45 protein-coding genes and 1 pseudogene (2 of these 46 cut by a window edge) are annotated in these 57,671 nt (G+C 57.4%); 24 read left to right on the plus strand and 22 right to left on the minus strand.

All coding sequences use genetic code 11. The features are described 5' to 3' along the window. Both ispH and rihC read left to right on the plus strand, forming a co-directional pair. Positions 1–509, plus strand: the 3' portion of a protein-coding gene (gene ispH, locus CDA56_RS05355) for a 4-hydroxy-3-methylbut-2-enyl diphosphate reductase (protein ID WP_014227866.1). Its footprint begins 442 nt before the window's first position; 509 of the gene's 951 nt are visible here — the last part of the coding sequence; its start codon lies beyond the left edge, outside the window; its stop codon occupies positions 507–509. 65 nt (positions 510–574) lie between these two features. Beyond that, positions 575–1,488 (plus strand): annotated as a pseudogene (rihC, locus tag CDA56_RS05360) (ribonucleoside hydrolase RihC). Positions 1,489–1,516: 28 nt separating this feature from the next. Here rihC and CDA56_RS05365 read toward each other — a convergent pair. Continuing rightward, positions 1,517–2,455, minus strand: coding sequence for a LysR family transcriptional regulator (locus CDA56_RS05365; protein WP_014227868.1), 939 nt, complete (start codon positions 2,453–2,455; stop codon positions 1,517–1,519). Positions 2,456–2,735: 280 nt separating this feature from the next. Between CDA56_RS05365 and CDA56_RS05370 the strand changes: the two genes are divergently transcribed. From CDA56_RS05370 to CDA56_RS05385, 4 genes are all read left to right on the plus strand, one after another. Continuing rightward, complete coding sequence (locus tag CDA56_RS05370) at positions 2,736–3,791, plus strand: 4-oxalomesaconate tautomerase (protein WP_102804050.1); 1,056 nt, start codon at positions 2,736–2,738, stop codon at positions 3,789–3,791. A 108-nt stretch (positions 3,792–3,899) separates the two neighbouring features. Continuing rightward, entirely contained in the window at positions 3,900–5,333 is a 1,434-nt protein-coding gene (locus CDA56_RS05375; protein WP_004098491.1) for an anion permease, read from the plus strand. A 108-nt stretch (positions 5,334–5,441) separates the two neighbouring features. Next, on the plus strand, positions 5,442–6,701 hold the full coding sequence (locus CDA56_RS05380) for an SLC13 family permease (protein ID WP_049070052.1): 1,260 nt from the start codon (positions 5,442–5,444) through the stop codon (positions 6,699–6,701). A gap of 69 nt (positions 6,702–6,770) precedes the next feature. Beyond that, on the plus strand, positions 6,771–9,059 hold the full coding sequence (locus tag CDA56_RS05385) for a hydratase (RefSeq protein ID WP_104011297.1): 2,289 nt from the start codon (positions 6,771–6,773) through the stop codon (positions 9,057–9,059). Between the two features lie 66 nt (positions 9,060–9,125). Here the strand turns inward: CDA56_RS05385 and CDA56_RS05390 are convergent, their stop codons facing one another. Beyond that, positions 9,126–10,070 carry a LysR family transcriptional regulator gene (locus tag CDA56_RS05390; protein ID WP_064406659.1) on the minus strand — a complete coding sequence of 315 codons (945 nt, stop codon included), beginning with the start codon at positions 10,068–10,070 and terminating at the stop codon, positions 9,126–9,128. Between the two features lie 92 nt (positions 10,071–10,162). Here CDA56_RS05390 and CDA56_RS05395 point away from each other — a divergent pair, with 92 nt between their 5' ends. Then, positions 10,163–10,792, plus strand: a complete 630-nt coding sequence (locus CDA56_RS05395; RefSeq protein WP_014227875.1) for an alanyl-tRNA editing protein — start codon at positions 10,163–10,165, stop codon at positions 10,790–10,792. Between the two features lie 44 nt (positions 10,793–10,836). Here CDA56_RS05395 and citB read toward each other — a convergent pair whose 3' ends face one another. The 6 genes from citB to citS form a co-directional block, all read right to left on the minus strand. Further along, positions 10,837–11,535 (minus strand): citrate response regulator transcription factor CitB, encoded by a 699-nt coding sequence (citB, locus tag CDA56_RS05400; RefSeq protein WP_004098499.1) that lies wholly within the window; start codon positions 11,533–11,535, stop codon positions 10,837–10,839. Beyond that, positions 11,528–13,156, minus strand: coding sequence for a citrate sensor histidine kinase CitA (gene citA / locus CDA56_RS05405; RefSeq protein ID WP_104011298.1), 1,629 nt, complete (start codon positions 13,154–13,156; stop codon positions 11,528–11,530). Before citA ends, citB begins: the two co-directional genes overlap by 8 nt. 230 nt (positions 13,157–13,386) lie before the next feature. Next, positions 13,387–14,688: an oxaloacetate decarboxylase subunit beta gene (locus tag CDA56_RS05410; protein WP_014839646.1), complete on the minus strand. Its 1,302-nt coding sequence runs from the start codon at positions 14,686–14,688 to the stop codon at positions 13,387–13,389. Positions 14,689–14,703: 15 nt separating this feature from the next. After that, on the minus strand, positions 14,704–16,473 hold the full coding sequence (gene oadA / locus CDA56_RS05415; protein ID WP_104011299.1) for a sodium-extruding oxaloacetate decarboxylase subunit alpha: 1,770 nt from the start codon (positions 16,471–16,473) through the stop codon (positions 14,704–14,706). 15 nt (positions 16,474–16,488) lie between these two features. Next, positions 16,489–16,734 carry an oxaloacetate decarboxylase subunit gamma gene (locus CDA56_RS05420; protein WP_075211249.1) on the minus strand — a complete coding sequence of 82 codons (246 nt, stop codon included), beginning with the start codon at positions 16,732–16,734 and terminating at the stop codon, positions 16,489–16,491. Between the two features lie 160 nt (positions 16,735–16,894). Then, entirely contained in the window at positions 16,895–18,235 is a 1,341-nt protein-coding gene (gene citS / locus CDA56_RS05425; protein ID WP_047724529.1) for a citrate/sodium symporter CitS, read from the minus strand. Between the two features lie 405 nt (positions 18,236–18,640). On the opposite strand from citS, the gene citC reads away from it, so the two are divergent. From citC to folA, 12 genes are all read left to right on the plus strand, one after another. Further along, positions 18,641–19,669 carry a [citrate (pro-3S)-lyase] ligase gene (citC, locus tag CDA56_RS05430; protein WP_102803120.1) on the plus strand — a complete coding sequence of 343 codons (1,029 nt, stop codon included), beginning with the start codon at positions 18,641–18,643 and terminating at the stop codon, positions 19,667–19,669. A 29-nt stretch (positions 19,670–19,698) separates the two neighbouring features. Further along, on the plus strand, positions 19,699–19,992 hold the full coding sequence (gene citD, locus CDA56_RS05435; RefSeq protein WP_014227881.1) for a citrate lyase acyl carrier protein: 294 nt from the start codon (positions 19,699–19,701) through the stop codon (positions 19,990–19,992). Next, positions 19,989–20,858, plus strand: a complete 870-nt coding sequence (gene citE / locus CDA56_RS05440) for a citrate (pro-3S)-lyase subunit beta (RefSeq protein ID WP_025106468.1) — start codon at positions 19,989–19,991, stop codon at positions 20,856–20,858. The genes citD and citE overlap by 4 nt, the downstream gene beginning before the upstream one ends. A gap of 10 nt (positions 20,859–20,868) precedes the next feature. Then, a complete protein-coding gene (gene citF / locus CDA56_RS05445) occupies positions 20,869–22,395 on the plus strand; it encodes a citrate lyase subunit alpha (protein ID WP_064358607.1) in 1,527 nt (508 codons plus the stop codon). Between the two features lie 82 nt (positions 22,396–22,477). After that, complete coding sequence (gene citG / locus CDA56_RS05450) at positions 22,478–23,323, plus strand: triphosphoribosyl-dephospho-CoA synthase CitG (RefSeq protein WP_369815508.1); 846 nt, start codon at positions 22,478–22,480, stop codon at positions 23,321–23,323. Positions 23,324–23,566: 243 nt separating this feature from the next. Continuing rightward, positions 23,567–24,388, plus strand: a complete 822-nt coding sequence (dapB, locus tag CDA56_RS05455; protein WP_032747912.1) for a 4-hydroxy-tetrahydrodipicolinate reductase — start codon at positions 23,567–23,569, stop codon at positions 24,386–24,388. 457 nt (positions 24,389–24,845) lie between these two features. Beyond that, positions 24,846–25,994 carry a glutamine-hydrolyzing carbamoyl-phosphate synthase small subunit gene (gene carA / locus CDA56_RS05460; protein WP_014837384.1) on the plus strand — a complete coding sequence of 383 codons (1,149 nt, stop codon included), beginning with the start codon at positions 24,846–24,848 and terminating at the stop codon, positions 25,992–25,994. An 18-nt stretch (positions 25,995–26,012) separates the two neighbouring features. Then, a complete protein-coding gene (gene carB, locus CDA56_RS05465) occupies positions 26,013–29,237 on the plus strand; it encodes a carbamoyl-phosphate synthase large subunit (protein ID WP_014837385.1) in 3,225 nt (1,074 codons plus the stop codon). A gap of 387 nt (positions 29,238–29,624) precedes the next feature. Next, positions 29,625–29,858: a YgdI/YgdR family lipoprotein gene (locus CDA56_RS05470; protein WP_014227888.1), complete on the plus strand. Its 234-nt coding sequence runs from the start codon at positions 29,625–29,627 to the stop codon at positions 29,856–29,858. 149 nt (positions 29,859–30,007) lie between these two features. Next, complete coding sequence (gene kefF, locus CDA56_RS05475) at positions 30,008–30,541, plus strand: glutathione-regulated potassium-efflux system oxidoreductase KefF (RefSeq protein ID WP_004098522.1); 534 nt, start codon at positions 30,008–30,010, stop codon at positions 30,539–30,541. Further along, complete coding sequence (kefC, locus tag CDA56_RS05480; RefSeq protein ID WP_014227889.1) at positions 30,534–32,399, plus strand: glutathione-regulated potassium-efflux system protein KefC; 1,866 nt, start codon at positions 30,534–30,536, stop codon at positions 32,397–32,399. The genes kefF and kefC overlap by 8 nt, the downstream gene beginning before the upstream one ends. 197 nt (positions 32,400–32,596) lie before the next feature. Continuing rightward, entirely contained in the window at positions 32,597–33,076 is a 480-nt protein-coding gene (folA, locus tag CDA56_RS05490; RefSeq protein ID WP_004098524.1) for a type 3 dihydrofolate reductase, read from the plus strand. Between the two features lie 40 nt (positions 33,077–33,116). On the opposite strand, the gene apaH is transcribed toward folA, so the two are convergent. The 6 genes from apaH to lptD all read right to left on the minus strand — a co-directional run bounded on the left by apaH (position 33,117) and on the right by lptD (position 39,951). Continuing rightward, on the minus strand, positions 33,117–33,965 hold the full coding sequence (gene apaH / locus CDA56_RS05495; RefSeq protein ID WP_014227890.1) for a bis(5'-nucleosyl)-tetraphosphatase (symmetrical) ApaH: 849 nt from the start codon (positions 33,963–33,965) through the stop codon (positions 33,117–33,119). A 3-nt stretch (positions 33,966–33,968) separates the two neighbouring features. Then, on the minus strand, positions 33,969–34,346 hold the full coding sequence (gene apaG / locus CDA56_RS05500; protein ID WP_004098526.1) for a Co2+/Mg2+ efflux protein ApaG: 378 nt from the start codon (positions 34,344–34,346) through the stop codon (positions 33,969–33,971). Between the two features lie 2 nt (positions 34,347–34,348). After that, complete coding sequence (gene rsmA / locus CDA56_RS05505; protein WP_004098527.1) at positions 34,349–35,170, minus strand: 16S rRNA (adenine(1518)-N(6)/adenine(1519)-N(6))-dimethyltransferase RsmA; 822 nt, start codon at positions 35,168–35,170, stop codon at positions 34,349–34,351. Further along, on the minus strand, positions 35,167–36,147 hold the full coding sequence (pdxA, locus tag CDA56_RS05510; protein ID WP_102803121.1) for a 4-hydroxythreonine-4-phosphate dehydrogenase PdxA: 981 nt from the start codon (positions 36,145–36,147) through the stop codon (positions 35,167–35,169). The genes rsmA and pdxA overlap by 4 nt, the downstream gene beginning before the upstream one ends. Positions 36,148–36,268: 121 nt before the next feature. Further along, positions 36,269–37,555 carry a peptidylprolyl isomerase SurA gene (gene surA / locus CDA56_RS05515; RefSeq protein WP_004098530.1) on the minus strand — a complete coding sequence of 429 codons (1,287 nt, stop codon included), beginning with the start codon at positions 37,553–37,555 and terminating at the stop codon, positions 36,269–36,271. Positions 37,556–37,608: 53 nt separating this feature from the next. Then, the gene (gene lptD, locus CDA56_RS05520) at positions 37,609–39,951 is read right to left on the minus strand and encodes an LPS assembly protein LptD (protein ID WP_014227893.1); all 2,343 of its coding nucleotides are present in this window, start codon (positions 39,949–39,951) and stop codon (positions 37,609–37,611) included. A gap of 244 nt (positions 39,952–40,195) precedes the next feature. On the opposite strand from lptD, the gene djlA reads away from it, so the two are divergent. After that, positions 40,196–41,023, plus strand: coding sequence for a co-chaperone DjlA (gene djlA / locus CDA56_RS05525; protein ID WP_014837387.1), 828 nt, complete (start codon positions 40,196–40,198; stop codon positions 41,021–41,023). A 30-nt stretch (positions 41,024–41,053) separates the two neighbouring features. On the opposite strand, the gene CDA56_RS05530 is transcribed toward djlA, so the two are convergent. Next, entirely contained in the window at positions 41,054–41,752 is a 699-nt protein-coding gene (locus tag CDA56_RS05530; protein WP_025106473.1) for a response regulator, read from the minus strand. Then, the gene (locus tag CDA56_RS05535) at positions 41,742–43,367 is read right to left on the minus strand and encodes an ATP-binding protein (RefSeq protein WP_014837388.1); all 1,626 of its coding nucleotides are present in this window, start codon (positions 43,365–43,367) and stop codon (positions 41,742–41,744) included. The genes CDA56_RS05530 and CDA56_RS05535 overlap by 11 nt, the downstream gene beginning before the upstream one ends. A gap of 322 nt (positions 43,368–43,689) precedes the next feature. On the opposite strand from CDA56_RS05535, the gene CDA56_RS05540 reads away from it, so the two are divergent. Next, positions 43,690–45,045, plus strand: coding sequence for a 2-hydroxycarboxylate transporter family protein (locus CDA56_RS05540; protein ID WP_103814192.1), 1,356 nt, complete (start codon positions 43,690–43,692; stop codon positions 45,043–45,045). Positions 45,046–45,213: 168 nt separating this feature from the next. Next, positions 45,214–45,753, plus strand: coding sequence for a citrate lyase holo-[acyl-carrier protein] synthase (gene citX, locus CDA56_RS05545; protein ID WP_004098536.1), 540 nt, complete (start codon positions 45,214–45,216; stop codon positions 45,751–45,753). Positions 45,754–45,834: 81 nt separating this feature from the next. Here the strand turns inward: citX and rluA are convergent, their stop codons facing one another. The 6 genes from rluA to araB form a co-directional block, all read right to left on the minus strand. After that, the gene (gene rluA, locus CDA56_RS05550; RefSeq protein WP_014837390.1) at positions 45,835–46,494 is read right to left on the minus strand and encodes a bifunctional tRNA pseudouridine(32) synthase/23S rRNA pseudouridine(746) synthase RluA; all 660 of its coding nucleotides are present in this window, start codon (positions 46,492–46,494) and stop codon (positions 45,835–45,837) included. 12 nt (positions 46,495–46,506) lie between these two features. After that, a complete protein-coding gene (gene rapA / locus CDA56_RS05555) occupies positions 46,507–49,413 on the minus strand; it encodes an RNA polymerase-associated protein RapA (protein WP_025106476.1) in 2,907 nt (968 codons plus the stop codon). A 187-nt stretch (positions 49,414–49,600) separates the two neighbouring features. Further along, positions 49,601–51,958, minus strand: a complete 2,358-nt coding sequence (polB, locus tag CDA56_RS05560; RefSeq protein WP_102803123.1) for a DNA polymerase II — start codon at positions 51,956–51,958, stop codon at positions 49,601–49,603. Between the two features lie 156 nt (positions 51,959–52,114). Next, on the minus strand, positions 52,115–52,810 hold the full coding sequence (gene araD / locus CDA56_RS05565; protein WP_014227900.1) for an L-ribulose-5-phosphate 4-epimerase: 696 nt from the start codon (positions 52,808–52,810) through the stop codon (positions 52,115–52,117). Positions 52,811–52,883: 73 nt separating this feature from the next. After that, complete coding sequence (gene araA, locus CDA56_RS05570; RefSeq protein ID WP_004098541.1) at positions 52,884–54,386, minus strand: L-arabinose isomerase; 1,503 nt, start codon at positions 54,384–54,386, stop codon at positions 52,884–52,886. Positions 54,387–54,396: 10 nt separating this feature from the next. Beyond that, positions 54,397–56,106, minus strand: a complete 1,710-nt coding sequence (araB, locus tag CDA56_RS05575) for a ribulokinase (protein ID WP_102803124.1) — start codon at positions 56,104–56,106, stop codon at positions 54,397–54,399. Between the two features lie 337 nt (positions 56,107–56,443). On the opposite strand from araB, the gene araC reads away from it, so the two are divergent. Both araC and CDA56_RS05585 read left to right on the plus strand, forming a co-directional pair. Then, a complete protein-coding gene (araC, locus tag CDA56_RS05580; protein ID WP_103814190.1) occupies positions 56,444–57,289 on the plus strand; it encodes an arabinose operon transcriptional regulator AraC in 846 nt (281 codons plus the stop codon). Between the two features lie 128 nt (positions 57,290–57,417). Beyond that, a protein-coding gene (locus tag CDA56_RS05585; protein WP_014227902.1) for a DedA family protein crosses the window boundary here: on the plus strand, positions 57,418–57,671 show its beginning. Its footprint extends 514 nt past the window's final position; 254 of the gene's 768 nt are visible here — the first part of the coding sequence; its start codon is at positions 57,418–57,420; the stop codon falls past the right edge of the window.

Raw genomic sequence — 57,671 nt, forward strand, 5'->3', positions numbered from 1 at the left:
ACGATGTCTGGACGCTGGACGTGAAAAACGACGCTAAGCTGTCGTTTATGACCCAGACGACGCTCTCCGTCGACGATACCTCCGACGTGATTGACGCTCTGCGCGAGCGTTTCCCGAAAATCGTCGGACCGCGTAAAGATGATATCTGCTACGCCACGACTAACCGCCAGGAAGCCGTCCGCGCGCTGGCCGGGCAGGCCGACGTGGTGCTGGTGGTGGGGTCGAAGAACTCCTCTAACTCTAACCGCCTTGCCGAGCTGGCGCAGCGGATGGGGAAAGCGGCCTATCTGATTGACGACGCGACCGATATCCAGGAAGCCTGGGTCAAAGAAGCGGATTGCGTCGGCGTGACCGCGGGCGCATCGGCGCCGGATATCCTGGTACAGAACGTGATTTCGCGTTTGCAGGAGCTGGGCGGCGGCGAAGCGGTGCCGCTGGAAGGCCGCGAAGAGAACATCGTTTTCGAGGTGCCGAAAGAGCTGCGTGTAGATGTCCGTGAAGTAGAGTAAGTTCTTTTCCGCCGCAGTATGAGAAGATGCCAGACTTAACGTCTGGCATTTTTTATGGAGAAACGATGCGCTTACCTATTATTCTGGATACCGATCCCGGCATTGATGACGCCGCGGCGATTGCCGCCGCGCTGTTCGCCCCGAGCTTGATCTGCAGCTGATGACTACGGTGGCGGGCAACGTGTCGGTGGAGAAAACGACCCGCAACGCCCTTCAGCTTCTGCATTTCTGGAACGCCGATGTTCCCCTGGCCCAGGGCGCGTCGATGCCGCTGGTTCGCCCTCTGCGCGACGCCGCCTCGGTGCACGGCGAGTCCGGTATGGAAGGCTACGATTTCGTTGAACATCACCGCCAGCCGCTGGCGAAACCGGCGTTTCAGGCGATCCGCGACGCGCTGATGCACGCCCCGGAGCCGATGACGCTGGTGGCGATCGGCCCGTTAACCAACATTGCGCTTCTGCTGACCCAGTACCCGGAATGTCGCTTTAACATCCGTCGCCTGGTTATCATGGGCGGCTCCGCCGGGCGCGGCAACTTTACGCCGAATGCGGAATTTAACATCGCCATCGACCCGGAAGCGGCGGCTAAAGTGTTCAACAGCGGGCTGGATATCGTCATGTGCGGGCTGGACGTCACCAATCAGGCGATGCTGGCGCCGGATTACCTCGCCACTCTGCCAACGTTGAATCAGACCGGGAAAATGCTGCACGCGCTGTTTAGCCACTACCGTAGCGGCAGCATGAGCAGCGGGCTGCGTATGCACGACCTGTGCGCGATTGCGTGGTTGGTTCGCCCGCAGCTCTTTACCCTTGAACCGTGCTTTGTGGCGGTAGAAACCCAGGGCACATGGACCTCAGGCACCACGGTGGTTGATATCGAGGGCAGGCTGGGCCAGCCGGCAAATGCACGGGTGGCGCTGGGGCTGGACGTCGAAGGATTTCAGCGCTGGGCGGCCGAGGTGATTGCCCTGGCGCCTTAACCGGGGGACGAAGCGGCCGGCGCGGCGCTCAGGTATTGTGAGTGGCATCAACGACGTTGCGCCATAGCGCGCCCGCTTCATCCGTCCACATAAGCAGTAAGAGCGAAGCTAATCGTTCTGCCGCCGCGGAGAGAGGCCTGTTCTTTACGCGGATCATACCAAGCGTCCGCCGGATAACCGGCTCCACGAGCGGAACGCTCACGACGGTGCTATTGCCGCTATGGGGCATTGCCAGACAGGGAAGCGCCGAGACGCCCAGTCCGGCTTCGACAAGGCCGAGCGAGGTCGACAAATGCCTGACTTCATAAAACCAATCCAGTCGCCAGGGCTTATCCGCCAGGCATTTCTCTATTAACTGTCGGTTGCCGCTTGATTTCCTGACGCCGATTAAGGTCTGGCTCACCAGTTCCCGCCATTCGACTAATTTTCGACACGCCAGAGGGTGGTCTTGCCGACAGGCCAGAACAAAAGGTTCATTCACCAGGGGGATAAAATCGATGTCTGGATATGTGATGAAGTTCATGTTTATTCCAAAATCAACTTCGCCTTTTCGTACCGAGTTCATGCACGTTTCTATACCTTGTTCATAAATTCGTACTTTGATGTTGGGGTAGTTTTTATTAAATTGCACGATAGCGCGCGGTAAAAAGTAAAATACGGCGGTCGGAATGCAAGATAGCGTAACGGTATCATGTAATTGAGACGTTGAATCGTTGAGGTTAAATATTGCCGCATCAAGACTGGAAATCAACGCTTTGGCCTTGGGGAGCAGTATTTTTCCGGCCTGGGTAAGCGCAAGTTTTCGCGTGGTTCGTTCGAACAGCGCAATATTCAGATGACTCTCTATTTTTTTTATCTTTTTGGTGAGTGCCGGCTGCGAGAGGCTGAGCTGCTCGGCGGCTTTGCTAAATGAGCCAAGCTCTGCCACCGTGACGAAAGCTTTCATACCGGATAGTTCATTTTTCATTATTGCTCCGTAGGGTTTAATAAGCGTTGTTCTAAGTAGACGACAAGTCATTATTAAGCAGACATGCTTTTTTATTAATACTTAGCAGGAATAACTCTTATGGCAAAATTTTATCAACCAGCGAAATTCTTGCAAGTAGAATGCATTGGTAAAATACCTGGCGTGATTTATCTGGCCGTTAATTAAGTAAATAAAAACCTTAAAGAACATAAAACCAATTAAATTCACGCGGCGTTTTATTCAATTCTTCTATTTATTTCTGGCGGATAAGGAACATGCTATGAAGAGCATTCCCTGTGTATTAATGCGTGGAGGGACATCAAAAGGTGCCTTTCTATTAGCAGATGATTTACCCAAGGATATTCAGAAACGTGATGAGTGCTTGTTAACCATAATGGGATCCGGTCACGAGCTGGAGATTGACGGTATTGGCGGAGGGAGCCCGCAAACCAGTAAAGTGGCCATTATTAGCCAATCCCTTAGCGACAAAGCGGATATCGATTATCTGTTTGTTCAGGTCATCGTCAATGAACGGCGGGTGGATACGACGCCAAACTGCGGCAATATGCTGTGCGCGGTTGGCGGCTTTGCCATTGAACATGGGTTGGTTAAGGCGCTGTCGCCGGTTACGCGAGTGCGTATAAGAAATGTGAACACCAATACCTTTGTTGACGCTGACGTTCAAACACCAGATGGAAAGGTTATTTATGAAGGCAATACGCAAATCGATGGCGTTCCAGGCCATGCCGCGCCGGTTGCGCTGACTTTTCTGAATGCCGCGGGCGCAAAATCCGGCCAGCTTTTCCCAACGGGCAATCGTATGGAAGTCTTTGATAATGTACGAGTGACCTGTATTGATATGGCGATGCCTATGGTGGTGATCCCGGCCCAGAGTCTGGGAAAAACCGGATATGAATCTGCCAGCGAATTAGATCGGGATACAGCCTTACTCAAATCGCTGGAATCTATTCGCCGTCAGGCCGGGAAGGCGATGGGGTTTGGGGATGTGAGCAATATGGTTATCCCTAAACCGGTTCTGATTTCTCCGGGGCTAAGCGGAGGAACGATAAATGTACGTTATTTTATGCCGCATAACTGTCATAAATCGCTGGCGATTACCGGCGCTATCGGTCTGGCAAGCGCATGTGTTATTCCAGGCACTATTGCGAATGAACTGACGAAGCTATCGGGCGATGGCGTTATTACGGTCGAACATCCCAGCGGGGGGATCGACGTCGATTTAAGTTATACAGCTGAGCGCCCGGAGGATATTCGGGCATCGGTTATACGTACCGCGCGGAAAATTCTTTCAGGAACGGTTTACATCCCCGAATAAATATCCACCCTCCGATTATCTATCAATCCACCGTAGAAGAGGAGAGGGGAGGCATGTGAATACGTTCAGCAAGCATCCTCAAATATTGAGTGCAGGTAAGGAATGGAAATGCAAAATAATAAATTATGGAAGCTGCTTGTTATTATAGCAATACCGTTACTCATCAGTTTATGCCCGGCGCCGGAAGGATTATCAACACTTGCCTGGGTATTATCCGGTATCTATCTGGCAGCGATTGTAGGTTTAGTAATTAAACCGTTTTCTGAACCCGTGGTATTGCTGATCGCCGTTGCGGCATCAATGGTGATTGTGGGCAATTTGGGTGACGGTTCGATAAAAGCCGCCAGCGTATTAAGCGGATATTCATCAGGTACCACCTGGTTAGTCTTTTCTGCATTTACCCTGAGCGCGGCATTTGTGATTACCGGATTGGGTAAAAGAATTGCTTATATTCTTATCGGCAAGATTGGCAGCACGACGTTGGGCCTTGGCTATGTTACCGCTTTTCTTGACCTGATTCTGGCGCCCGCCACGCCGTCGAATACGGCCCGCGCCGGCGGCATCGTCTTACCCATAATCAATAGCGTCGCCGTCGCCTTAGGGTCAGAGCCGGAGCGGAGCGCGAAGCGCGTAGGCCACTACCTCATGCTGAACATCTATATGGTTACTAAAACGACCAGCTACATGTTCTTCACCGCCATGGCCGGGAATATCCTCGCGCTGAAAATGATCGAAGATATTTGCCACATAAAATTAAGCTGGGGAGGTTGGGCGCTGGCCGCAGGACTACCTGGCATTATTATGTTGCTGCTGACGCCGCTGATTACCTACAAACTGTATCCGCCAGAATTAAAGCGGGTTGATAATAAAAAGATCGCTCAGACAGGCATAGACGCTTTGGGGCCCATGACGGTGCGGGAGAAGATGCTGTCTTGCCTCTTTGTTCTTGCGCTCGGCGGTTGGGTATTCAGCAGCGCCCTGGGGGTCAATGAGTCTACCGTTGCAATCTGCGTAATGGCGCTGATGCTGGTATTGAAAATCGTCACCTGGGATGACGTGATTAAGAATAAAGGAGGATGGAATACGCTCATCTGGTACGGGGGCATTATTGGTTTAAGCTCATTACTCTCTAAGGTTGGATTTTTCGTATGGCTTGCAGAGGCGCTTAAAAATAATATTTCCTTTGATGGCCACGGCAATGTCGCTTTTATAGTGATTGTCGCACTGAGCATATTGGTTCGTTATTTCTTCGCGTCAGGGAGTGCTTATATTGTCGCGATGGTACCGGTCTTTGCCATGCTGGCGAATGTTTCTGGCGCACCGATAATGCTCACCGCGCTCGCGCTATTATTCAGCAACTCTTATGGTGGCATGGTAACCCACTACGGCGGTGCGGCAGGGCCAGTTATTTTTGGCGTTGGCTATAATGATATCAAATCATGGTGGATTATTGGTGGGATATTAGCATTGCTGACTTTTATTCTGCAAATCACCCTCGGGGTATGGTGGTGGGAGATGTTAATCGCCTGGGGAGTAATTTAAATAATCTTTAAGGAGATGAAGGTTTGCCCGGGCATCCTCTGATGCCCGGGGGGAAGTCCTCTTATTAAGAAAACATAGCCTTTTAGCAAGGTGAGGTGCGATATATTTATGTCTCCAGTTACGATTACGTTGTCGCTATTGGTTTTTTCTATTGTCATGTTTGTTTGGGAAAAAATACCTTTAGCGGTAACGGCCATGATTGTTTGTATTACTCTGGTGGTGACCGGGGTTTTTGATGTCAAAACGGCTTTTGCCGGTTTTATTAATCAAAATGTGATTTTGTTTGTGGCTATGTTTGTGGTTGGCGGCGCCTTATTCGAAACCGGGGTGACGGATAAAATTGGTAGTATGGTTACACGCTACGCCAGGACAGAAAAGCAGCTGATAGTCGTCATTATGCTGGTCTGCGGAACGCTTTCCGGGCTGCTATCCAATACCGGCACGGCGGCGGTCCTCATTCCTGTGGTGATTGGCGCAGCGATGAAATCAGGATATGCCCGGTCGCGCTTGCTTATGCCGCTGGCTTTTGCCTCGGCGCTGGGGGGAAATTTATCGCTGATCGGCTCACCCGGCAATCTGATCGCGCAGTCGGCGCTGGAGCAGGTTGGCCAACGCTTCGGGTTTTTTGAATATGCTAAGTTAGGCATTCCGATGCTGGCCTGCGGCATACTCTATTTTGTGACGATCGGCTATCGCATATTGCCAAAAACGAATGCGGCCCAGCCTCAAAGTGTTAATAATATTAAAGCGCAGGCATGCCCGAAATATAAGCAGGTGATTGCGCTATCGGTATTAATCCTGACCGTACTGGGCATGATTTTTGAAAAACAGCTGGGTTTGCCGATTGCGATCGTCGGTTCAATTGGCGCATTGTCGTTGATTGTGACCCGGGTCATTACGGAAAAACAGGCTTACCAGGCTATCGACTCGCAGACGATTTTCCTCTTCGGCGGCACTCTGGCATTAGCAAAAGCGCTGGAAACCACCGGCGCTGGCGCCATTATGGCGCGCTCAATTATCGCGTTATTAGGCCAGCAGGCGTCGCCTTTCTTACTTTTGAGCGCCGTATTGGTAATCTCCTGCGCGTTAACCAATTTCATGTCGAATACGGCAACCGCCGCTTTATTAATGCCGATTGGCCTGTCTATTGCTCATTCTATGGGCGCCGATCCTCGGGCGGTGTTAATGGCGATTGTTATCGGCTGTTCATGTGCTTACGCAACGCCGGTGGGCACCCCGGCTAATATGATGATTTTTTCCGCGGGTGGCTACAAATTTGTCGATTACGTTAAGGTTGGATTGCCGCTTATTTTGATATCGGTCATTGTCAGCTTTATTTTGCTGCCTGTTTTCTTCCCATTTTATTAATCGCGGTCAGCCATTTTTATCGAATGGCTAATGTCAGGCGTGTTTTTTCAACATCTAAGGATATATGTGATGATTAAATTGTATGACCACGGAGTCTATATATCACATCAGCACGGTATTATTGCTGCTGATAAGGGGTCAGTCGCGTTAGAGAAGCATGAGGCGCGCAAGGGAACGATCTCGTGGTCGATCCTCTCCGCCCATAATACTTCAGGGAACGAACAGCAGTTAAAAATTAAATTTGATTCAATGGCCTCCCACGATATTACTTTTGTGGGCATCATCCAGACTGCTAAGGCCTCGGGAATGGAACGTTTTCCATTACCCTATGTTCTGACGAATTGCCATAATTCGCTTTGCGCTGTCGGCGGCACTATCAACAGCGACGATCATATATTTGGTTTGTCCTCAGCGCAAAAATATGGCGGCATTTATGTCCCGCCCCATATCTCAGTTATTCATCAATATATGCGCGAGATGATGGCCGGCGGTGGGAAAATGATCCTGGGCTCAGACAGCCATACGCGCTATGGCGCTTTAGGGACCATGGCGGTTGGCGAGGGGGGCGGCGAGTTGGTTAAGCAACTGCTCGGAGAGACCTGGGATATTGATTATCCTGAGATTGTCGCCGTGTATTTGACAGGAAAACCCTCGCCCGGCGTTGGCCCTCAGGATATTGCCCTGGCGATAATTGGCGCGGTGTTCGAGCGCGGTTATGTGAAAAATAAAGTTATGGAGTTTGTGGGGCCTGGGGTGGCGACAATGTCTACCGACTTCAGGAATAGCGTAGATGTGATGACCACGGAGACCACCTGTTTATCGTCCATCTGGCAAACGGATGAAGAGACAAAAAACTACCAGCGTATTCACGGCAGGGAACAGGACTATTGTCCGCTCTCAGCAAAAGAGATGGCCTACTATGATGGCTGCATAGAAGTGAATTTAAGCACCATCAAGCCGATGATCGCCTTGCCTTTTCACCCTGCCAACGTATATGAAATTGATACGCTTAATGAGAATTTGCAGGATATTTTGCACGAGGTTGAGATTGCGGCGGATAACATTTCCCAGGGACGCGCCAGGCTCTCCCTGCTGGATAAAGTCGAACATGGGAAGCTGCGGATTCAGCAGGGGATCATCGCCGGCTGCGCTGGCGGAAATTATGTTAACGTGGTCGAAGCGGCTCATGCCTTGAAAAATCACGCCTGCGGTGACAACGTTTTCTCTCTCTCGATATATCCCTCATCCCAGCCGGTGCTGATGGATCTGACCAAAAAAGGGATAACGACCGATTTATTAAGCGCTGGCGCGATTATGCGTACCGCATTTTGCGGCCCCTGCTTCGGCGCAGGCGACACGCCCAAGCATAATGGACTGAGCATTCGCCACACGACGCGTAATTTTCCCAACCGGGAAGGGTCCAAACCCGGGAATGGGCAAATGTCGGCCGTTGCGCTGATGGATGCCCGCTCCATAGCGGCGACGGCTGCCAATGGGGGCGTGCTGACATCGGCTTCCGCGCTTGATTGCTGGGAAGACATTCCGCAGTATGAATTTGATGCTTCACCTTATCGGAGTCGTGTTTATCAAGGGTTTATTAAAGGAGCGACCCGGCAATCGCTGATCTACGGCCCCAATATAAAAGACTGGCCGGAGATGAGTGAGCTGACGGACAATATTTTGTTAAACGTGACCTCAAAAATCATGGATCCGGTGACCACCACCGATGAACTGATTCCATCAGGCGAAACCTCATCATTTCGCTCCAATCCGTTAGGGCTGGCTGAGTTTACCCTTTCGCGACGCGATCCGGGCTATGTCGGCCGTAGTAAGAAGATTGCGGCGCTGGAAAAATTACGGATCGAGGGGGACGATCCTTGTCGCCTGGATCCGCAGCTTGAGGCGGTTTTTTCCCGGATCCGCCAACTGCCGGGGCAGGAAAATGTCACGCTTGAGCAGACGGAGATTGGCAGCATGGTTTATGCGGTCAAACCCGGCGATGGTTCCGCACGAGAGCAAGCCGCCAGCTGCCAGAGAGTCCTTGGTGGCCTGGCAAATATTGCCCAGCAGTATGCCACGAAGCGCTATCGTTCGAACGTGATTAACTGGGGAATGCTGCCATTGCAGATGAAGGCGCTGCCGGAGTTTGAGGTCGGCGACTTCATCTATATCCCGGGGATCAGGTCAGCCCTGGAAACCGATCTTCGTCAGATTACCGCGTTCGTGATCGGCCACGATCGCCCCATTAAAGAGATCTCTCTTTACATGGAGGGGCTCACCTCAGCAGAGCGGGAGATAATTAAGGCGGGAAGCCTGATTAATTATAATAAATTACGCTTAACAACCCACCATCAGTAAACGATATTGATCATCAAGATGAATCAACGGGGGTGATATCGCATCCCCGTTTTTATTCATAGCCGCTTATTCCGTGGTTTTCGATCGCGGCGTTAGAGCTGGGCTACCTGAAGCCGGCTTCATCTTCTCGCTAAGATAATCAATCATCGCCCGCATTCTGGCGGGCATATGCTTATTGCCCGACCACAGTAGCCAGAGCTGGCCGGAATAGAGGCTGATAAACTCCCACTCCGGTAAAACCTGCACAATCTCGCCGCGCGCCAGCGCCTCACGGGCGGTAAACAGCGGCAGGCTGCCGATGCCCAGATTCTGCTTCACGGCATCAAGGCGCACGGCCGTATGGTTGGCGGCGTAGCGGCCGTGGGTCTGGATCGTTTCCGTTTTCTCCCCGCGGCGGAACTTCCAGCGCGAATCGGCGGGCGTCTCGCCAAGGCTGATACAGCTATGTTCGCGCAGATCCTGCGGCGTTTGCGGCGTTCCATAGTGCTCCAGATAGCCGGGCGTCGCGCAGATGACGTGGCTGATGGTCATCAAAGGCTTACCGTGCAGCCCCGGCGAGGGGGTAGGGGTGATACGCAGCGCCAGATCGATGCCGTCATCAATAAAATCGAGAACCCGATCCTCAAGCCGCAGACAGACGTCGATCTTCGGGTAGCGGTTAAAAAATTCCAGCATCAGCGGGTGAATGGCAAACCGTCCCACGGCTTTCGGCACGCTGAGCGTGAGCTTGCCCTGCGCCACCGCCTGGGTACTGCTGGCGGAGTCCATGGCCATACGCGCCGATTCCAGCATCTCCAGCGCATGTTCATACACCATTTTCCCGGCATCGCTGAGGCGCAGCTTGCGCGTGGTGCGGTGCAGCAGCTTGCAGCCCATCTCCTGCTCCAGGCGCGAGACGCTGCGGCTGATCGCCGAAGGCGTTGCGCCGGCCTGGCGTGCGACGGCGGAGAAGCTGCCCTGTTCCACAATCTGTACGAACAGGGCGAGGTCGGGCAGTAGGCTCAGATTCATTTGTGCTTCCGGAGCAAAATTGCGTTGATGTCAGGCGGGATTATCGCCGCCAGCAATATCAATATACTGTCCTGACAGAGAGGAGGACAACCATGACTGAACGCCTTTATTACACCAGCGACGCCGAGGAATGCCTTGCGCAAGTCGTCAACTGCCTGAGCGAAGCCGATGGCCGCTATGCCATTGAGCTGGATCGCACGCTGTTTCACCCGCAGGGCGGCGGGCAGCCGGCGGATCGCGGCTGGATTGCCGGCCTCGCCGTCGAGGGCGTGGTTAGCCGCGGCGATAGCGTGGCGCATATCGTTTCACAGCCGCTGCCGGCCGGCGAGGTCACGATCCGCATCGATCCAGAGAGCCGGCGGCTGCATGCGCGTCTGCACTCCGCCGGGCACGCGCTTGCCCAGGCCGGGGAGCTGTCGGGCTGGCAGCCGATCAAAGGACATCACTGGCCGGGAGAAAGCCGTATTATTTTTGCCCCAGGCGCGCATGGCGGGCTGCCCGAGGCCAGCGCGCTGCTGGAAAAAGTTGAGGCCTGGCAGGCAGACAATTTACCGCGTCAGCTTACTTTTGCCGATGGCCTGCGCAAGGTCGGGTTCGGCGACATGCAGAGCTATCCCTGCGGCGGGACGCACGTGGCCAGCCTGTCCGAACTGGGTAAAGTCGTCATTTCCCAGGTGAAGATGAAAAAAGGGCAAATTATTGTCAGCTACACGGTGGAATAAGCGAGTGAAAGGAGATGCACAATCAACAGGGCATCTCCTGGTGCTTAAATATGCGCAGGATGTTTACCGTGATAAATCCGCTCCGGTCTGCCGACTTTGCCATAGCTGATTTCAGCCTCAAGGAAATCGTTTTTAACGCCCTGCTCAAGGTAGCGGCGGGCGGTGGTTTTACTACTGCCGAGAATACGGGCCAGGGTGTCTGCGGTATGGACCGTTTCCGGATCGGCAAAGAGCTGTAATACCCGATTAAAGGTGCTCTCATCAATACCCCGCAGCGGAGAGCCTGCGGCTTCCGCGTGCTCTTTTGCCTGGATATTGAACAGGGCGTCAACATGGGTCTGGCTTGCCTGCTCGCTTGAGCGAAGAGAGCTGCGATAGCGGGCAAAACGCTCAAGCGTATGCTGCAGGCGCTGATAGTGAACGGGTTTAATCAGGTAATCAAAAACGCCCATCCGCAGGGCTTCGCTGATGGTATCCATATGGTTGTCGGCGGTGATGAAAATGATGCGCCCTTTATAATGAGTATTGACGGCGTGGCGGATCAAATCGAGTCCTTTGCCATCGGGTAAGAAGTTATCCAGCAGGGTGAGCTGGGGCTGATAGAGGCGAAGCATCTTTTTTGCGCTTTCCAGTTTATCCGCAATGCCAATGACTTCGAACTGGGGAAATTGCTTGATGGTATCCACCAGAATTTCCGCCAGCATAGGTTCGTCTTCAACGATGAGAGTGGTGATGCTATCCATGGTGTTCATCTCGGGTCAGGGGGATATAAAGGGTAAAAATAGTGCCAGAAGGGATGTTGTCATCGACGACGATATTGCCGCCCGCCTGCTCAACGTAGCTGCGAACCAGCCAGAGTCCGATGCCGTGATCGCCGCTGTCGCTGCTGGTCACGCCGCGCTCAAAAATACGATCGCGCAGCGATTCCTCAATCCCGCAGCCCTGGTCGGCGATCTCGACGATCGCTTCGCCGCCCTCGCTGTTGATCAGGCATTCGATCTGCTTTGAACCTGCCGGCTGACGTAGGGCGGCGTTGTAGGCGTTATCCAGCAAATTGCCGACGATCGAGATCCATTCATTATGCGACAGCGAAGAGGGGAGGGTTTCAACGTGACAGGCGGGATCGAAGACCAGCTCTAATCCGAGCTCTTTGGCGCGGTAATATTTGCCGATCAGCAGCCCGGCAAGGTGGTTCACTTTAAAATTGCGGGCAATAAAATCGAGCACTTTCTGGTGGCTCTCAGACTGCTGCTGAATAAGATCCAGCGCGTTATCGTAGCGTTTTAAAAACAGCAGCCCGGCAATGGTGGAGATCAGATTGCGATGCTCGTGCTGTACGGCGCGCAGGTTATCCGCGTACTGCTGGACCTGGCTGAGCTGCAGGCTCAGAGTGTTGATATCGTCTTTACTGCGAAAGCTAATGACCCAGCCCTGGGGCTCGTTATTAAGCGTGACGGCCATACGGCTGGCGATCACTTTAATCTGATTAAAAGTGACGATTTCGTCTTTTTTATTTGTCTGCGGCGCGTCATAGAAGAATGCCTCCTGAGAGATCACGCTGCTGATGCTTTTGCCAATCAGAATGGTTTCCGGCTGGCTCAGGTTTAATAGCCTCCTTGCGGTTTGATTGATGGCGGTAATTCGGTAGTGGGAGTCAATAGCTATCAGCCCCTCAAAGACCGATTCAAACAGGACGCTCTGCTGGATAAGCAGCTGTGAGAGCTGCTGTGGTTCCATATTCAGCATCTGTTTTTTGATATGCAGCGAGAAGCGCCGGGCGCAGTAGAGCAGCAGAAGCAGCATGATCGCCATCGGGATCATCAGCGATCCGATTTGCAGACTCAGCCAGTTTTCTAACTGTTCGATGGTGTAGCCCACCGATACAATACCGATCACCTTCCCGGTGCTGTCCTGGATCGGCGACTTGCCGCGTAATGACGAACCGAGCGATCCTTTACGCACCGACACGTAGCTTTTGGCGTTATACAGCGCCTCGTCGCTGTCTCCGCCTTCCATCGATTTACCGATTTCCTCTGGATTCACGTGATACAGGCGCCGGCCTTTCGCGTCACCGACGGTGATATAGGTGGCGTCGGAAAACGATCGCATCGGGTCGATAAGTTCTTTAATGCGCGGTAAATCGTGCTTTTCTACCGCGTCAACCAGTTCGGGCATGGCGGAGATCTGCATGGCCTGAATCAGCGCGCGCTGTCCCACCTGGTAATGCAGGCGTTCCTCCGTAATGCTGGTGAGATACCATGACATGGCCAGCATCACGATTGTCGAGGTAAACAGGATCAACAGGAAGATGCGGTTCTGAAACGAACGTCGGGCAAACCAGTGCGTGATTTTTCGGGCAAACATTGGGCGAATTGACATCAAAAGGTCATTTTCTCTTTTTTAGGGGCCGACGGCGCTGAATCGGCCCACAGATTTACTGATTTCAGAACTCATCCAGTAGGAATACGACGTTTTACGTACCACCCGATCGGGCTTCTGCGCCGTAGCCTGGGGTATTTCCCGGAGGCGGCGCGCGGCGCCCGTCCGGGCGGGTAGCCCGGCTAAGCGCAGCGCGAGCCGGGAACAATGCGTTTTCACATCGCCAGCACGTACTTGAGCATCACCCCGGCAGCAATCGCCGAGCCAATCACCCCCGCCACGTTCGGGCCCATCGCGTGCATCAGCAGGAAGTTCTGCGCGTCCGACTCCAGACCCACCTTGTTTGACACCCTGGCCGCCATCGGCACCGCCGACACCCCGGCCGAGCCAATCAGCGGGTTGATTTTGTTCCGGCTGCACAGGTTCAGCAGCTTCGCCATCAGCACCCCCGCCGCCGTCCCCACGCAGAACGCAATCACCCCCAGCACCAGTATCCCCAGCGTCTGCGGCTGCAGGAACTTGTCCGCCACCAGCTTGGCCCCCACCGACAGCCCGAGGAAAATGGTCACGATATTTATCAGCCCGTTCTGCACCGTGTCGCTCAGGCGCTCCACCACCCCGCTCTCGCGCATCAGGTTGCCGAAGCAGAACATCCCCAGCAGCGGCGCCGCGTCCGGCAGCAGCAGCGCCACCAGCAGCAGCAGCACCGCCGGAAAGAGGATTTTTTCCCGCTTACTCACCGTGCGCAGCTGCACCATGCGGATTTTCCGCTCCTTCTCGCTGGTCAGCGCCTTCATAATCGGCGGCTGGATTAACGGCACCAGCGCCATATACGAGTACGCCGCCACCGCGATGGCCCCGAGTAATTCCGGCGCCAGCTTGCCCGACAGATAAATCGCCGTCGGGCCGTCCGCGCCGCCGATGATGCCGATGGCCGCCGCCTGCGGCAGGGTGAAGCTGATGATGCCGAAGTAGTTCAGCGTCAGCGCCCCCAGCACCGTGGCGAAGATGCCGAACTGCGCCGCCGCCCCCAGCAGCAGGGTCCGCGGGTTGGCCAGCAGCGGGCCGAAGTCGGTCATCGCCCCGACGCCCATAAAAATCACCAGCGGGGCGATACCCGAGCCGATGGCGACCTTATAGAAGATGGCCAGCACCCCGGCGGAGTAGCCCATATCCACGGCGAGGTCCTCCATCTGCCCCTGCACCGACGGCAGCGCCAGCGCCAGCGCCTCCCTGATGGCGTGGACATCCGGCGTACAGTGGAGCTTCGCGGCAATCACCGCCAGCTGCCCGGCGTCGTGGTGGGCCAGCAGGCTCTCCAGGGCGGTCAGCGCCAGCCCGGCCTCCGGGATATTCGACAGCAGGCCGCCGAAGCCAATCGGCAGCAGCAGCAGCGGCTCGAACTTCCTCGCGATGGCCAGCCACAGCAGCAGCAGGCTCACCAGCAGCATGACGGCCTGGCCGGCGCCGAGGTGCATCAGCCCCATGCCCTGAATCAGGGCGTTCAGACTTTCCATTTCCGTTCCTCTTCCTTACGCCAGGCTCAGCAGGGTGTCGCCCACCGCCACCGCGTCCCCGGATTTCACCGCGATACCGCGCACGGTCCCGGCCTGCGCGGCGCGGATTTCGGTTTCCATCTTCATGGCTTCCAGAATCAGCAGCACGTCGCCCTCGGCCACCGCCTGGCCTTCCGTGGCAATGACCTTCCAGATGGTGCCCGCCAGCGGCGCGGTCACCGGGGTGCCGGCGCCTGCCGGGGCGGCTGCGGGGGCCGTGGCCTGAACGGGGGCCGCTGCCGTCAGCGGGCTGATATCGCCGCCGTCGCTGACCTTCACCACAAAGGCCTTGCCTTCCACTTCCACGGTGTAGACGCCGGAGGCGGCAGCTTTTACCGGGGCAGCAGCAGGCTGCGCAGCTTCCACCTGCGGTACCGGCTCAAAGGCCGCCGGGTTGTGGCGGTTCTCAAGGAACTTCAGGCCGACCTGCGGGAACAGGGCCACGGTGAGCACGTCGTCGATGGCGTTGTCGGCCAGCTGAATATTCTTCTCCTGCGCCTGGCGCTTCACGTCGGCTTCCAGCTGCGCCAGCTCCGGCTTCAGCAGGTCCGCCGGACGGCAGGTGATGGCCTCTGCTCCGTCCAGCACGCGCGCCTGTAATGCCGCGTTGACCGGCACCGGGGTGTGGCCGTACTCGCCCTTCAGTATCCCGGCGGTCTCCTTCGCGATGGTTCTGTAGCGTTCGCCGGTCAGCACGTTAAGCACCGCCTGGGTGCCGACAATCTGCGAGGTCGGGGTGACCAGCGGGATAAAGCCGAGGTCCTCGCGCACGCGGGGGATTTCCGCCAGCACCTCATCCAGACGGTGGGCGGCGTTCTGCTGCTTCAGCTGGCCCTCAAGGTTGGTGAGCATCCCGCCCGGCACCTGGGCCACGAGGATACGGCTGTCGGTGCCCTTCAGCTGGCCTTCGAAGGCGTGATATTTCCTGCGCACCTCGCGGAAGTACGCCGCGATGTTCTCAAGCTTCAGGATATCCAGCCCGGTGTCATGTTTTGTGCCTGCCAGCGTCGCCACCAGCGCCTCGGTGGCCGGGTGGCCGTAGGTGGCGCTCATGGAAGAGATGGCGGTATCGACGCCGTCGACGCCGGCCTCGATGGCCTTCAGCAGGGCCATCTCCGCCATCCCGGTGGTGGCATGAGCATGCAGGTGCAGCCTGACGTCATAGCGTTTTTTGATTTCGCTCACCAGCTCGAAGGCCGCCATCGGGGTGAGAATGCCGGACATGTCCTTAATCGCGATGGAATCGACGCCGGTCTCCAGCAGCTGTTCGGTCAGGTCGAGCCAGGTCTGCAGGGTGTGGGCCGGGCTGGTGGTGTAGGAGAGCGTGCCCTGGGCGTGGGCGCCGTGGCTGCGCACCGCCTGCAGGGCGGCCTGCATATTGCGCGGGTCGTTCATAGCGTCGAAGACGCGGAACACGTCCATGCCGTTTTTGACGGCGCGCTCGACGAAGCGCTGCACCACGTCATCGGCGTAGTGGCGGTAGCCGAGCAGGTTCTGGCCGCGGAGCAGCATCTGCAGCGGGGTCTTCGGCATGGCCTTTTTGAGCTCGCGCAGGCGGACCCAGGGGTCCTCGCCGAGGAAGCGGATGCAGGCGTCAAAGGTGGCGCCGCCCCAGCATTCAAGGGACCAGTAGCCCGCGTCATCGAGGGCGGCCGCAACGGGGAGCATATCGTCGAGGCGCAGGCGGGTGGCGAAAAGGGACTGGTGGGCGTCGCGCAGGACGACATCGGTAATGGCAACGGTCATGGATTCCTCCGTGAATTAAGGGTTAAGTCGGCGATGGTGGTGAATAGCGGCGGCAATCACCGGCGCCAGGCGGGCGAAGTCGTCAGCGGGCGCGGCGGCGGGTGCGGCCTTCAGCGCGGTAGCCGGTTCGGGGAAGAAGCGGTTGACGGCGGCGGACATGCCGCGGATGGCGAAAATCAGCAGAAACAGAAACGCCAGCACGAACCCCATGCCGAGGAACATCAGGGTGAAGCCTTCACCCAGCAGTACAGCTTCAGTCATTGAAAGACCCTAAAGTAAGGGCACGACGGCGTGTTTGAAGGCTAACCAAACGATACTTCCGGCTAAGGAGTAGGGTGGATTTCCCGAAGCCGCCCCCGGCTCTGGACCCTAAAGAGCACCGCTGTGGTTGACGCTCAAACATCGCCATCGTGCGTGTTGGTTACATCATCATGCCGAACACAATGCTGGCGATGACCAGCACAATACCGCCGCCCAGACGGGAGGAGATTTGCGCATAAGAGATAAGATTCATACGGTTACAGGCAGAGAGCACTTCCAGGTCGCCCGAGCCGCCGCGGTTGGCCATGCACAGACCGGCGGTGATCGCGGACTCAATCGGGAAGAAGCCAATCATCCAGCCGCCGATGGCCGCGCCGATGACCGCACCCACCACGATTACCGCCGCGATGATGACGTTCGCAAAGGTAATCGCGTCGATAATTTCCTGCAGGTCGGTGTAGCACACGCCGACGCCGACCATCAGTACCCACAGCAGCTGCTTAGAGAAGAAGTCAGACAGGCGTTTGGCGCCAGCTTTAATCTCCGGCGAGCAGAGGCCGGAAGCGTTCAGCGCCGCGACGATCAGCACCATCCAGGCGAAATAGTGGATAGAGACGCCGCCAATGCTTGGCAAAATTTTCTTGGCAATAACGTAGGCCAGCAGGAAACAGGTGGTGGCGAGCACCAGGCCGACGGCGGTTTCGCGATGGGTAATCTGGCCCGCTTTTTCATCGTCTTCGACTTTAAAGGAGGCTTTACGCACCAGCTCGCCTTCACCGCTCAGCCAGGTATGTTTTTTACCGATAATATCGAGAAGTGCAGCAAAGACGATGGCAAAGATGTTGGCGATGGTCAGGATAGCAATCGCGGTGGAGTAGTACTCTTCACGCGAACGGCCGGTGACGGAGTGATAAATTTCAGACAGCGGCACCGCGCCCGCGCCGTTGCCGCCGCCCATAATCGGCAGGACGTACAGCATCATGATGCGGTCGATGGAGATACCGAAGCACAGGCCAATGATAATCCCGAAGATGGATGCGCCGAGGATCCCCATTAAAATGGTCGGAATATAACCCAGCAGAGATTTCAGCAGCAGCTTACGGTTAACCGAGAGGATTGCGCCGGTAATCAATACTGCGATGAATAAGTTCAGGAAGTTACTTTTATCCATCACATTAGTGATTGCATCAATTTCTTTCTGGGTGAATATGCCGGCGTAAACGAAATAGGCGGCCACGAGGAAGATCATCACCGGCGCGCCGCCAATATATTTATTGAAGATTGGCAGGCGTTTGCCAATTTCGCCAAAAACGGCGCCAATAATAAACATGATCGCGAAGCCACCAACAATGTCGGTCGGCAGGGCATTATAAAAGTGTGAAAGTAGTAAAGTGATTAACGCAAAGGCGTAAAGCGGTAGCGGCATGCCGAAGATTTTAAACCCCAGAATATCGCTAACCCCTTTTTTCTCCGCAGATGGAGCCTGGCTCATATTAGTCATATGACGTCACCCTGTTAAAAAAAGGAATATACACATCATCCTTCAAGCTGCCTCTTTGTTGGCAGCCTTCACTCACCCCAGTCACTTACTATGCGTAAGCTCCTGGGGATTCATTCAGTTACCGCCTCGATGCAACTTGAATGATTTTGTGTATTAATGCCGTTAGAAAAAACAATAATAGGACGGCGGCATAATAATAAATATGTTCCCCGGCGATATGTGATTATCTTCACTGATTAGTCGTGTTTTTAATTAATTTAATTGTTTTTATTCTTCTGAATTAATTAACAACATAAAAACCATAAAGCCAATTAAGGTACGCGGAAAAATGTGATTGAAATAAAAGAACTGCTGCGGGAACGATGGCGAAATACAGCTCGTTTTGGTCAATGAAGCGCGAAAAAAATGAATCTGATAGTAAAACGCGTCGCGGTACAGCTCGACCCCCGGCGGCGAGAGGCCGTTGACCTCTTTCTTCATCAGCACCAGCTCTCGCTGGAGGCGGACTGCGAATGGGCGATTATCGTCGAGTACCAGCGGCGCATTGTCGGCTGCGGCGCCATTGCCGGATGCGTTCTGAAGTGTATTGCCGTCGACCCGTCGCTGCAGGGGGAAGGGCTCAGCCTGAAGCTGCTGACTGAACTGATGACCCTGGCGTATGAGCTGGGCCGCAGCGAGCTGTTTCTGTTCACTAAACCCTATAACGCGGAGCTCTTCTCCTGCGCCGGGTTCTGGCCTATCGCCCGCGCGGGGGAGCAGGCCGTGTTAATGGAAAATAGCCGCGAACGTCTGGCCCGCTATTGCCGCCAGCTTACGATGTATCGTCAGCCCGGCGAAAAAATCGGCGCCATCGTGATGAACGCCAATCCCTTTACCCTGGGGCATCGTTGGCTGGTGGAGCAGGCGGCTCAACGCTGCGACTGGCTGCATCTGTTCGTGGTGAAGGAAGATGCTTCGTTTTTCCGCTACCGCGATCGCGTGGCGCTGATTGAACAGGGGATCGCCGGGATCGCCAACGTGACCCTGCATCCGGGGTCGGCCTATCTGATCTCGCGCGCCACTTTTCCCGGCTACTTCCTGAAAGACAAAGGCGTGGTTGACGATTGCCACAGCCAGATCGATCTGCAGCTCTTTCGCGAACGTTTAGCCCCGGCGCTGGGCGTGACCCACCGCTTTGTCGGCAGCGAACCGCTGTGTGAATTAACCCGTCGCTACAACCAGCGCATGCGCCAGCTGCTGGAAGCGCCCGGCGACGCGCCGGCGATTCAGGTGGTTGAGCTGGCGCGGGTTGAGAAAGAGGGCGCGCCCATTTCCGCTTCCCGGGTGCGCAGGCTGTATCAGCAGCGCCAGTGGTCGTCGATTGCGCCGCTGGTACCGCCGGTAACCCTCTCTTTTCTGATGCATCTGGCGGAAAGCGAACACCAAACCGCCTGATTTACCTCCATAACTAAGGATCAGCCTCTATGGAAATGATGATTGACGCCCTGGCCGGCACGCTGGAATCCAGCGATGTGATGGTCAGGATCGGGCCTGCGAATGAGCCAGGTATTCAGCTTGAAATCGACAGCATTGTGAAGCAGCAGTTTGGCGCGGCGATTGAGCGGGTGGTCAGAGAGACGCTGACGCAGCTTGGCGTTACCCGGGCGAACGTCGTCGTCGATGATAAAGGCGCGCTCGAATGCGTACTGAAGGCTCGCGTTCAGGCCGCGGCGCTGCGCGCTGCGCAACAATCTCAACCGCACTGGAGTCAGCTATGAAACCTCGTCGCAGTATGCTGTTTATCCCCGGCGCCAACGCCGCGATGTTAAGCACCTCATTTGTTTACGGCGCTGATGCGGTGATGTTCGACCTCGAAGATGCCGTCTCGCTCCGTGAAAAAGATACCGCCCGCCTGCTGGTGCATCATGCGCTACAGCATCCGCTCTACCGGGATGTGGAAACCGTGGTGCGCATTAACCCGCTCAGCACGCCGTTTGGTCTCGCCGACCTTGAGGCGGTGGTGCGCGCGGGCGTCGATATGGTGCGCCTGCCGAAAACCGATAGCAAAGAAGATATCCATGAGCTGGAAGCGCAGGTCGAGCGGATTGAGCGCGAATGCGGCCGGGAAGTGGGCAGCACGAAATTAATGGCGGCGATAGAGTCGGCGCTGGGCGTAGTGAACGCGGTTGAGATCGCTCGCGCCAGCCCGCGCCTGTCGGCCATCGCGCTGGCGGCCTTCGATTACGTTATGGATATGGGCACCAGCCGCGGCGACGGCACCGAGCTGTTTTACGCCCGCTGCGCGGTGCTGCACGCGGCGCGAGTCGCCGGGATCGCGGCGTACGACGTGGTGTGGTCGGATATTAACAATGAAGAGGGTTTCCTCGCGGAAGCGAATCTGGCGAAGAATCTTGGCTTTAACGGTAAATCGCTGGTTAACCCGCGCCAGATTGAGCTGCTGCACCAGGTTTATGCCCCCACGCTGAAAGACGTTGAACATGCGCGGGAGGTGATCGCGGCGGCGGAAGAGGCGGAAGCGCGCGGTCTGGGCGTGGTATCGCTGAACGGCAAGATGATAGATGGACCGATTATCGATCATGCGCGCAAAGTCGTGGCGCTGTCGGCTTCCGGCATTCGTGATTAAGGAGTAAATAATGAAAGAGACCGTAGCAATGCTTAATCAGCAGTACGTGATGCCGGAAGGATTAGCGCCCTATGCGGGCGTAACGGCGCAGAGCCCGTGGCTGGCCAGCGAAAGCGAAAAGCGGCAGCGTAAAATCTGCGCCTCGCTGGAGGAGGCGATTCGCCGTTCCGGGCTGCAAAACGGCATGACCATCTCTTTTCACCACGCCTTCCGCGGCGGCGACAAGGTGGTCAATATGGTGGTGGCGAAGCTGGCTGAGATGGGTTTTCGCGATCTGACGCTGGCTTCAAGCTCGCTTATCGATGCCCACTGGCCGCTGATTGAGCATATTAAGAATGGCGTGATCCGGCAGATTTATACCTCGGGTCTGCGCGGTAAGCTGGGCGAAGCGATCTCCGCCGGCCTGATGGAAAATCCGGTACAAATCCACTCTCACGGCGGCAGGGCGCATTTAGTGCAAACCGGTGAGCTATGCATTGATGTGGCGTTCCTCGGCGTGCCGTGCTGCGATGAATATGGCAACGCCAACGGCTTTAGCGGTAAATCCCGCTGCGGATCGCTGGGCTACGCCAGAGTGGATGCCGAGGCCGCCGGATGCGTGGTGCTGCTCACCGAAGAGTGGGTAGATTATCCAAACTATCCGGCCAGCATCGCCCAGGATCGGGTGGATCTGATCGTGCAGGTCGATGAGGTCGGCGATCCGGCGAAAATCACCGCCGGGGCGATCCGTTTGACCAGCAACCCGCGCGAACTGCTGATCGCCCGCCAGGCGGCGAAGGTGATCGAACACTCTGGCTATTTCAAAGACGGTTTCTCTTTGCAGACGGGGACCGGCGGCGCATCGCTGGCGGTGACCCGTTTCCTCGAAGATAAGATGCGTCGTAACAACATTACCGCCAGCTTTGGTCTGGGCGGGATCACCGGCACGATGGTCGATCTGCACGAAAAGGGGCTGATCAAAGCGCTGCTGGATACCCAGTCTTTTGACGGCGATGCCGCGCGTTCGCTGGCCAATAACCCTAACCATATTGAAATTTCCGCTAATCAGTACGCCAATCCCGGTTCGAAAGGCGTCTCCTGCGAACGCCTGAACGTGGTGATGCTGAGCGCGCTGGAGATCGATACCGGATTCAACGTTAACGTGATGACCGGCTCCAACGGCGTGCTGCGCGGCGCGTCCGGCGGCCACAGCGATACGGCGGCGGGCGCGGATTTAACCATTATCACCGCGCCGCTGGTGCGTGGGCGCATTCCGTGCGTGGTGGAGAAGGTGCTGACTTGCGTGACGCCGGGCGCCAGCGTGGATGTGCTGGTCACCGATCACGGTATCGCCGTCAACCCGGCGCGTCAGGACCTGATTGATAACCTGCGTAACGCGGGTATCCCGCTGCTGACCATTGAAGAGCTGCAGCAGCGCGCCGAACTGTTGACCGGCAAGCCTGACCCGATCGCCTTCACCGATCGGGTGGTGGCCGTGGTGCGCTATCGCGACGGGTCAGTGATTGATGTCATTCATCAGGTTAAAAGCGCCGGTTAAACGCGCTGAGGAGAAAGGCATGAGCGAAGTGATGATAAGCCAGCGTCGCCCGTTGAGCCGTCAAACGGTGACGGCGGAGGAGATGGTTTCTCGCGTGGAACGGGCGCTGCTGACCGAAGTCCGCCTGACGCCGAAACCGGGCCTGGTGGATATTCGTAACGCCGGCGCGCATCGGGATATGGATCTGGCCTCTTTTGAGGCCAGCACGGCGGCTGTCGCGCCATGGATGGAGAAGTTTTTCATTATGGGCCACGACACGGCCAATATCACGCCGGAGCAGGTATTGACGATGCTGCGTCCGGTGGGCATGGCGTGCGAGACGGATATGCTGGAGGCTACCGGCGGGGTGAATACCCATCGCGGCGCGATCTTCGCTTTTGGCCTGCTCAGCGCGGCGGCGGGAAGGCTGGTGGCCAGAGGGGAGCCGGTTGAACAGCACCGGGTTTGCGATCGGGTGGCCCGCTTCTGCCGCGGCCTGGTCGGGCGCGAGCTCTCCTCTCCTGAAGGAATGAAGGTCAGTAAAGGCGAAGGGCATTTCCTGCGCTACGGGCTCTCCGGCGCCAGAGGCGAAGCGGAGAGCGGCTTTCGCACCGTGCGCACCCAGGCGATGCCGGTCTTCAATCGCGTTATGGCGGACACCGGCGATACCAATCTGGCGTTACTGCAGACTCTACTGCACCTGATGGCCTGGAATGACGATACCAATCTGGTGTCGCGCGGCGGGCTGGAAGGGCTCAATTTTGTGCAGCAGCAGGCGCAAAAGCTGCTGTGGGAAGGCGGAGTGCTGACCGATGGCGGGCTGGAGGCGCTGCGCCGGCTGGATGATGAGTTGATTATTCGCCACCTTAGCCCGGGCGGCAGCGCCGACCTGCTGGCGGTCACCTGGTTCCTGTCCGGTTTCCCGGCCGGCGAGCTGTTCCTGCACTAGTCGCTGCTTTTCTGTCGCCGTATTCCCCGGATTGGCCATACAGGGCCGGGCCGGGGTTGCGGACTGCGCGCTCCTCGCTCCTCACTACTCCACGGCAAATTCCCGACACAATCTTATAGTTTTTACTGATATCGGCGGCAGTTTGTCATAAATTTCTAATTATCGGTGTTTTTGAGTAGCGGCCCATCAATGAGCTGGTTACTCTGAAAACAATTTACGTAGTGTTAACAAAAGAGAATAGCTATGCATGATGCACAAATCCGCGTGGCCATCGCGGGCGCGGGCGGCCGGATGGGACGCCAGTTAATTCAGGCGGTACAGCAGATGGACGGCGCGGCGCTTGGCGCGGCGCTGGAGCGCGAAGGTTCCTCGCTGCTCGGCAGCGATGCGGGCGAGCTGGCGGGCGTGGGCAGATCAGGGGTGGTGGTGCAAAGCAGCCTCGAGGCGGTAAAAGACGATTTTGACGTTTTCATCGATTTTACCCGCCCGGAAGGCACGCTGGCCCATCTTGCGTTTTGCCGTCAACACGGCAAAGGCATGGTTATCGGTACCACCGGGTTTGACGACGCCGGGAAGCAGGCGATTCGCGACGCTTCGCAGGAGATCGCCATCGTGTTTGCCGCCAACTTCAGCGTCGGCGTCAACGTGATGCTTAAGCTGCTGGAAAAAGCGGCGAAGGTGATGGGCGACTATACCGATATTGAGATTATTGAAGCGCATCATCGTCACAAAGTGGATGCGCCATCGGGTACGGCGCTGGCGATGGGCGAGGCGATTGCCGGAGCGCTGGATAAAGATCTGAAAGCGTGTGCGGTCTACAGTCGCGAAGGCTATACCGGCGAACGCGTTCCCGGCACCATCGGCTTTGCGACCGTGCGCGCCGGGGATATCGTCGGCGAACATACGGCGATGTTTGCGGATATCGGCGAACGTATTGAGATCAGCCATAAGGCTTCCAGCCGGATGACTTTTGCAAATGGTGCCGTTCGTTCTGCATTGTGGCTAAAAGGCAAGAAAAACGGTCTTTTTGATATGCGTGATGTGCTTGAATTGAACTCTTTATAACGATTATTACCCATCGTGATGTGGTTATTGCTTTCAATAAGTAATTGATTGCAAGGGGCAATGTTTTATTGCCCTTTTTTATTTTTGGTGTTTAACCGATTTTTTATCGCCAAGCCTGAAAAATAGTATCTTATCCGCCTTGTTTTTGTTGTTTTATTGTAAATTTTGACCATATGGTCTACTTTTTCAATCCCTGCCCGGTGATTTTACAAACATCCTCCTCCGCAAGCGTTTTCCCGGGCGAGTTAGGTGATCTTTTTGCCCGTTAAGGCAGGTATTACTGAATAGTGGCCTGAAACAAGATTAAAAATATCCGCTTTAAGTTGACTTTTACCCGCCATCTCTCCAGAATGCCGCCGTTTGCCAAAATTCTGCGGGCAACAGATTTGCATTGATTCAGATCTACATTATGAATTAATATGCAAATAAAGTGAGTGGATATTCTCTGGAGGGTGTTTTGATTAAGTCAGCGCTATTGGTTCTGGAAGACGGAACCCAGTTTCACGGTCGGGCCATTGGGGCTACCGGCACGGCGGTTGGGGAAGTCGTTTTCAATACTTCAATGACCGGTTATCAAGAAATCCTCACTGATCCTTCCTATTCCCGCCAAATCGTCACTCTAACTTATCCCCATATCGGCAACGTCGGCACCAATGCCGCCGATGAAGAATCTTCTCAGGTACATGCGCAGGGTCTGGTCATTCGCGATCTGCCGCTGATTGCCAGCAACTTCCGCAATACCGAAGACCTCTCTTCTTATCTGAAGCGCCACAATATCGTGGCGATTGCCGATATCGATACCCGTAAGCTGACCCGCCTGCTGCGCGAAAAAGGCGCGCAGAACGGCTGCATCATCGCCGGCGATAGCCCGGATGCGCAGCTGGCGCTGGAAAAAGCGAAAGCGTTCCCGGGCCTCAACGGCATGGATCTGGCGAAGGAAGTGACCACCGCAGAAACCTACAGCTGGACGCAGGGGAGCTGGACGCTGGCGGGCGACCTGCCGGAAGCTAAAGCGGAAAGCGAGCTGCCGTTCCACGTGGTGGCCTACGATTTCGGCGCCAAGCGTAACATCCTGCGCATGCTGGTCGATCGCGGCTGCCGTCTGACGGTGGTGCCGGCAAAGACCTCCGCTGAAGAGGTGCTGAAGATGAATCCGGACGGTATCTTCCTGTCCAACGGTCCCGGCGACCCGGCGCCCTGCGACTACGCTATCGCAGCGATTGAGAAGTTCCTGGAGACCGATATTCCGGTATTCGGTATCTGCCTCGGCCACCAGCTGCTGGCCCTGGCGAGCGGCGCGAAGACCGTGAAGATGAAGTTCGGCCACCACGGCGGCAACCATCCGGTAAAAGATATTGATAATAACGTGGTGATGATCACCGCGCAGAACCACGGCTTTGCGGTGGATGAGGCGTCTATGCCCGCCCATCTGCGCGTGACCCACAAGTCGCTGTTCGACGGCACCCTGCAGGGGATTCACCGTACCGATAAACCGGCGTTCAGCTTCCAGGGACATCCGGAGGCGAGCCCCGGCCCGCACGATGCCGCACCGCTGTTCGACCATTTTATCGAATTAATTGAGCAGTACCGTCAGTCCGCGAAATAATCAGGAGTTAAGAGAGCCATGCCAAAACGTACAGATATAAAAAGCATCCTGATTCTGGGCGCGGGCCCGATTGTTATCGGTCAGGCGTGCGAGTTTGACTACTCCGGCGCCCAGGCGTGTAAAGCGCTGCGCGAAGAGGGCTACCGCGTTATTCTGGTGAACTCTAACCCGGCCACTATCATGACCGACCCGGAAATGGCTGATGCCACCTACATCGAGCCGATTCACTGGGAAGTGGTGCGCAAGATCATTGAGAAAGAGCGTCCGGATGCGGTTCTGCCGACCATGGGCGGCCAGACGGCGCTGAACTGCGCGCTGGAGCTGGAGCGTCAGGGCGTGCTGGCCGAGTTCGGCGTGACCATGATTGGCGCGACCGCCGACGCGATTGATAAAGCCGAAGACCGCCGCCGTTTCGACGTGGCGATGAAGAAAATCGGTCTCGATACCGCGCGTTCCGGTATCGCGCATACCATGGAAGAAGCGCTGGCGGTTGCCGCTGAAGTTGGCTTCCCGTGCATCATCCGTCCGTCCTTTACGATGGGCGGCACCGGCGGCGGTATCGCCTACAACCGCGAAGAGTTCGAAGAGATCTGCGAACGCGGTCTGGATCTCTCGCCGACCAACGAGCTGCTGATTGATGAATCGCTGATCGGCTGGAAAGAGTACGAGATGGAAGTGGTGCGTGATAAAAACGACAACTGCATCATCGTCTGCTCCATCGAAAACTTCGACGCGATGGGCATCCACACCGGCGACTCCATCACCGTGGCGCCGGCGCAGACCCTGACCGACAAAGAGTACCAAATCATGCGTAACGCCTCGATGGCGGTACTGCGTGAAATCGGCGTAGAGACCGGCGGTTCCAACGTTCAGTTCTCGGTGAACCCGAAAGATGGTCGCCTGATCGTTATCGAAATGAACCCGCGCGTCTCCCGCTCCTCGGCGCTGGCCTCGAAAGCCACCGGCTTCCCGATCGCTAAAGTGGCGGCGAAGCTGGCGGTTGGTTACACCCTTGATGAGCTGATGAACGATATCACCGGCGGCCGCACCCCGGCGTCGTTTGAGCCGTCCATCGACTACGTCGTGACCAAAATCCCACGCTTCAACTTTGAAAAATTCGTCGGCGCGAACGACCGTCTGACCACCCAGATGAAGTCGGTGGGCGAAGTGATGGCGATTGGCCGTACCCAGCAGGAGTCCCTGCAGAAAGCGCTGCGCGGCCTGGAAGTGGGCGCTACCGGTTTCGACCCGAAAGTGAGCCTCGATGACCCGGAAGCGTTGACCAAGATTCGCCGCGAGCTGAAAGACGCGGGCGCTGAGCGTATCTGGTACATCGCTGACGCTTTCCGCGCGGGCCTCTCCGTTGATGGCGTGTTCAACCTGACCAATATCGACCGCTGGTTCCTGGTGCAGATTGAAGAGCTGGTGCGTCTGGAAGAGAAAGTGGCTGAAGTCGGTATTACCGGCCTCGACGCCGACTTCCTGCGTCAGCTCAAGCGTAAAGGCTTTGCCGATGCGCGTCTGGCGAAGCTGGCTGGCGTGCGCGAAGCGGAAATCCGCAAGCTGCGCGACCAGTATGACCTGCACCCGGTCTACAAGCGCGTGGATACCTGCGCGGCGGAATTCGCTACCGACACCGCCTACATGTACTCCACTTATGAAGACGAGTGCGAAGCCAACCCGTCCGTTGACCGCGACAAAATCATGGTGCTCGGCGGTGGCCCGAACCGTATCGGCCAGGGCATCGAGTTCGACTACTGCTGCGTCCATGCCTCCCTGGCGCTGCGCGAAGACGGCTACGAGACCATTATGGTCAACTGTAACCCGGAAACCGTCTCTACCGACTACGACACCTCCGACCGCCTCTACTTTGAGCCGGTGACGCTGGAAGACGTGCTGGAAATCGTGCGCATTGAGAAGCCGAAAGGCGTTATCGTGCAGTACGGCGGCCAGACGCCGCTGAAGCTGGCGCGCGCGCTGGAAGCGGCAGGCGTGCCGGTTATCGGCACCAGCCCGGATGCCATCGACCGTGCGGAAGACCGCGAGCGCTTCCAGCACGCGGTTGACCGCCTGAAGCTGAAGCAGCCGGCGAACGCCACCGTGACCGCGATCGAAATGGCGGTCGAAAAGGCGAAAGAGATTGGCTACCCGCTGGTGGTGCGTCCGTCCTACGTTCTCGGCGGCCGCGCGATGGAAATCGTCTACGACGAAATCGACCTGCGTCGCTACTTCCAGACCGCCGTCAGCGTCTCTAACGATGCGCCGGTGCTGCTGGACCGCTTCCTTGACGATGCGGTTGAAGTCGACGTCGATGCGATCTGCGACGGCGAAATGGTGCTGATTGGCGGTATCATGGAGCATATTGAGCAGGCGGGCGTGCACTCCGGCGACTCCGCGTGTTCGCTGCCGGCCTACACTCTGAGCCAGGAAATTCAGGACGTGATGCGCGAGCAGGTGCAGAAGCTGGCCTTTGAGCTGCAGGTGCGCGGCCTGATGAACGTGCAGTTTGCGGTCAAAAACAACGAAGTCTACCTGATTGAAGTCAACCCGCGCGCGGCGCGTACCGTCCCGTTCGTCTCGAAAGCCACCGGCGTACCGCTGGCAAAAGTCGCGGCGCGCGTGATGGCGGGCAAAACGCTGGCTCAGCAGGGCGTCACGAAAGAGATCATCCCACCGTACTATTCGGTGAAAGAGGTGGTGCTGCCGTTTAACAAATTCCCGGGCGTCGACCCGCTGTTAGGGCCAGAAATGCGCTCTACCGGTGAAGTCATGGGCGTAGGCCGCACCTTCGCGGAAGCGTTCGCCAAGGCGCAGCTGGGCAGCAACTCGACGATGAAGAAACAGGGACGCGCGCTGCTCTCCGTTCGCGAAGGCGACAAAGAGCGCGTGGTGGATCTGGCGGCAAAACTGCTGAAGTTTGGTTTCGAGCTGGATGCGACCCACGGTACCGCGATTGTGCTGGGCGAAGCCGGCATCAACCCGCGTCTGGTGAACAAGGTGCATGAAGGCCGTCCGCACATTCAGGACCGCATCAAGAATGGCGAATACACCTATATCATCAACACCACCGCGGGCCGCCAGGCGATTGAAGACTCCAAGCTGATTCGCCGCAGCGCCCTGCAATACAAAGTGCACTACGACACCACGCTGAACGGCGGTTTCGCGACCGCAATGGCGCTGAATGCCAATGCGATGGAAAAAGTGACCTCGGTGCAGGAAATGCACGCGCAGATTAAAAAGTAATATTATCTGCCAGTAAAAGCGCCTCCGGTGGCCACGCCGGAGGCGCTTTTTTTTGCGTGACGATAAGCCTGGGCGGAATAAAGTGACGCTCCCCGCGGCGCTGAACGTCGAACAAAAACAGGGGGATCGGCATTAACAGGCCACTTCGGAGAGTTCTGGTTTTCTCTCGCCGGACAGTCAGCTAGCCTAAAGTGGTTAGGGTGATAATGAATATGACTTAGAGCCTATCCCAGTAGGCGTTATTGGCGCAGCCAGTTTGGATACGGACAGCGCGGAGAAACCGGAGCGTACACGTAGTACGTGAGGATTTCGAGCACTGCCCAGGTCCAAAATGGCAAGTGAAATAGTCCTAATGGGATAGGCTCTTAATAACGGGAGAGAAACACCATGCACAACAAGCCCCTCACCGCTGCTATCTTCGCCGCTGCCGCACTTTTCACCGTGGCCGGCTGTTCATCTAATCAGTCGCTAAAAACGACCGACGGTAAAACCATTGTCACCGATGGCAAACCGCAGGTGGATGACGACACAGGCCTGGTGTCTTACAAAAACGCGGAAACCGGCCGCACCGAGCAGATCAATCGCGATCAGGTTAAGTCCATGGACGAACTGGATAACTAAGCGTTATCCACGGCCCCGTACCGCGGGGTCACGCCTGCCTGACCGAGCCTCGCCCTGAACGAGAGATAAATCACACTTATCACTGTAAGCGGTTCGATTAACTGTCTACACTCTTGCTGATTACAACAAGAGCTAACGCAGGCTAATCAATGATCCTCATAATTTATGCGCACCCTTATCCGCAGCACTCGCATGCGAATAAGCGGATGCTTGAGCAGGCAGGGACGCTTGACGGCGTCGAGATACGCTCTCTCTATCAACTTTACCCCGATTTCAATATCGATATCGCTGCCGAGCAGGCGGCGCTGGCCCGTGCCGATCTGGTCATCTGGCAGCATCCGATGCAGTGGTACAGCGTGCCGCCGCTGCTCAAGCTGTGGATGGACAAAGTGCTGGCGCACGGCTGGGCATACGGGCACAACGGTATCGCGCTGCGCGGTAAATCGCTGATGTGGGCGGTGACCACCGGCGGCGGCGAAAGCCATTTTGATATTGGTTCCTTCCCCGGTTTCGACGTCCTGGCGCAGCCGCTGCAGGCGACCGCGCTGTATTGCGGCATGAAATGGCTGCCGCCGTTCGCGATGCATTGCACTTTTATCTGCGATGACGAAACCCTTCAGGCGCAGGCGCGCCACTACCGTCAACGTTTAATCGAATGGCAGGAGGCGCACAATAATGGATAGCCATACGCTGATACAGGCGCTCATCTATTTAGGATCCGCCGCGCTGATCGTGCCGATTGCCGTACGCCTTGGGCTGGGGTCGGTGCTCGGCTACTTAATTGCCGGCTGTATTATTGGCCCGTGGGGGCTGCGGCTGGTCACCGACGCCGAGTCGATTCTGCACTTTGCGGAAATCGGCGTGGTGCTGATGCTTTTCGTTATCGGTCTTGAGCTCGATCCCCAGCGGCTGTGGAAACTGCGCGCCTCGGTGTTCGGCGGCGGGGCGCTGCAGATGGTCGTCTGCGGCGTGCTGATTGGCCTGTTCTGCATGTCGCTGGGTCTGCGCTGGCAGGTTGCCGAGCTGATTGGTATGACCCTGGCGCTCTCCTCAACGGCGATCGCTATGCAGGCGATGAACGAACGTAACCTGACGGTTACCCAGCTGGGCCGCAGCGCCTTTGCGGTGCTGCTGTTCCAGGATATCGCGGCCATTCCTCTGGTGGCGATGATCCCGCTGCTGGCGGCGAGCGGCGGCTCGACGACGCTGGGCGCGTTTGCGCTCTCGGCCCTGAAAGTGGCGGGCGCGCTGGCGCTGGTGGTGGCGCTCGGACGCTATCTGACCCGGCCGATGCTGCGTTTTGTCGCGCGCTCCGGCCTGCGTGAAGTCTTCAGCGCCGTGGCGCTGTTCCTGGTGTTTGGCTTCGGGCTGCTGCTGGAAGAGGTCGGGCTGTCGATGGCGATGGGGGCCTTCCTCGCCGGCGTGCTGCTGGCGAGCTCGGAGTACCGCCACGCCCTGGAGAGCGATATTGAACCGTTTAAGGGCCTGCTGCTGGGGCTGTTTTTTATCGGCGTCGGGATGTCTATCGACTTCGGTACCCTGGTGACGCATCCGCTGCGGATCCTGATTCTGCTGGTGGGATTCCTGGTCATTAAATCCCTGATGCTGTGGCTGATCGCCCGGCCGTTAGGCGTTCCGCGCGCCCAGCGCCGCTGGTTTGCGGTGCTGCTGGGGCAGGGGAGCGAATTCGCCTTTGTGGTCTTCGGCGCGGCGCAGATGGCCGATGTCCTGGACGGCGAATGGGCGAAGGCGCTGACCCTCGCGGTGGCGCTATCAATGGCGGCCACGCCAATCCTGCTGGTGCTGCTGACCCGCCTGGAGAAATCCGCCAGCGGCCAGGAGCGCGAAGCCGATGAAATTGACGAAGAGCAGCCGCGGGTGATTATCGCCGGCTTTGGCCGTTACGGGCAGATCGCCGGCCGCGTACTGCTCTCCAGCGGGGTGAAGATGGTCATTCTCGATCACGATCCTGACCACGTCGACACCCTGCGTAAATTTGATATGAAGGTGTTCTACGGCGATGCGACGCGGGTGGACCTGCTGGAGTCGGCGGGGGCGGAAAAGGCGGAAGTGCTGATTAACGCCATCGACGATCCGCAGACGAACCTGCAGCTGGCGGAGCTGGCAAAAGAGCATTTCCCGCATCTGCAGATCATCTCCCGCGCCCGCGATGTCGATCATTACATCAAGCTGCGCCAGGCCGGGGTCGAAGCGCCGGAGCGTGAAACCTTCGAAGCGGCGCTGAAGTCCGGACGCATGACGCTGGAGGCGCTGGGCCTGGGCGCCTACGAGGCCCGCGAACGGGCCGATCTGTTCCGCCGTTTCAATCTGCAAATGGTGGAAGAGATGGTGGCGATGGCGGAAAACGACGCGGCTTCCCGGGTGGCGGTATTCAAGCGCACCAGCGATATGCTGACCGGCATTATCAACGAAGACCGCAATCATTTATCGCTGGTTCAGCGTCACGGCTGGCAAGGAACGGAAGAGGGACGGCATACCGGTGACATCGCCGATGAGCCGCAAAATAAGCCCTCGGCATAAGGGAGAATTCAGGGTGTTACGTTAGCTTTACAAGTAACATTTTGTTTTCAATTTAAATCCTGCCTGGCGGCTCACGGGGCTTACGTGGGCTCGCCAGCAAATCTTAAAATTTTCTGATTCTTTACTCTTCGCCCAGTCGACGAAGTATTACGCTTTCCGTATAGTGGCGACAATTTTTTGCATTCGGGAATTATTCAATGATCAGTCTGATTGCGGCGTTAGCGGTAGATCGCGTCATTGGTATGGAAAACGCCATGCCATGGAATCTGCCTGCCGATCTCGCCTGGTTTAAGCGCAATACCTTAAACAAACCGGTAGTGATGGGACGTCTTACCTGGGAATCCATCGGTCGTCCGTTACCGGGGCGTAAAAATATCGTGATTAGCAGCCAGCCGGGCACCGACGATCGCGTGCAGTGGGTCAAATCGGTAGATGAAGCCATTGCCGCCTGCGGCGACGTGGAAGAGATGATGGTGATCGGCGGCGGACGCGTGTACGAGCAGTTCCTGCCGAAAGCGCACAAGCTCTATCTGACCCATATTGATGCGGAAGTGGAAGGGGATACCCACTTCCCGGATTACGATCCGGATGAGTGGGAGTCGGTATTCAGCGAGTTCCACGATGCCGATGCGCAGAATTCCCATAGCTACTGCTTCGAGATTCTGGAGCGCCGCTAAGGTTTTCCCCGGTGACGTTCGCTCACCGGGGTGACTCTCTTCAGGAGGCGATCGCCTCGCCTTCATCAAGATTGCTCTGCCGGTTCGATCGCTGCGTGAAGTACGTTTTATCTTCCCAGCGCAGGCAGGTCAGATCGCCGCCCCAGCAGCAGCCGGTATCCAGCGCGTAAATCCCTTCCGGCGTGCCTTTCCCTTCCAGCGAAGCCCAATGACCGAAGGCAATGCTGTACTCGCTGGCCACCGGCCCGGGAATAGCAAACCACGGCTTGAGCGGCGCGGGCGCGTTTTCCGGCGCCTCCTTGGCGTACATATCCAGCTGCCCGTTCGGGAAGCAGTAGCGCATGCGGGTAAAGGCGTTGGAGATAAAGCGCAGGCGCGCCAGGCCGCTGAGTTCGTTGCTCCAGTTGTTCGGCATATCGCCGTACATCGCATCAAGGAAGAACGGATAGGAGTCGCTGGCAAGTACGGCTTCCACATCGCGGGCGCACTGTTTGGCGGTTTCCAGATCCCACTGCGGGGTGATCCCGGCATGGGCCATGACCAGCTTTTTCTCTTCATCGATTTGCATCATCGGCTGACGACGCAGCCAGTTGAGCAGATCGTCGGCGTCCGGCGCCTCAAGCAGCGATTTCAGCCGATCCTTGGGTTTATTGCGGCTAATGCCCGCAAAGACCGCCAGCAGGTGCAGGTCATGATTGCCCAGGACGAGGCGTACGCTATCGCCAAGCTGTTTCACGAAACGCAGTACTTCGAGCGAACCGGGACCGCGCGCGACCAGGTCGCCCGTGAGCCACAGCGTATCAGTCTCAGGGTTAAACTCCACCTGCTCTAATAATGCGATCAGTTCATCGTAGCAACCGTGAACGTCGCCAATAAGGTATGTAGACATGTTTTAATGGATGAGAGTGGGTACTGCGAGACGGAAAACAGGGATTTCGATGGTGAACGGCGCGCCGTTCACATCGATCATCGCATAATGTCCCTGCATGGTGCCCAGCGGCGTTTCAATGACCGCGCCGCTGGTATATTGATATTCGCCGCCGGCCGGAATATGCGGCTGCTCGCCGACCACGCCTTCACCCTGGACTTCGGTCTCACGACCGTGGCCGTTGGTGATAAGCCAGTAGCGGCCAAGAAGCTGAACCTGCGTCCGCCCCAGATTGCGAATGGTCACGGTATAAGCGAAGACGTAGCGCTCTTCTTGCGGAGAAGATTGCGATTCGATGTAGACGCTTTGCACCTGTACACAAACTCGGGGCGAATTAATCATGGTTAGCTCTCCTTGGTGGGCGCGTTCTCAGATAACCAGTTAGCTAGCTGACAGTACTGCGCTACGGAAATATTCTCTGCGCGCTTCGCCGGATCGATGCCCAGTTCGGTCAGAACCTCAACGCTGAACAGGTTGCCGAGACTGTTGCGGATCGTTTTCCGACGCTGGTTAAAGGCTTCCGTCGTGATACGGCTCAGTACGCGCACTTCTTTCACCGGATGCGGCAGCGTGCGGTAAGGCACCAGACGCACCACGGCGGAATCGACTTTAGGCGGCGGCGTAAAGGCGCTCGGCGGAACTTCAAGCACCGGAATGATCTGGCAGTAGTACTGCGCCATTACGCTTAACCGACCATACGCCTTACTGTTCGGCCCGGCAACCAGGCGATTGACGACCTCTTTTTGCAGCATAAAGTGCATATCGGCAATGGCATCAGTATAGCTGAACAGATGGAACATCAGCGGGGTCGAGATGTTGTACGGCAGGTTGCCGAATACGCGCAGCGGCTGGCCCATGCTCTGCGACAGCTCGCCGAAGTTCATGGTCATCGCGTCCTGCTGATAAATCGTCAGCTTAGGTCCGAGGAACGGATGCGTCTGCAGACGAGCGGCCAGGTCGCGGTCCAGCTCGATAACGGTGAGCTGGTCGAGGCGTTCACCGACCGGTTCGGTCAGCGCGGCGAGGCCGGGGCCGATTTCAACAATCGCCTGGCCTTTTTGTGGATTGATGGCCGAGACAATGCTGTCGATCACAAACTGATCGTTGAGAAAGTTTTGCCCGAAGCGTTTACGGGCTAAGTGGCCCTGATGGACTCGATTATTCATTGAGTATTAACAATCATTTTAATGGCGAGATTAAGCGCCGTGATAAAACTGCCGACTTCCGCTTTCCCCTGGCCCGCAAGTTCAAGCGCGGTGCCGTGGTCAACGGAAGTGCGAATAAATGGTAAACCGAGCGTAATGTTCACGCCGCGGCCAAAGCCCTGGTATTTTAGCACGGGCAGGCCCTGATCGTGATACATCGCGAGTACCGCATCGGCATGGTCGAGGTATTTCGGCTGAAACAGGGTATCCGCCGGCAGCGGGCCGCTGAGATTCATCCCCTTCGCGCGCATCTCTTCGAGCACCGGAATGATGGTATCGATCTCTTCCGTCCCCATATGGCCGCCTTCGCCCGCGTGCGGGTTCAGGCCGCAAACCAGCACGTGCGGGTTGCTGATACCAAATTTGGTGCGCAGATCGTGATCCAGGATAGTGATGATTTCCCGCAGCAGCTCTGGGGTAATCGCATCGCTTATCGCTTTTAGCGGCAGGTGAGTGGTCACCAGCGCCACGCGCAGCGCTTCGGTCGCCAGCATCATCACCACTTTACTGGCCTGCGAGCGCTCTTCAAAGAACTCGGTATGACCGGTAAAGGCGATCCCCGCATCGTTAATAATGCCCTTGTGCACCGGCCCGGTAATCAGCGCGGCGAATTCGCCGTTCAGACAGCCATCGCAGGCGCGGGCCAGCGTTTCTACCACGTAGCTGCCGTTGCTGGCGTTGAGCACGCCCGGTTCAACCGGCGCGTTGAGCGCGACGGGGAGAAGGGTCAGGGTGCCTGCACGCTGGGGCGTAGCGGGAGCGGTGGGGTTGTATGGCAGAAGCGATAAAGGAAGACCGAGCAGGTTCGCCCGGTCAGACAGCAGAGCGCCATCGGCGCAGATCACCAGCTCTACCGGCCAGTCGCGCTGCGCAAGCTGCACAACGAGGTCGGGGCCAATCCCGGCGGGTTCACCGGGAGTGATAACAACTCGATTCATACACGTCATCCTTCAGGCGGTCTCTTACTGGCTGCGCTTCGTCGCCCCCGTCAGAGACCGGGGCGATTTGCTCAGCCGCCTCGATACACCCTGAGCGATGTTGTGTATGAGGCTAATGCAATTAGTTGCTCAGAACCTTTACGTAGGCGCTGGCGCGCTGTTCCTGCATCCAGGTCGCCGCTTCCTCAGAGAACTTACGGTTCATCAGCATGCGGTAAGCGCGATCTTTCTGCGCGGCGTCGGTTCTGTCGACGTTGCGGGTATCCAGCAGCTCAATCAGGTGCCAGCCGAAGGAGGAGTGAACCGGAGCGCTGGTCTGGCCTTTATTGAGGCGCAGAATGGCGTCGCGGAAGGCCGGATCGAAGATATCCGGCGTCGCCCAACCTAAATCACCGCCCTGGTTGGCAGAGCCCGGATCTTCAGAGAACTCTTTTGCCGCTTTGGCAAAGGTGGTTTTTCCACTCTTAATATCAGCTGCGATCTGCTCCAGCTTCGCCCGAGCCTGATCGTCGTTCATGATCGGCGACGGTTTCAGCAGGATATGGCGAGCGTGAACTTCGGTCACGGAGATGTTCTGGCTGCCGCCGCGCATATCGTTAATTTTCAGGATATGGAAGCCCACGCCGGAACGTATCGGGCCGACGATATCGCCTTTTTTCGCGGTGCTCAGCGCCTGGGCGAAGATGCCCGGCAGTTCCTGAATCCGGCCCCAGCCCATCTGGCCGCCTTTCAGCGCCTGCTGGTCGGCAGAGTAGGTGATAGCCAGTTTGCCAAAGTCCGCGCCGCTGCGCGCCTGCTGAACCACTGAATTGGCCTGATCCTGAGCCTCTGCCACCTGCTCGGACGTTGGGTTTTCCGGCAGCGGGATCAGAATGTGGCTGAGATTCAGCTCGGTGCTGGCGTCGTTCTGATCGCCAATCTGTTTGGCCAGGGTTTCAACTTCCTGCGGCAGAACGGTGATACGACGACGGACTTCGTTGTTACGTACTTCCGAAATCAGCATCTCTTTACGAATCTGATTACGGTAGGTGCTGTAGTTGATACCGTCATAGGCCAGACGGCTGCGCATCTGATCCATGGTCATGTTGTTTTGTTTGGCGATGTTGGCGATGGCCTGGTCGAGCTGATCGTCAGAGATCTTCACGCCCATTTTCTGGCCCATCTGCAGGACAATCTGGTCCATGATCAGACGCTCAAGGATCTGATGACGCAGGGTGGCGTCATCCGGCAGCTGCTGCCCGGCCTGGCCGGCGTTCAGTTTTACCGATTGCATCAAGCCATCGACGTCGCTTTCAAGAACAACGCCATTATTGACGACAGCCGCTACTTTATCGACAACCTGTGGGGCAGCGAAACTGGTATTCGCGATCATGGCGATACCGAGAAGCAGCGTTTTCCAGTTCTTCATACTTTTTCCATTTCAATTAACCGCAATTGCGGATTACGTGTAAACCAGCCACATCACAGGGAGCTCTGGTACGGTAAAATGTTCGAACGCAGCATCTGCTGGGTGCCGAGACCGTAGTTGGAGCTCAGGCCGCGCAGCTCAATGTTAAAGCCGAAGGTGTTGTCGTATTTACTTTCGCTGCTGCTGTTATCCCAGCCGTTGATCTTACGTTCATAGCCGACGCGGATAGCGTAGCAGCAGGAGCTATACTGAACCCCTAACATCTGGTTCGCTGACTTTCTGGTATTCGTGTCGTAGTAATACGCGCCGACGACTGCCCAACGATCGACGATTGGCCAGCTGGCGGTCATCCCCACCTGCGAGATACCATCTTTGTACTGCTTAGCGGTGGAATAAGACGGCAGGGTCGCCTGAATGTATTCCGGGCTCGCATAACGATAGTTAAGTTGTACTAAACGGTTTTCATCGCGACGGTATTCCACGGTTCCGCTGCCGGTTGCGACGTTATCCAGACGCGTATCGTACTGAATTCCCCCGCGTAAACCCCAGTCATCGGCGATGCGCCAGTAGGTATCGCCAGCCCATACCAGTGAACCTCGCGTGTCGTTGTTCTCCCAGTTGATGTTGTCGTCACCGGTACGTGCCTCGGTGAAATAGTAGATTTGACCAACGGAAATATTAAAACGTTCAACGGCGGCGGCATCATAAACGCGAGATGTGACGCCGGTGGAGACCTGGTTGGCGGAAGCGATACGGTCGAGGCCGCTATAGGTACGGTCGCGGAACAGGCCGCTGTAGTCCGACTGCAGCAGGGTTGAGTCGTAGCTGCCGATCTTGCTCTGGTCACGATAGGGGATATACAGATACTGCATCCGCGGCTCAAGCGTCTGGGTATAGTTCTCCTGCATATCGCGCTCGAAAACCATTTTGCCATCGACTTTAAACTGCGGCATGACGCGGTTAACGGAGTCTTTGTAATCGGTACCGTTGGCCGCGTTGTAGTCATCAAGGTTGCTTTGCTGGTAATGGGTTGCCAGCAGTTTTGCCTCAGTATTGATGCTTCCCCAGCCGTTAGACAGCGGCAGATTGATGGTTGGCTCGAAGTGAACGCGCGTTGCTTCCGGCATTCTGCTGTTCGAGTTAACAAAATGCACCGCCTGGCCATAAAGATGGGTATCAAACGGGCCGACATCGTTCTGGTAGTAGTTCACGTCCAGCTGCGGCTCGGCGGAATAGGCGTTGCTTGAGTCGCGGTTAAAGACCTGGAACTGCTTGGTCGATACGGTGGCGTCAAAGTTCTGATTCGCGTAGCCGGCGCTGAGCTTCTGCGTCGCGTAGCCATCGGTACTGGAACCGTATTTAGAGCTGAAGTCGTTAAAGTAGTCCGGGTCGCTGACTTTGGTGTAGTCGGCGTTGAAGCGCCACACCTGGTCTACGACGCCAGAATGGTTCCAGTAGAACAGCCAGCGGCGGCTATTGCTGTCGCCAGAGTGATCGTCCTGGTAAATTTTATCCGAAGGCAGGTAGTCGAACTCGATTAAGCCGGTTCCTGCTTTGGTCAGATAGCGGAATTCGTTCTCCCACATGACGCCGCCGCGCTTGCTCATATAGTGCGGCGTCAGCGTGGCGTCGAAGTTCGGGGCGATGTTCCAGTAGTAAGGAAGATAGAACTCGACGCCGTTTTTGGTGCTGTATTTGGCATTGGGGATCAGGAAACCCGAACGACGCTTGTCGCCCACCGGCAGCTGCAGGTAGGGACTATAAAAAATCGGTACGGAACCGAGCTTGAAGCGGGCGTTCCAGATCTCAGCGACCTGTTCTTCGCGGTCGTGGATGACTTCACTGCCGACCACGCTCCAGGTGTCAGAGCCCGGCAAACAGGAGGTGAAGCTGCCGTTTTCTAAGATGGTATAGCGGTTTTCACCGCGCTGTTTCATCAGGTCAGCGGTACCGCGCCCCTGACGGCCAACCATTTGGTAATCGCCCTGCCAGACGTTGGTATCTTTGGTGTTCAGATTCGACCAGGCTTTCGGCCCTTTGAGGATCACCTGATTGTCATCATAGTGAACGTTGCCGAGGGCGTCGACCGTGCGCACCGGCTGCGGCTGGCCCGCGGCCTGCTGCTGATGAAGCTGCACTTCATCGGCCTGCAGTCGGCTGTTCCCCTGATTGATATCAACGTTGCCGGTAAATACGGCGTTATCAGGATAGTTGCCTTTCGCATGATCGGCATCGATCGTCACCGGCAGGTCGTTGGGTTTCCCTTCAACCAAAGGACGATTGTAGCTTGGTACGCCAAGCATACACTGCGTGGCGAGATCGGCAGCGAGGCCCTGTTGGCTATACAAGGCGCTGGCAATCATGGTGGCCAGGAGGCTGGGAATACGTTTTTTCATACGTTGTATTTGTTGTTCCGTCATCGTGTGGCAGCGGCTTGCAAACGGTCAGAGCCTAACGTACTCGTCTAAATCGCGCTAGTGTTAATCCTGCCCGTTTCGAGCCCGAGCGTTAGGCACCGTGTAGAATGACGAGTATGATAAAGCAAATTATAGGCTATGTCCCACAATTGACCGAGGCGTAAACGCTTTGTAACGTGCGGTCAGATATAGCTTAACTGGCGGCAGAGAGATTGGGGAGTCTATGCAGTATTTGGGTAAAATAATTGGCGTTGCGGTTGCGTTGATGATGGGCGGCGGCTTTTGGGGCGTGGTGCTGGGCTTCTTAATCGGACATATGTTTGACCGCGCGCGCAGCCGCCGGCTGAACGTCTTTGCCAATCAGCAGGAGCGCCAGTCGCTGTTTTTCTCGACGACGTTTGAAGTGATGGGGCATCTGACCAAATCGAAAGGGCGCGTTACCGAAGCCGATATTCAGGTCGCCAATTTGCTGATGGATCGCATGAACCTGCACGGCGAAGCGCGTACCGCGGCCCAGCACGCGTTTCGCGTAGGGAAATCAGATGATTACCCGCTGCGGGAGAAAATGCGCCAGCTGCGCAGCGTCTGCTTTGGGCGTTTTGATTTAATTCGGATGTTTCTGGAAATTCAGCTGCAGGCGGCTTTCGCCGACGGCGAACTGCATCCCAACGAACGTGACGTGCTGTTTGTGATTGCCGACGAGCTGGGCATCTCCCGCGCTCAGTTCGAACAGTTCCTGCGCATGATGCAGGGCGGGGCGCAGTTTGGCGGCGGTTCGCAGCAGCAATCTTACGGCCAGCGCGGCGGCAACGCCGGCTGGCAGCAGGCGCAGCGCGGGCCAACCCTTGAAGATGCCTGCAATGTGCTGGGCGTCAAAGCGACCGACGATGCCGCCACCGTCAAGCGCGCCTATCGTAAGCTGATGAGCGAGCACCATCCGGATAAGCTGGTGGCGAAAGGGCTACCGCCGGAAATGATGGAGATGGCTAAGCAGAAAGCGCAGGAGATCCAGAAAGCCTGGGAGCTGATTAAAGAGCAGCGCGGCTTCTAAACGACCGGCCTCTCCCGGGCGGGAGAGGCGTCACGATGCGCCAGCGGCGCGGCGGTACATACGCCGTGGATGGCCAATCTTGCCGTACAGCATTTCCACCTCCAGAAAGCCGATTTCCACGCAGTGCTCCAGATAGCGACGGGCCGTGGTTTTGCTCAAGCCAGCCTCGCTCACCACGTCATCAACCGAAAAGCAGCGCTCTTCTTCGCCGGTAAACAGGCTCTGCACCAGCGCCAGCGTTTTTTCTTCAATGCCTTTACTGCCGCTATCGGCTCGGTAGTTTTTAGCCTGCAGCTGATACAGCGAATCCACGTTCTGCTGGTCGACGATCTTCCATTCGCGCTGCTGATCGTAGAACTGCACGAACCGTTCAAGGGACTGGCTCAGGCGCTTCCATGATACCGGCTTAAGAATGTAGTCGAAGGCGCCGTTGCGGATTGCCTGGCTACAGGTTTCCATGTCGCTGGCGGCGGTGATAAAGATCACCGAGCAGTTAGCATGGGCCATAATAGGGTCGTTCATCAGGGTGACCCCTTTGCCGTCCGGCAGGTAGTTATCCAGCAGCACCAGCTGCGGCGGTCTGGCGTTGAGTATCTGCCGCGCCTGGGCGAGAGAGGCCGCCGTGCCGGTCAGCCGCATGCGCGGGTGTTTCTGGATAAGCTCGGCGTGCAGCCGCGCCAGTTCGCTTTCATCTTCAACGATCAGGACATCGACCAGGTCATGATGCATAGTGCGTCTCTTCTTGCGGATGGGCTGGCCCGCTGGCGGGAATAAACAGCGTGAAAATCGCCCCGCGCGGCGCGTTGTCGGCCACTTCAATCGTGCCGCCAGCCTGGGTGACATAGCGCTCAATAAGATACAGTCCAATACCGTGATCGCCGCGGGTTTTGGTGGTGACGCCGCGCTCAAATATATGCTCGCGGATCTCCGGACGAATACCAACGCCGCGATCGGCGACTTCAATCATTAATTCCCGGGCGTTGAGCTGAATCAGGATCTCGACCGGTTCGTGCGGTAGTTCAGCGCGCTGGGTGGCTTCAATGGCGTTATCCAGCAGATTACCGATGATAGAGATAAGCTCGGACTCCATCAACGACGGCAGCGGGCGGTCGATGCGGCAGGCCGGGTCAAAGCTCAGCTCAACCCCTTTTTCCCGCGCGCGGGCGGCTTTACCCAGCAGCAGGCCGCACAGCGTCGGCGAATTAAAGTGCGATGAAATAAAGTCCAGCAGCTCCTGGGCATGCTCCGACTGCGCCTGAATATAGCGAATCGCCTCATCATAGTGGCCCATATGCAGCAGGCCGGAGAGGGTCGTCATCCGGTTGAGCTGTTCATGGCGCATGATGCGCAGATTATCAACGTAGCGTTTTACCTGGCTGAGCTGGGCGCTCAGGGAGTTGATTTCATCGCGGTCGCGGAAGGTGATCACCCAGCCCTGTAGCGCATTCTCCAGCATGATTCGCACCCGGCTGGCGAGTACCGTCAGCTGATTAAAACGGCACAGCTCGTCGTGGGTATCGCTTTCGAACATCTCTCCGCCGGCGAAAAACGGCTGCGGCGTAATGACGCTATCGATAGACTTACCGCGCAGCTGGTGCGCGGGCTGGCTCAGTCCGAGCAGGCTGCGGGCGGCGTGGTTTATCACTTCAATACGCCGGTGATGGTCAATCACAATCACCCCTTCGTATATCGACTCCATCATCGCTTTTTGCTGACGTACCAGCAGGCCGATTTCGCGCGGCTCCAGCGAGAAAATTTGTTTTTTAATGCTGCGGGTGAAGTACCAGGAGAAGATAAACAGCGCGATAAGCAGCAGCACCGCGGCGATGAAAATATTGATGACTTTTGCCAGCGTGATGCTGTCGAGATAGCTGGTGAGGTAGCCGACGGAGACAATGCCAACGACCCGACCCGCGTCATCGAAAATGGGCGCTTTGCTGCGCAGGGAAATACCGAGTCCTCCTTTGCGGATGGTGGTCGTGCTTTTCCCCTCAAGTACCGGCTGGTTATCGCCGCCAACCAGCCGCGTGCCGACCCACTCCGGATGGACAGAGTGAAACAGATGCACGCCCCGCTTATCGCCAATGACGATAAAACTGGCGTCGCTGTGGGCGGCGATATTTTGCATAAAAGGCTTTATCGCCAGCGCGTCTTCACGCGCCACCTGCTGACGTAAATCCGGCATCAGCGCGATTTCTTCTGCCTGTATTTTCGCGCGGGCGCTCATTTCCTGATAAAGCTGATGGCTGGCGTCGAAATAGTAATACACGCCCAGCAGCGCAAACAGCACTGAGAAAAAAGCGACCAGCGAAATGAACAGCTTAAACTGAAATGAAACCTTCATAAGTATAATGCACAGTATCAGGGATACGGCAGCGTATCATTTTTTCGCTGCCGGCATCGTGGCTGAGGGAAACCGGTGAACGTCACAAGAGCGTCCGGGAACCAGAATTATCCGCTGGCGGGGAATTTATCAAGGTTAATCAGGCGCTGGATTTAAAAACCTTAAAAACCACGGCAATAAATCAGAGCGGTTTCACAATAATAATAGAAACCATAAAAACCATAGTGACCATTAAAACTTCTTTTTTAATCTGCCGATCCTCACATTAACTCCGCGCGTGGCCCTCTAACCTGAAAAGTAATAATAACCAGAGGGCTTAATTATGAGCACCACAGACAATGCATTCTCTGCAACCATCGACCCTATTAATACGCCGAAACCCGCGCTTAAGCAGCGCTGGTGGCATATTCTCGATAACTGGAAAGTCGGTATTATCCCGCTGCCGCTCTTTTTGCTGGCCGGCGGCCTGATCGCGCTGGACTGCCTGGGCGGCAAGCTGCCGAGCGATATCGTCGTGATGGTAGCGACGCTGGCCTTTTTCGGCTTTGCCTGCGGCGAATTCGGTAAACGGCTGCCGGTACTCGGCAAGCTCGGCGCGGCGGCCATCTGCGCGACCTTTATCCCTTCTGCGCTGGTGCATTACGGCCTGCTGCCGGAGGTGGTGGTGGAATCGACCACTAAATTCTATAAGTCGACCAACATTCTTTATCTTTATATCTGCTGCATTATCGTCGGCAGCATTATGAGCATGAACCGCACCACGCTGATTCAGGGCTTTCTGCGGATTTTCTTCCCGATGCTGTGCGGCGAAATCGTCGGCATGTTGGTCGGCGTCGGCGTCGGTAGCGCGCTGGGGCTGGAGCCGTTTCAGGTGTTTTTCTTTATCGTCCTGCCGATCATGGCCGGTGGCGTAGGCGAGGGGGCGATCCCGCTGTCGATTGGCTACGCCGCGCTGATGCATATGGATCAGGGCGTGGCGCTTGGGCGCGTGCTGCCGATGGTGATGCTGGGCAGCCTGACGGCGATCGTTATCTCCGGCTGTTTGAACCAGCTGGGCAAGCGTTTCCCGCATTTGACCGGGGAGGGGCAGCTGATGCCGAACCGCCGCAACGAGACGCATCGCGAAACGCCCGCTGAGGGCAAAATGGACGTGACGACGCTGGCCTCCGGCGCGCTGCTGGCGGTGCTGCTCTATATGCTGGGTATGCTGGGGCAGAAGACCATCGGCCTGCCCGCGCCGGTGGGCATGCTGTTCCTCGCGGTGCTGCTGAAGCTGGTGAACGGCGTCTCTCCGCGCCTGCAGGAGGGCTCGCAGATGGTATATAAGTTCTTCCGTACGGCGGTCACCTATCCGATTCTGTTTGCCGTCGGCGTGGCGATCACCCCGTGGCAGGAGCTGGTCAACGCCTTTACCGTGACCAATTTGCTGGTGATTATCAGCACCGTAACGGCGCTGGTGGCGACCGGTTTCCTGGTCGGCAAAAAGATTGGCATGTACCCGATTGACGTGGCGATTGTCTCCTGCTGCCAGAGCGGTCAGGGCGGTACCGGCGACGTGGCGATTCTGACCTCCGGCAACCGCATGAACCTGATGCCGTTCGCGCAGATCGCAACCCGGATCGGCGGCGCGATTAATGTTTCGCTGGGTCTGCTGTTCCTCAGTCACTTTCTGGCCTGATTTAACTTTTTTATAACCGCTAAGTCTGCTTTTTCGTGCTAAATGGCGCAGAAAATATCTGCGCCCCGTCTCCAAAACAGGGATCGTTTAGCGATACAATCAGCGCCATTATTCGCGACTGCGACGGCAGCCTGTCCGCTGCCTTTTATTAAGTGAGGAGAGAAACAAATGTCAGTGGATACTCTCGCCCGTGAGGGCGTAAGCATGGAAGCGCTGCTGGCGGCGAAAGAGCAGCGCGCCGCGCGCCAGGCCGACTGGTTAGCCCATTATCAGCGGCCGGTGATTTCGCTGACCCTGGTGACGCCGGGCGCGGTGAAAGACAGCATTCGCTACCGTAATATGATGGGGGTGGCGCTGCAGGCCTGCGATCAGATGCTGTGGAAACACCGCTGGCAGACGCTGGATCGCCAGGTGCTGTGGCTGCCGACCGGGCCGGAAGCGCTGTGGTGCGTCGATCACGCCGCCAGTGAAATCAAAGCCTTCTGTACCGATCTTGAGCATACCCATCCGCTGGGCCGCCTGTGGGATATTGACGTCATTTGCCCGAAAAATGGCCTGGTTGGCCGTCAGTCAATGGGGGAGAACCAGCGCCGCTGCCTGCTGTGCGACGAGCCCGCGCACGCCTGCGCGCGCAGCCGCCGTCATGACACCGGGCAGGTTGTGGCCCGCGTTGAGCAGATGATTGATGCGTGGTTTGCCCGCGACTGACGCCCGTTTTCCGCGGCATTGATGAGCGAGGAGTAGCCCGGGTGAGCCGCTGGCGGCACGACCCGGGACAGAGAGGTACGGTCAGAAGTCGATCGGCGCGCGAAACGTCATCGTATTACCGAAAGCGGGGTGGGTGATGGTCAGCGTTTCGGCGTGCAGCAGCAGACGAGGCGCCATGGCCAGCGCTTCCGGCGACGCATAAAAGCGGTCGCCAAGAATCGGATGGCCCAGCGCCAGCATATGCACGCGCAGCTGATGCGAACGCCCGGTAATCGGCTTCAGGCGCACGCGGGCGGTGTTGTCCACCGCCAACTCCAGCACTTCATACTCGGTTTGTGCCGCTTTGCCGGTTTCGTAACACACCTTCTGCTTTGGCCGGTTCGGCCAGTCGCAAATCAGCGGTAAATCCACCAGACCCTCGGTTTTCTCCGGATGCCCCCAGACGCGGGCGACGTACTGCTTTTTCGGCTCCCGTTCGCGGAACTGCCGCTTCAGCTCGCGCTCTGCCGCTTTGGTCAGGGCCACCACAATCACGCCGCTGGTCGCCATATCCAGCCGGTGCACCGACTCGGCCTGCGGGAAGTCGCGCTGAACGCGCGCCATCACGCTGTCTTTGTGCTCGGCAAGCCGGCCCGGCACGGACAACAGGCCGCTTGGCTTGTTGACCACCATAATGTGCTCATCCTGGTAGAGGATAACCAGCCAGGGATCCTGCGGCGGATTGTAGTTTTCCATCGCCATATTCGCGTTCCGTTACTGGTGGGTGACCACGATTAAGCGCAGCGCATCCAGGCGCCAGCCCGCCTGCGCCAGCGCGTCCATAACCTGCTGACGGTTGCTCTCGATAGCCGCCAGTTCATCATCGCGGATGTTCGGGTTCACGGCGCGCAGCGCTTCAAGGCGCGACAGCTCGGCCGTCAGCTTATCGTCGGCTTCTTTACGCGCGGCGTCGATCAGCGCCTGGGCCGCTTTGGCTACCTGGCCTTCGCCCTGCTGTAAAATCGCGTGGACGTCCTGCTGGACGGCGTTGACCAGCTTGCTGCCGGTGTGGCGGTTAACCGCGCTCAGCTGACGGTTGAAGCTTTCGAACTCCACCTGACCGGCGAGGTTGTTGCCGTTTTTGTCGAGCAGCATGCGCACCGGCGTCGGCGGCAGGAAGCGGTTGAGCTGCAGATGCTTCGGCGCCTGCGCTTCAACGACGTAAATCAGCTCCAGCAGCAGAGTACCTACCGGCAGCGCTTTATTCTTCAGCAGCGAAATGGTGCTGCTGCCGGTATCGCCGGAGAGGATCAGATCCAGACCGTTGATAATCAACGGATGCTCCCAGGTGATGAACTGCGCGTCTTCGCGGGACAGGGCGACGTCACGCTCAAAGGTAATGGTGCAGCCATCTTCCGGCAGGCCCGGGAAATCCGGGACCAGCATATGGTCGGAGGGGGTCAGGACAATCAGATTCTCACCGCGATCGTCCTGGTTGATGCCGACGATATCAAACAGGTTCATGGAGAAGGCGATCAGGCTGGTGTCGTCATCCTGTTCTTCAATGCTTTCTGCAAGCTGCTGGGCTTTTTCTCCGCCGTTGGAGTGGATCTCCAGCAGGCGGTCGCGGCCCTGTTCCAGCTGCGCTTTCAGCGCTTCATGCTGCTGGCGGCAGGCTTTGATCAGGTCGTCGAAGCCGTCGGTATTTTCCGGCGTGGCAAGATAGTTGATCAGTTCGTTATGCACGCTGTCGTAGACGGTACGGCCGGTCGGGCAGGTGTGCTCGAACGCGTCCAGGCCTTCGTGATACCAGCGCACCAGCACCGACTGGGCGGTTCTTTCCAGATAGGGAACGTGGATCTGAATATCGTGAGCCTGGCCGATACGGTCAAGACGGCCGATACGCTGCTCCAGCAGATCCGGGTTGAACGGCAGGTCGAACATCACCAGATTGCTGGCGAACTGGAAGTTACGGCCTTCGGAGCCGATCTCAGAACACAGCAGCACCTGAGCGCCGGTATCTTCCTCGGCGAACCAGGCGGCGGCGCGGTCGCGTTCGATAATCGACATCCCTTCGTGGAACACCGCGGCGCGAATGCCTTCGCGCTCGCGCAGGACCTGCTCCAGCTGCAGCGCGGTGGCCGCTTTGGCGCAGATGACCAGTACTTTCTGCGAGCGGTGGCTGGTGAGATGGCCCATCAGCCATTCAACGCGCGGATCGAAGTTCCACCAGGTGCCGGTATCGCCTTCAAATTCCTGATAAATCTGCTCCGGATAGAGCATGTCGCGGGCGCGCTCTTCGGCGGTTTTGCGGGCGCCCATAATGCCGGAAACTTTAATGGCCGTCTGGTACTGGGTCGGCAGCGGCAGACGAATCGTATGCAGCTCGCGTTTCGGGAAACCTTTGACACCGTTACGGGTGTTGCGGAACAGCACGCGGCTGGTGCCGTGGCGGTCCATCAGCATCGACACCAGCTCCTGACGAGCGGCCTGGGCATCATCGCGATCGCTGTTGGCGGCCTGCAATAATGGTTCAATATCCTGTTCGCCGATCAGATCGCTCAGCGCGTTCAGATCGGCGTCGCTCAGCTTATTACCGGCCAGCAGCAGGGCGACCGCGTCGGCAACCGGACGGTAGTTCTGCTGCTCTTCAACAAACTGGGCGAAGTCGTGGAAACGGTTGGGGTCGAGCAGGCGCAGGCGGGCGAAGTGGCTCTCCATTCCCAGCTGCTCCGGCGTCGCGGTGAGCAGCAGAATGCCCGGCACGCATTCGGCCAGCTGTTCAATCGCCTGATATTCCCGGCTCGGGGCGTCTTCGCTCCAGACCAGGTGGTGCGCTTCATCAACGACCATCAGATCCCATTCGGCTTCGCACAGGTGTTCCAGGCGCTGCTTGCTGCGGCGCACGAAATCCAGCGAACAGATCACCAGCTGTTCGGTTTCGAACGGGTTAATCGCGTCGTGCTGCGCTTCGGCATAACGCTCATCGTCAAACAGCGAGAAGCGCAGGTTAAAGCGGCGCAGCATTTCCACCAGCCACTGGTGCTGCAGGGTTTCCGGGACGACGATCAGGACGCGTTCCGCGGCGCCGGAGAGCAGCTGCTGATGCAGGATCATCCCGGCTTCAATGGTTTTACCTAAACCTACTTCATCCGCCAGCAGGACGCGCGGCGCGTGGCGGCGGCCAACGTCGTGGGCGATATTCAGCTGATGCGGGATCAGGCTGGTGCGCTGGCCACGCAGGCCGCTCCACGGCATACGGTACTGTTCGCTCTGGAATTTACGCGCACGATAGCGCAGGGCGAAACGGTCCATACGGTCGATCTGTCCGGCGAACAGACGGTCCTGCGGTTTGCTGAAGACCAGCTTGCTGTCGAGGAGCACTTCACGCAGGGTAACGTTGGCTTCCTGGGTATCGAGGCGGGTGCCGGTGTAGGCCAGCAGACCGTTCTCTTCATTAACTTCGTCAACCTGGAGTTGCCAGCCTTCGTGGCTGGTGATGGTATCGCCCGGGTTAAACATCACGCGGGTGATTGGGGAGTCGTTGCGTGCGTACAGACGGTTTTCGCCGATGGCGGGGAAAAGCAGGGTCACCATGCGCGCGTCCAGCGCAACGACCGTCCCTAATCCCAGTTCGCTCTCTGTGTCGCTAATCCAGCGTTGACCAAGTGTAAAAGGCATATATGTTCGGCTCTTTAGTTCTTTGATTGCAGGCAATAGTTGAGCATCTCCATGGAGAATCGGAGATACGTCAAAATTGGGTCCAGGAATGGAAAGGGCGCTATATTACTGGATGGCGGAACGTTCGTCACGTCCTCCTCACCCTTCATTTTGCGGCTTTTGCGCCAGCGGAATGAGTGAGAAAAAATCAAAATAGCCCCAGCTGCCCCGTCACTATTGTAGCAAAATCGTCGTCGACAAAGGGAAGTATTCCTTCGGCGACAGGCTCTAATTGCTTAGAAAGATAGTGTTCATAATCCAGCGGTGATTGCTGATAATCCACCGGCTCCGGCCCGCCGGTGGTCCAGACGTATTTAATGCTGCCGCGCTGCTGATACTGCTGCGGCCTGCCCAGCCTGACGTTTTGCTCATCAGCGAGCCTGGCCGCGCGCACGTGCGGCGGCACGTTGCGCTGATACTCCGCCAGCGGACGGCGCAGGCGCTTGCGGTAGACCAGCCGATCGTCAAGCTCGCCGTTCATCAGCTTATCAATGGTTTCGCGCACGTAATCGCGATAGGGCTGATGGCGGAAAATGCGCAGATAAAGCTCCTGCTGAAACTGCTGGGCCAGCGGCGTCCAGTCGGTGCGTACCGTCTCCAGCCCTTTAAACACCATGCGCTGCTCGCTGCCTTCCTGAATCATCCCGGCGTAGCGCTTTTTACTGCCGGTATCCGCGCCGCGAATGGTGGGCATGAGAAAGCGGCAGAAGTGGGTTTCGAACTCCAGCTCGAGGGTGCTGACAAGCCCCTCTTTGCTCAGCTCCGCCGCCCACCATTCGTTGACGAAGGCCACCAGCGAGCGGCCGATGCTGCTGGCTTCCTCTTCGCTGTGGGATCGCTTGAGCCACACGAATGTGGAGTCGGTATCGCCGTAGATAACGTCATAGCCCTGGGATTCAATCAGCGCTTTGGTCTGGCGCATAATCGTGTGGCCGCGCATGGTGATGGATGAGGCCAGACGCGGATCGAAAAAGCGGCAGGCGCTGGTACCGAGCACGCCGTAGAAGGCGTTCATAATGATTTTCAGCGCCTGCGACAGCGGTTTGTTTTTATGCTGCTTGGCCTCGTCGCGCCCGTGCCAGATTTGCCCGACGATCCCCGGCAGGCAGTGTTTTTCTCGCGAGAAGCGCGCGCCGAGAAAGCCTTCGGTGCTGTGAGCGTCATCGGGCTGCGCCAGACCTTCCACCAGCCCCACCGGGTCGATCAGAAAGGTGCGGATAATCGACGGGTACAGGCTTTTGTAGTCCAGCACCAGCACCGAGTCGTAGAGGCCGGGGCGGGAGTCCATCACGTAGCCGCCGGGGCTGGCCTGCGGCGGCACTTCACCGAGGTTCGGCGCGACGTAGCCGAGCCGGTGCATGCGCGGGAAATAGAGATGGCTGAAGGCGGCGACCGAACCGCCGTGGCGATCCGCAGGCAGGCCGTTGACCGTCGCGCGCTCCAGCAAAAACGGCATGATCTCGGTTTTGTGGAAGATGCGCGTGACCAGCTCGCAGTCCTGCAGGTTATAGGTGGCCAGCGCCGGTTTATCCTGGTGAAAGCGGCGATCGATTTCATCCATCCGATCCCAGGGATTATCAATGGCTTTGCCCTCGCCGAGCAGCTCGCGGGCGACCGACTCCAGCGCAAAAGAGGAGAAGTTCCAGAACGCGGATTTCAGCGCCTCGATGCCATCGATAATCAGGCGGCCGTTGGCCTGAGCAAAGAAGACGCCATTCTTAAAACCGTGTTCGCGCCATTCCAGTTCGCTGTTGCCGCGGCCGAGCAGCAGCGGGATGCGATAGCGCTCGGCGTGCTTTTGCAGGACGCGTAAATCAAACTGCACCACGTTCCAGCCGATCAGCACGTCCGGGTCGTGGGCGGCAAACCAGGCGTTAAGCTTTTCCAGCAGCAGCGGGCGGCTGGCGACGTACTCCAGTTCGAAATCGACGGCAGGCGGGGTGGCCGGTTCCGGCCCTAACATATAGACGACCCGCTGGCCACAGCCTTCAAGGCCGATGCAGTAGAGCTCGCCGTGGCGGCTGGTTTCGATGTCCAGCGACACCCATTTCAGGGGCGGCCGGTAGTGGGGATTGGGCTTCATCCGCGCGTTGACCAGCCGCTGGCCGCGCGCCTCGCCTTCAACCCACACCGGGGCGGTGATAAAGCGCTCCATCAGATAGCGCTCCGGCGGGCGAACGTCGCCTTCATATACCGTGACGCCGTTTTCGCGCAGCTTTTTTTCCAGCCGCATCAGCTGGCGGTGAGCGCGGCAGTAGAGACCAAAGACCCGCTGGCGATGAAAATCTTGCAGAGTGAGCGCAGCAAGGCGATGGCCGTTTTCGCCCAGCAGCAGGCGTTCAGCCTGCGGGCGCTGCGATTCGGGAATGAACGCGACGGATTCCTGCGGCGGCAGGGTGACTTCAAGCGGGCCGTCATCGGTCGCCAGCCAGAATGTCAGTTCGGTGCCCTGCGGGGTATCCCGCCAGTGACGGGTGAGTAAAAAACCTGCTCGTGGCTGCGTCACGCCGTGCTCTCATCAGTAAAAACCAGGCCTGATTATAGCCTGGTTCACCGAATGATGCTGGGGTTTTATACAGGTGTGGCGCCTGTTTCCCGGACTTAGCCGGGCTACCAGCCTGTAGCCCGGCTAAGCGCAGCGCGAGCCGGGAAGGCTGTGGCGTTACTGCCCGTAATAGGCTTTCGCGCCGTGCTTGCGCAGATAGTGTTTATCCAGCAGCGTTTGCTGCATCTCCGGCAGCTGCGGCGCCAGCTGGCGGCAGAAGATGCCCATATAGGCGATCTCTTCCAGCACGATAGCGTTATGCACCGCGTCTTCGGCGTTTTTCCCCCAGGCAAACGGGCCGTGCGAGTGCACCAGCACGCCGGGCATTTGCGCCGGATCGATGCCTTTTTCACGGAAGGTTTCAACGATCACTTCGCCGGTTTGCCATTCGTACTCGCCGTTGATCTCATCGTCGGTCATCAAACGGGTACAGGGGACCGCGCCGTAGAAATAGTCGGCGTGGGTGGTGCCGGTAGCGGGAATCGACTGTCCGGCCTGCGCCCAGATGGTGGCGTGACGCGAATGGGTATGAACAATGCCGCCCAGCGTCGGGAATGCCTGATACAGCAGACGGTGGGTTGGCGTATCGGAAGAGGGCTTTTTCTTGCCTTCCACCACGTCGCCGGTCTCCAGGCTGACCACCACCATATCCTCAGCGGTCATGACGCTGTAGTCGACGCCGGAGGGTTTAATCACCAGCACGCCCCGTTCACGGTCGACGGCGCTGACGTTGCCCCAGGTGAGGGTAACCAGATTGTGCTTTGGCAGGGCCAGGTTGGCTTCGAGAACCTGGCGTTTGAGATCTTCTAACATACTGTGCTCCGAATTGCTGGCGAGTCAGTTCCCCTCACCCGCACCCTCAGGGAGAGGGTGAGGGGACGGCCCCTTAGCGTTTTGAACCGTAATACACTTCGTTCCAGCGCAGCGCGTCCTTGAAGGAGGGCAGACGGGTTTCGTTATCAATCACGGTCAGCTCGATATCCTGCAGCTCAGCAAACTGGCGCATATCGTCGAGGGTGAGCGCATGGCTGAAGACGGTGTGGTGCGCGCCGCCAGCGATGATCCAGGCTTCGGACGCGGTGCGCAGATCCGGATGCGCTTTCCACAAGGCGTTGGCCACCGGCAGCTTCGGCAGTTCGTGCGGCGTTTTCACCGTCTCAATGGTGTTCACCAGCAGACGATAGCGATCGCCGAGATCGATCAGGCTGGCGACGATCGCCGGGCCGGTCTGGGTGTTAAAGATGATGCGCGCCGGATCGGCTTTCCCGCCGATGCCCAGCGGCTGCACGTCGAGAATCGGTTTTTCAGGGGTGGCGATGGTCGGGCAGACTTCCAGCATATGCGAGCCCAGCGCCAGATCGTTGCCTTTCTCGAAGTGGTAGGTGTAATCCTCCATAAAGGAGGTGCCGCCCTGCAGACCAGTTGCCATCACCTTCATGATGCGAAGCAGAGCGGCGGTTTTCCAGTCGCCTTCGCCCGCAAAGCCGTAGCCCTGCTGCATCAGACGCTGCACGGCGAGACCCGGAAGCTGTTTCAGGCCGTGTAAATCTTCAAAGGTGGTGGTGAACGCGTGGAAGCCGCCCTGTTCCAGGAAGCGCTTCATCCCCAGCTCAATGCGCGCGGCATCGAGAAGGTTCTGCCGCTTATCGCCGTGGATTTGCACCGCGGGGGTCAGGCGATAGCTGCTTTCGTACTCATCCACCAGGGCGCTGATTTCACCGTCGGTGACCGCATTGACGACCTGCACCAGATCGCCCACCGCCCAGGTGTTAACCGAGAAGCCAAACTTAATCTGCGCGGCGACTTTATCCCCGTCGGTGACCGCCACTTCGCGCATGTTATCGCCGAAACGGCACACTTTCAGGTGGCGGGTATCCTGTTTAGAGACCGCCTGGCGCATCCACGCGCCGATGCGCTGATGGGCTTCTTTATCCTGCCAGTGGCCGGTCACCACGCTGTGCTGCTGACGCATGCGGGCGCCGATGAAGCCAAATTCGCGGCCGCCGTGGGCGGTCTGGTTCAGGTTCATAAAGTCCATATCGATGCTGTCCCACGGCAGGGCCGCGTTGAACTGGGTATGGAACTGCATCAGCGGTTTATTCAGGATCGTGAGGCCATTGATCCACATTTTCGCCGGCGAGAAGGTATGCAGCCACACCACCATCCCGGCGCACTTATCATCGTAGTTTGCGTCGCGGCAGATATGGGTGATCTCATCCGGCGTGGTACCCAGCGGCTTAAGCACCAGTTTGCACGGCAGTTTGGCTTCCGCATTCAGGCTGTTCACCACATGTTCTGCGTGCTTTGTCACCTGACGTAGCGCTTCAGGGCCGTACAGATGCTGGCTACCGATAACGAACCACACTTCATAGTTATTAAAAATCGTCATTTTCATGTCCTTAATGGGTGAGGGCTGCCTGAGATTGCGGCGCGGATTCCGCTTTTGCAGTCGAAGGGAGATAACGTTGTTCCGCGCTGAGCGACCACTGCTGGTAGCGCTGATAGAGTTGTTCGAAGCGTTGCGCCTGCGCCGGACGAGGCTGCAGGGTACTTTCCACCTGGCTGGCCATGTTTTCCTGTGCGGCAGGGATATCGCGGTATACGCCGGCGGCAACGGCGGCGAAGATAGCCGCGCCCAGGGCGCAGCACTGATCGGACGCGACGATTTGCAGCGGGCGATTCAGCACATCGCAGCAGGCCTGCATGATCACCGGGTTTTTGCGCGCGATGCCGCCGAGCGCCATCACGTTATTGACCGGGATCCCCTGTTCGGTGAAGCACTCCATAATGGCGCGGGCGCCAAAAGCGGTGGCGGCAATCAGTCCGCCGAACAGCGCCGGGGCGTCGGTGGCGAGGTTCAGATCGGTAATGACCCCTTTCAGACGCTGGTTGGCATTCGGCGTACGGCGGCCGTTAAACCAGTCCAGCACCACCGGCAGGTGGTCAAGAGACGGATTTTTTGCCCATGCGTCGGTCAGCGCGGGCAGCAGCTGTTTCTGGCTGGCTTTGATCTGCTCTTTGAGTTCCGGGTGGGCCTGCGCCAGCTGCTCCAGCGGCCAGCCGAGAATGCGGCCAAACCAGGCGTAGATGTCGCCAAAAGCGGATTGCCCCGCTTCCATACCGATAAAGTCAGGCACGACGCTGCCGTCGACCTGGCCGCAAATCCCTTGCACCGTGCGCTCGCCAACGCTCTGTTTATCGGCGATCAGAATGTCGCAGGTGGAGGTGCCGATAACTTTGACCAGCGCGTTTGGCTGCGCACCGGCGCCGACGGCGCCCATATGGCAGTCGAATGCGCCGCCGGAGATGGCGACAGTTTGCGGCAGGCCCAGGCGCGCGGCCCATTCGGCGGTGAGCGTGCCGACCGGGATATCCGCAGTCCAGGTATCGCTGAACATCGGGTAGGCCAGGCTCTGGTTGATTATCGGGTCGAGTTCATCGAAGAAACCGGCAGGCGGCAGTCCGCCCCAGCTTTCATGCCAAAGGGATTTGTGCCCGGCGCTGCAGCGGCCGCGACGAATATCCTGCGGGCGGGTGGTCCCGGAAAGCAGGGCTGGCACCCAGTCGCACAGCTCAATCCACGACGCGGCGGCCTCGGCGACGGCGCTGTCCTGGCGGGTCACGTGGAGGATCTTGGCCCAGAACCATTCGCTGGAGTAGATACCGCCGATATAGCGGGAGTAATCCTCTTTGCCCGGCTGGTGGCACAGGCGGGTAATCGCCTCCGCCTCCTCCACCGCGGTATGGTCCTTCCACAGCACGAACATGGCGTTGGGGTTGCTGGCGAATTCGTCGCGCAGCGCCAGCACGTTGCCGTCGGCGTCGATGGGCGCGGGGGTGGAGCCGGTGCTGTCAACGCCGATACCCACCACGGCAGCGCGCTGTTCGGCGCTAAGGGATGTGAGGACGCTTTTCAGCGCGGCTTCCATTGATTCGATATAGTCGCGTGGATGATGGCGGAATTGGTTGTTCGGACCATCGCAAAATAGCCCCTCCTGCCAGCGCGGATACCACTCGACGCTTGCGGCGAGCTCTTCGCCGGTCGCGCACTCTACCGCCAGGGCGCGTACTGAATCACTGCCAAAATCGAGGCCAATCGCAATTGCCATACTGTTACTCCATGCTAAAAATCATTCATGGTGAAACAGTAGATATCTGGGCTGAAAACCGTCAGGCCGTATTCGCTAATCTTATGGACTATATTGCTGTGACGTCGCAAAGTGTGACGCCGTGCAAATATTCAATGTGGACTTTCCTGCCGTCTTTATAGACACTTCAGTTATGCGCTGAAAGCGCCTGAACTGTGCGCCGTGCTCAGTTTTTATCGAGAAGAGGCGGGTTTTAATTCATTTTCTAACCCGCGTCGCAGCATGAGCGACCAGCCAGAGGATAAAATACAAGGTATGGACAATTGGTGTCCTTAATGTCTCCTGGAGAGCAGAGTTTATGGCCGAAACGCAAAACGATCCTTTGTTGCCGGGTTACTCTTTTAACGCCCATCTGGTGACGGGCCTGACGCCAATTGAAGCCGATGGCTATCTTGATTTCTTTATTGACCGTCCGCTGGGCATGAAGGGCTATATCCTTAATCTGACAATTCGCGGCGAAGGGGTGATCAATAACCACGGAGAGCAGTTTATCTGCCGGCCTGGCGATATGCTGCTGTTCCCGCCGGGAGAGATTCACCATTATGGCCGCCATCCCGATGCCCGCGAGTGGTATCACCAGTGGGTCTATTTCCGGCCGCGCGCCTACTGGCATGAATGGCTTAACTGGCCAACGATTTTTGCCCAGACCGGCTTTTTCCGCCCGGATGAGCAGTGGCAGGCGTGCTTTGGCGAACTGTTCGGGCAGATTGTGGAAGCCGGGCAGGGCGCCGGGCGTTACTCCGAGCTGCTGGCGATCAATCTTATGGAGCAGCTGCTGCTCAGGCGCATGGAAGCTATCAACGAATCGCTGCATCCGCCGCTGGATAACCGGGTGCGCGATGCCTGCCAGTACATCAGCGATCATCTGGCGGACAGCCATTTCGATATTGCCAGCGTCGCCCAGCACGTGTGCCTGTCGCCGTCGCGCCTGTCGCATCTGTTCCGCCAGCAGCTGGGGATCAGCGTACTGGGGTGGCGGGAGGATCAGCGCATTAGCCAGGCTAAGCTGCTGCTGAGCACGACGCGGATGCCGATCGCGACCGTTGGCCGTAACGTCGGTTTTGAGGACCAGCTCTACTTTTCGCGCGTGTTTAAGAAATGCACCGGCGCCAGCCCGAGCGAGTTTCGCGCAGGGTGTGAATAAAAAGTAAAGAAAGTGAAATGATGGCCCGGATTTTTAACACAGCCAGTAAACTATATAAACAAATGATGGCTTGACGAAGTATGAACGGCTCCGGAGAATCCGTGCTTCGTTTTTAAACCGGGTACATTATGCAAGCATTGCTGGAACACTTTATTACTCAATCCACGGTCTATTCTCTGATAGCCGTTCTGCTGGTCGCCTTCCTCGAGTCGCTGGCGCTGGTGGGGCTTATCTTACCGGGAACGGTGATGATGGCCGGATTGGGGGCGCTGATCGGCAGCGGCGAGGTTAACTTCTGGCAGGCGTGGCTGGCGGGGATTATCGGCTGTTTGCTCGGCGACTGGATTTCATTCTGGCTTGGCTGGCGGTTTAAAAAGCCGCT

Source organism: Klebsiella michiganensis (assembly GCF_002925905.1).
Taxonomy (GTDB): domain Bacteria; phylum Pseudomonadota; class Gammaproteobacteria; order Enterobacterales; family Enterobacteriaceae; genus Klebsiella; species Klebsiella michiganensis.

Coding starts and splice junctions, on each gene's coding strand:
- CDA56_RS05365 (WP_014227868.1), bottom strand. CDS start 2,455: ATGAAAAATGAACTATCCGGTATGAAAGCTTTCGTCACGGTGGCAGAG.
- CDA56_RS05370 (WP_102804050.1), top strand. CDS start 2,736: ATGAAGAGCATTCCCTGTGTATTAATGCGTGGAGGGACATCAAAAGGT.
- CDA56_RS05375 (WP_004098491.1), top strand. CDS start 3,900: ATGCAAAATAATAAATTATGGAAGCTGCTTGTTATTATAGCAATACCG.
- CDA56_RS05380 (WP_049070052.1), top strand. CDS start 5,442: ATGTCTCCAGTTACGATTACGTTGTCGCTATTGGTTTTTTCTATTGTC.
- CDA56_RS05385 (WP_104011297.1), top strand. CDS start 6,771: ATGATTAAATTGTATGACCACGGAGTCTATATATCACATCAGCACGGT.
- CDA56_RS05390 (WP_064406659.1), bottom strand. CDS start 10,070: ATGAATCTGAGCCTACTGCCCGACCTCGCCCTGTTCGTACAGATTGTG.
- CDA56_RS05395 (WP_014227875.1), top strand. CDS start 10,163: ATGACTGAACGCCTTTATTACACCAGCGACGCCGAGGAATGCCTTGCG.
- citB (WP_004098499.1), bottom strand. CDS start 11,535: ATGGATAGCATCACCACTCTCATCGTTGAAGACGAACCTATGCTGGCG.
- citA (WP_104011298.1), bottom strand. CDS start 13,156: ATGTTTGCCCGAAAAATCACGCACTGGTTTGCCCGACGTTCGTTTCAG.
- CDA56_RS05410 (WP_014839646.1), bottom strand. CDS start 14,688: ATGGAAAGTCTGAACGCCCTGATTCAGGGCATGGGGCTGATGCACCTC.
- oadA (WP_104011299.1), bottom strand. CDS start 16,473: ATGACCGTTGCCATTACCGATGTCGTCCTGCGCGACGCCCACCAGTCC.
- CDA56_RS05420 (WP_075211249.1), bottom strand. CDS start 16,734: ATGACTGAAGCTGTACTGCTGGGTGAAGGCTTCACCCTGATGTTCCTC.
- citS (WP_047724529.1), bottom strand. CDS start 18,235: ATGACTAATATGAGCCAGGCTCCATCTGCGGAGAAAAAAGGGGTTAGC.
- citC (WP_102803120.1), top strand. CDS start 18,641: ATGAATCTGATAGTAAAACGCGTCGCGGTACAGCTCGACCCCCGGCGG.
- citD (WP_014227881.1), top strand. CDS start 19,699: ATGGAAATGATGATTGACGCCCTGGCCGGCACGCTGGAATCCAGCGAT.
- citE (WP_025106468.1), top strand. CDS start 19,989: ATGAAACCTCGTCGCAGTATGCTGTTTATCCCCGGCGCCAACGCCGCG.
- citF (WP_064358607.1), top strand. CDS start 20,869: ATGAAAGAGACCGTAGCAATGCTTAATCAGCAGTACGTGATGCCGGAA.
- citG (WP_369815508.1), top strand. CDS start 22,478: ATGGTTTCTCGCGTGGAACGGGCGCTGCTGACCGAAGTCCGCCTGACG.
- dapB (WP_032747912.1), top strand. CDS start 23,567: ATGCATGATGCACAAATCCGCGTGGCCATCGCGGGCGCGGGCGGCCGG.
- carB (WP_014837385.1), top strand. CDS start 26,013: ATGCCAAAACGTACAGATATAAAAAGCATCCTGATTCTGGGCGCGGGC.
- CDA56_RS05470 (WP_014227888.1), top strand. CDS start 29,625: ATGCACAACAAGCCCCTCACCGCTGCTATCTTCGCCGCTGCCGCACTT.
- kefF (WP_004098522.1), top strand. CDS start 30,008: ATGATCCTCATAATTTATGCGCACCCTTATCCGCAGCACTCGCATGCG.
- kefC (WP_014227889.1), top strand. CDS start 30,534: ATGGATAGCCATACGCTGATACAGGCGCTCATCTATTTAGGATCCGCC.
- folA (WP_004098524.1), top strand. CDS start 32,597: ATGATCAGTCTGATTGCGGCGTTAGCGGTAGATCGCGTCATTGGTATG.
- apaH (WP_014227890.1), bottom strand. CDS start 33,965: ATGTCTACATACCTTATTGGCGACGTTCACGGTTGCTACGATGAACTG.
- apaG (WP_004098526.1), bottom strand. CDS start 34,346: ATGATTAATTCGCCCCGAGTTTGTGTACAGGTGCAAAGCGTCTACATC.
- rsmA (WP_004098527.1), bottom strand. CDS start 35,170: ATGAATAATCGAGTCCATCAGGGCCACTTAGCCCGTAAACGCTTCGGG.
- pdxA (WP_102803121.1), bottom strand. CDS start 36,147: ATGAATCGAGTTGTTATCACTCCCGGTGAACCCGCCGGGATTGGCCCC.
- surA (WP_004098530.1), bottom strand. CDS start 37,555: ATGAAGAACTGGAAAACGCTGCTTCTCGGTATCGCCATGATCGCGAAT.
- lptD (WP_014227893.1), bottom strand. CDS start 39,951: ATGAAAAAACGTATTCCCAGCCTCCTGGCCACCATGATTGCCAGCGCC.
- djlA (WP_014837387.1), top strand. CDS start 40,196: ATGCAGTATTTGGGTAAAATAATTGGCGTTGCGGTTGCGTTGATGATG.
- CDA56_RS05530 (WP_025106473.1), bottom strand. CDS start 41,752: ATGCATCATGACCTGGTCGATGTCCTGATCGTTGAAGATGAAAGCGAA.
- CDA56_RS05535 (WP_014837388.1), bottom strand. CDS start 43,367: ATGAAGGTTTCATTTCAGTTTAAGCTGTTCATTTCGCTGGTCGCTTTT.
- CDA56_RS05540 (WP_103814192.1), top strand. CDS start 43,690: ATGAGCACCACAGACAATGCATTCTCTGCAACCATCGACCCTATTAAT.
- citX (WP_004098536.1), top strand. CDS start 45,214: ATGTCAGTGGATACTCTCGCCCGTGAGGGCGTAAGCATGGAAGCGCTG.
- rluA (WP_014837390.1), bottom strand. CDS start 46,494: ATGGCGATGGAAAACTACAATCCGCCGCAGGATCCCTGGCTGGTTATC.
- rapA (WP_025106476.1), bottom strand. CDS start 49,413: ATGCCTTTTACACTTGGTCAACGCTGGATTAGCGACACAGAGAGCGAA.
- araD (WP_014227900.1), bottom strand. CDS start 52,810: ATGTTAGAAGATCTCAAACGCCAGGTTCTCGAAGCCAACCTGGCCCTG.
- araA (WP_004098541.1), bottom strand. CDS start 54,386: ATGACGATTTTTAATAACTATGAAGTGTGGTTCGTTATCGGTAGCCAG.
- araB (WP_102803124.1), bottom strand. CDS start 56,106: ATGGCAATTGCGATTGGCCTCGATTTTGGCAGTGATTCAGTACGCGCC.
- araC (WP_103814190.1), top strand. CDS start 56,444: ATGGCCGAAACGCAAAACGATCCTTTGTTGCCGGGTTACTCTTTTAAC.